Below are 57,671 nucleotides of genomic sequence, written 5' to 3'. Positions count from 1 at the left end.
TGAGAATTTAATCTGATCCATCAGGGCATATTCAAACAAATAACGATTCTTGCCCTTGATGCCAATCTCACCATACTTAATCAAAAAAGCTTTATACACGTTTGCCTCCTCTTTTCCTGCCGCCAGGCGTATAACGTCTAAGCATCGGCAGCAGCCTGCTAAGCTGTGCCACGCATTCATCTATTTCTTCCTTTGTTGTATCGAATGAAAAACTAAAGCGTACAGTTGCATCCAGGTATCGTTTTTCAACACCGATTGCCTTTAATGTGCCGCTGATGGCCGGATGATTTGATGAACATGCCGAACCGCTGGACACATACACATGTGTCTCCTCAAGGGCATGAAGCAGCACTTCTGCCCGGATATCCTGAAAGCTGACACTGACCACATGCGGTGCTGCACAGGCATCCTGCTGATCTTCTGCCGGCCGGTTCAGACTGCCGCGGCTCTTTCCGCCGTTCACCACCGTTCCTTCCAGTTTCTCTATCTCTTCTATAAAATAACTGCGTATACCGTAAAGATATTCCAGTTTATTCTCAAAATCTGTATATTCAATTTCTGCAGCTTTCGCCATTCCGGCTACTCCGGGCACATTCTCCGTACCTGAACGCATGCCTTTCTGATGACCGCCGCCAAGCATCAACGGCTGTACTTTTACTCTGTCACGTACCCACAAAAATCCCGTGCCTTTTGGTCCATGGATCTTATGGCCGCTGACAGACAGCATATCAATTCCTATCCGTTTCGGATGCAGGACGACTTTGCCGAATCCCTGAATCGCATCCACATGAAACAATGTGTTCGGATTACATTCCTTGACAATCGCTGCTGCGTCTGCAATCGGCTCAATGGTACCGATCTCATTATTCACACACATCATAGATACCAGAATTGTATCCGGTCTGATGGCTTCTCTGAGTGCATCAAGATCCACCAGACCATATGCATTCACAGGCAGCCACGTCACTTCAAAGCCCATCTGTTCCAGAAACATCATCGGCTGATACACAGATGCGTGTTCTATCCGGGTCGTGATCAGATGCTTGCCTGCTCTCTGATTCGCCAATGCTCCGCCAATGATTGCCAGATTATTGGATTCTGTGCCGCCCGAAGTAAAAATCAGTTCTTTCTCTTCAACTTTCAAAATACCTGCAAGTATTTCTCTGGCGCGGCGGATATACCGTTCCGCCTCCACGCCCTTCATATGCAATGAAGAAGGATTGCCGTAATCTTCCTCCATGATCTTGTTCATCAGCTGCACAACCTCAGGATAGGCTCTGGTCGTGGCAGCATTATCCATATAAACTTCCATATAAAATTTAGTCCTCTTCCAATTCAAACATCAAAATGGAGAGCATTGTCAGTCCGGCCGTTTCTGTCCGCAGAATTCTGTGTCCAAGGGTAATCGGTATAGCACCGGCCGCTCTGGCCGCCTCAATCTCACTCTCTTCAAATCCGCCTTCAGGTCCAATGAATATTCCGATTGAATGTTTGCCATGGAGGGCACGTACCTGATCACGGGCATGCTGCATACCCTCTGCTTTCTCGTAAGGAATCAATGCTGCATCCAATCCGTTGCACATCCGAAGTGCTTTCTCAAAACTGATACATGTCGCAATCTGCGGTATCAATGCTCTTCCGGCCTGCTTCGCCGCACTCTCTGCAATGCTCTGCCAGCGAAGACGTTTCTTCTCTTCCTTCTTCGGATCCAGCTTCACAACAGCCCGCTTCGTTGCAACAGGAACTATCTCATAGACTCCCAGTTCCACTGCCTTCTGAATGATCAGTTCCATCTTGTCAGCCTTCGGCAGTCCCTGAAACAGATAAATCTTCGCCGGCAACTCAACGAAAGAATGCCAGCTGTCAACAATATCCAGACGTACTTCTTCCTTAGTCAGCTCTGCAATACGGCAAAAGTAATCCATGCCCTGTCCGTCACTGACCGTTACTTCTTCACCCGGTGTCATTCTGAGTACGTTCCTGATATGATTGACATCTGTGCCTGTAATCACAATATCTTTATCACTAATCTGATCTGTTCCAACAAAAAATCTTGGCATTCCTGCACTCCCTCCATCTTAAACTGTTCACGTAACCTTTATGGCGCTTTTGCCATTATAGCATGAAATGAACAACTTATTCAAGCCTGTTCGATTTTATTTTCTGGCTGTAAAGGCAACCCAGTCACCGGAATGTGTCACTTCAAGAATCTCAAAGCCATTGGCAAGCAGCGCTTCTCTTACATCATCCTCTTTTGTATTGATGATGCCGGATGAAACAAATAATGCCCCCGGCTTCATATTATCTTTGATCACACCTGAAAGCGGAATAATAACATCTGCAAGAATATTCGCCAACACAAGATCATATTTCTCATCACCACAGGCATGTCTGAAATCCACATCTGTAATGATATCACCGGCTTTTACATCGTATTGATTCATATTAATATGATTGACTCTGGCATTTTCAATGGCTGCTGAAACCGCATTCGGATCTACATCTGTTGCCATGGCTTCACCGGCACCAAGCATCAGTCCAATGATGGATAAAATACCGCTGCCGCATCCCACATCAAAAAGCTTCTGACCCTCTTTCAGATATTTCTTCATCTGTGTGATGCAAAGCCGGGTTGTATGATGCATGCCTGTACCAAAGGCTGTACCCGGATCCAACTCTACAACAAGCGTATCCTCCGTTGTGTCTTCCGGCAACTTCTCCCATGTCGGTTTGATAATGATCTTGTCATCGACTTTGAATGGTTTCCAGAATTTCTTCCAGTTATTCATCCAATCCACATCTGCTGTTTCAGATTTCTCAATGGTTGCATCACCGATATCAACAAAATCCGCCAATTCCTTAACCGCTTCCGTTACTTCCTGAAGTGTTTCTGCATGGTCTTTTTCCGGTTCTATATAAAATGATACATAGGCAACACCATCATCCTCTCCCAGATCAGGCAGAATGTCGATGAACATCTTTTTCTTATCCTCATCAGAAAGCGGAATCTTGTCTTCTATCTCAATTCCTTCAATTCCCATTTCGCCCAATGTATAGCTGATCAGATCCACTGCTTCCGTTGTGGTCTTCATACGATATTTATTCCATTTCATATCCGTTATTCTCCTTTTTACAAATTCTATTCTAACGCACAAAAGGGCATTTTGAAATTCTATTTTTCAGAATTTCAAAAGCCCTGTGTTTATTTGATTCTTCACTAATCTTCAAAAGTTTCTTTTAACTTTTCTTCGACTTTTTCCTTGAAAGACTTTTTCTTCTTGCCTTCATTCTCCTCCGGCTTGTATATGCCCTTCATAGCGTCATCAAACTTACGAAGAAGTTCTTTCTGTTCATTGTTCAATTTCTCAGGCACCTGAACAATCAGTGTGACATAATGGTCACCGCGCAGATTCTTGTTTCTTCTGGAAGGAACACCCTTGCCCTTCAATCTGATACGTGTATCTGTCTGTGTTCCCGGTCTGATTGTCTGTGTGATCTCGCCATCCAGTGTCTGAATCTTGATATCCCCGCCAAGTGCTGCATCCGCAAATGAGATCGGGACTGTTGAGAAAATATCATAATCCTGTCTCTGGAAAATCGGATGACTGTCTACTTGCAGACCAACCAGTAAATCACCTCTTGGTCCGCCATTCTTGCCCGGCTCACCGAAGCCAGCAACTCTGACACTGATACCATTGTCAACACCAGCCGGAATTGTCACTTTCAACGGCTTGCGAATCTTCTTGAATCCCTGACCTGCACATTTCGGGCACTTCTCCTTGACAACCTTACCTGCACCGCCGCATTCAGGACATGTCTGCACATTACGTACCTGGCCGAAAAGTGACTGCTGTGTATATACAACCTGGCCTGATCCATTACACTTCGGACAAGTCTGCGGCTGTGTTCCTGGTTTGGCGCCTGTTCCGTGACATGTTTCACATTCTTCTTTGTAACCAATCTCAATATTCTTCTCAACACCAAAAACAGCTTCCATAAAGCTGATTCTCATATTGATCTTCACATTGGCACCCTGCATCGGGCCATTATACGCCCTTCTGCTCCGGCTGCCACCGCCAAAAAGATCGCCAAATATATCACCGAATATATCGCCCATATCACCGCCAAAATCAAACCCGCCGAATCCACCGGCTCCGCCGCCCTGTTCAAAGGCTGCATGTCCGAACTGATCATACTGTCTTCTCTTATCTGCATCACTTAATACAGCATATGCCTCGGAAGCTTCTTTAAACTTTGCCTCAGCTTCTTTATCTCCCGGATTGGTATCTGGATGATATTTCTTCGCCAATTTACGATAGGCCTTCTTCAGCTCGGCATCGCTCGCATTCTTATCTACGCCGAGGACTTCATAATAATCTCTTTTATCTGCCATCTGAGATTCTCCCTCTATGCTTGGAAATGGCGAAAAGCCAAGTGTTGCCACTTCACTTTTCGCCTTTGTGTTTATTGCTTATCTGTTATATTATACGTCAATTTTAGACTTCTGTATAGTCACCATCAACAACATCATCATTATTGTTCTGATAATTCTGCTGACCAGCATCACCCTGAGGGCCTGCCTGTGGGCCTGCACCTGCATTAGGGTTCTGTGCCTCATACATCTTTGTGAAGACAGGCTGTGCAACATTCATCAATCTTTCCTTGCCAGCTTTCAATTCATCGATCTCAGCATCTGTCATGGATTCGATGTTTGTCTTCTCAATGGCAGCCTTTAAGCTATCTATTTCAGCCTGAACTTTTGCTTTGTCATCTGCACTGATCTTGTCTCCAACTTCTTTGAGAGCGTTTTCTGTCTGGAATACCATTGCATCTGCATCGTTTCTTACATCAATACCCTCTTTACGTTTCTTATCCTGCGCTTCGTATTCAGCAGCTTCCTTAACAGCCTTATCGATCTCTGCATCTGACAGGTTAGAACCTGCTGTGATTGTGATATGCTGTTCTCTGCCTGTACCAAGGTCTTTGGCAGATACATTGACAATACCGTTGGCATCAATATCAAATGTAACTTCGATCTGAGGCACACCACGTCTTGCAGGAGCGATACCATCCAACTGGAAACGGCCAAGGCTCTTGTTGTCTTTGGCGAACTGTCTTTCACCCTGTACAACATTGATATCTACAGCAGACTGGTTATCTGCAGCTGTTGAGAAGATCTGGCTCTTTCTTGTAGGGATTGTTGTATTTCTCTCGATCAGATGAGTAGCGATACCACCCATTGTCTCGATGGACAGTGTCAGAGGTGTTACATCCAATAAGAGGATATCTCCGGCACCTGAATCACCTGCAAGTTTACCACCCTGGATAGAAGCACCGATGGCAACGCATTCATCAGGGTTCAGGGATTTGTTCGGTTCTTTGCCTGTTAACTGTCTTACTTTATCCTGTACAGCAGGGATACGTGTAGAACCACCTACAAGAAGTACCTTGCTGATTTCATTCATTTCAAGACCTGCATCTTTTAATGCATTCTGAACAGGGATAACTGTTCTTTCAACCAGATCATGTGTTAATTCATCGAATTTAGCACGTGTCAGGTTCATATCGAAATGCTTAGGACCTTCAGCTGTTGCTGTGATGAATGGCAGGTTGATATTCGTTGTTGTTGCGCTTGAAAGCTCTTTCTTAGCTTTTTCAGCTGCTTCACGAAGTCTCTGCATAGCCATCTTATCACCTGAGAGATCTACGCCTTCTGTTCTCTTGAACTCGGAAAGCATGTACTGTGTGATCTTGTTATCGAAATCATCACCACCAAGTCTTGTATCACCATTTGTTGCCAATACTTCAATAACACCATCACCGATTTCAATGATAGATACATCAAATGTACCACCACCAAGGTCGTATACCATGATCTTCTGTTCATTCTCATTATCAAGGCCATAAGCAAGTGCTGCTGCTGTAGGCTCGTTGATAATACGTTTTACATCAAGACCTGCAATCTTACCTGCATCCTTTGTTGCCTGTCTCTGAGCATCGTTGAAGTAAGCAGGAACTGTGATAACGGCTTCTGATACCTTCTCACCAAGATAGCTTTCTGCATCTGCTTTCAGTTTCTGAAGAATCATAGCTGAAATTTCCTGTGGGGAATATTTCTTGTCATCAATTGTTACTCTGTAGTCAGAACCCATATGTCTCTTAATAGAAGAGATTGTGTGATCTGCATTTGTAACTGCCTGACGTTTTGCAGGTTCACCGACAAGTCTTTCACCTGTCTTTGTGAAAGCGACAACAGATGGTGTTGTTCTTGCACCTTCTGTATTGGCGATAACTACAGGTTTACCACCTTCCATAACTGCTACACATGAATTTGTTGTTCCTAAATCGATACCAATGATTTTACTCATAATAATAACCTCCTGAAATAAACTAAAAATCTATATAAATGAAACTTGTTGTCTTATTCTTATTCAGCAACCATAACCATGCTGTGTCTGAGGACTTTGTCCTTGTACTTGTAGCCTTTCTGAAGTTCCTGGATCACAATACCTGATTCATATTCTTCACTCGGCTGCTGCATAACCGCATTGTGAAGCATCGGATCAAATTCTTTGCCCTGGGCCTCAATCACTGTCACGCCTTCATCCTCAAGCACCTTTGTCAGCTGCTTGTAGATCATCTCAATACCCTGTGCAAATGAAGACTCCTTATCTGCATCTGTCATGGCTCCGAGACCTCTTTCAAAATTATCAACCACCGGAAGAATCTTCAGAATGAAATCAGAAGCACCGATTTCATAATTCTGTTTCTTCTCCTTGTCAGTACGTTTTCTATAATTATCAAATTCTGCCATCTGGCGAACCAGACGATCTTTCAGTTCTTCGATCTCTGCGTCTTTCTTATCCTTCTTATCTTTCTTGAAGAACTTTGACTTCTTCTCCGGTACCTCTTCCGCTGATTCTTTCTCTTCAGCTTCAGGTGTTTCGGAAGTCTCTTTCTCTTCGGCTGCTGCCTCTGTCGTTTCTTCCTGCTCTTTAACCGGCTGTTCTAAATCTTTCTCTTTATTCTGATTCTCTGCCAAAGCCTGTCACCTCTTATTCTTTCTTGTCTTTCTTAAATATTGTATCCAGCTGTGTCATCACTGTTTCCAGATTATTCACAACCTTCTTATAATCCATTCGTTTCGGTCCGATAATACCTATCGTTCCCTGTACGCCTTCTTCCAATTCATAAGTTGCTGTAACGATACTGCAGTCTTTCATGGACTGAACCGGTGATTCCGATCCGATATAAACCTGAATGCCATGCTTATTCTCATCATTCTCACCTGCTGTAATCAGTTCATTAAGTCCCTGTTTCTCTTCCAGCGTATATAAAAGCTGTCCTGCCTTCTCTCTGTCTGCCAGCTCAGGATACTTCAGCAGATTCGTTGTACCGCTTGTGTAAATCTCGGTATCATCCTCTTCCTGAATTGCTTCAACAATCGTATCAATCAGATCACCGATAATCTTACGATGTCCCTGTGCCTGCCGCTTCATTGTCTGAAGCAGTTCCATATTGATTTCCTGAAGGCTCAGCCCCTGAAGATAAGTGTTCAGCAGAAGATTCAGTTTTACAACTTCCTCTTCCTCAACAAGCTCATCCACAGTCAAAATCTTGTTCTTGATGATGTTGCCTTCCAGCATCATCACCGCCAGAATCTGTTCTTCATTCACCCTTGTCAGCTGGATAAACTTAAGCTTGTTCTTCTGGCTCTGAGGTGCTGTGATCAACGAAGCATAATTCGTATTCGTTGCCAATAGCTTCACCACCTGTTTCAGAACCTGTTCGAGCTTGTCGACCTTCTGAACCATCACCTCATTCTGTCTCACAACCTCTTCGGACTTAACCTTCATCAGATTGTCAACATAGAAACGATAGCCCTTATCAGAAGGAATACGTCCGGCTGATGTATGCGGCTGTAAAATGTATCCCATCTCTTCAAGATCCGACATCTCATTTCTGATTGTTGCTGAACTGAGCTTCAAATCGGTGAATCTGGAAATTGTTCTCGAGCCAACCGGTTCACCGGTTTCAAGATATGTCTGTATAATCGCATTCAAAATCTTAATCTTACGTTCATCCAGTTCCATCGATTTCTCACTCCCTTTCATTGTTAGCACTCATCATATTGGAGTGCTAACATCTTCTGTATACAAAAATATCACCATAGTCACCTTTTGTCAAGGGGAAAATGATGATTTTTTTGTTTTTTTCATAAAGTTCCTGTAACTGTTCAGAGCTAACCTCCAAAATGCTACACATTTCGTCGGTGTGGCGTATCCGCCAAATAAAATTTCAAAAACAGTCTCAAAATGCAAGCATTTTATACCTGTTTTTTGAAATTTTGCTTGGCTCTGAACAGTTACAAGTTCTTATTTATAGAAGAAAATCCGACAAAATCCAATTGCTGACATCTGTTCCTGCCTCCGAAAAAGCCAGTCTGCCCTCTGATGGATGAAAGACAAGAAAACCTTCTGATATATATTTTCTGATAATGTCTCCATAAATATCCATCATGCTCTGTCCAAACTTCTCAGTAAACATCCGATCCGATACGCCTGCCATGCATCTGAGTCCCAAAAACATTGTTTCTTCAATCTGGGCCTTTCTGTCCAGGATTTCTTCCTGACAATATGACCAGTCATGCATATAGCTTGTCATGTCCGATACATTCGAAAAACGTCTGTTGCCCACCATACTGGCCGCCCCAAGTCCAAGGCCCAGGTAATCCTTTCTCTGCCAGTATATCAGATTATGCCGGCATTCAAAGCCTTTGCGGGCATAATTAGAAATCTCATACCGTTCATACCCTTTTTCTGCCAGAATTCTTTTGGTCAGATGATACATCTGCCGCTCGCTGTCTTCATCCGGCAATGTCAGTATTGCTGCCTTTCCCTGCTGCCCGACCACACCATCAGCAATAATGCCGTCCACATCCGCTTCGCCGCTCCGATCATCACCATAAAGATCCCAGAACGGTGTTCCTTCCTCGATAATCAGACTGTAAGCAGACAAATGTTCCGGTTCAAATGCTACTGCCTTATTCAATGTATCCAGCCATGAAGCTGTTGTCTGGCCCGGCAGTGCCGACATAAGATCAATATTGATATTCTCAAAGCCTACTCTTCTGGCCGCCTGATAATTCTCTGCAAACTGCTTCGCCGTATGAATACGCCCCAGATATTTCAATTCTTCATCATTCATAGACTGAAGTCCAAAACTCAGTCTGTTGATGCCTGCATTCCGATAAATTCTGAGTGTCTCAGCATCTGTTGTCCCGGGATTGCATTCCATCGTCCACTCACCGACAGGCGAAACATGGAAGGATACCCTGACAGTATCCAGCAATTCTGTCAATTGCTGCCCGGTCATCAATGACGGCGTGCCTCCGCCGATGAATAATGTTTCTATATTATAATCCTGATATATTGCTCCCCTGGCTTTGATTTCTTCCTTCAGTCGTTCCAGATAGATTTCCCGTCCAGCTTCATCCGACGGAAAAGAGAGAAAATCACAATACCTGCATTTCCGTACACAAAACGGAAAATGCAGGTATAAGCCCAGGGGACGTTTGTTCTTATCCGCCATATTATTTCTCATCAAGTTTCAGCACGCTCATAAAGGCCTTCTGCGGAATCTCCACATTGCCTACCTGACGCATTCGCTTCTTGCCTTCCTTCTGTTTCTCAAGGAGCTTACGCTTACGCGAAATATCACCGCCGTAACACTTGGCAAGCACATCCTTTCTCATGGCTCTGACCGTCTCACGGGCAATAATCTTGCTGCCGATAGCCGCCTGGATCGGAATTTCAAAAAGTTGTCTCGGGATTTCTTCCTTCAGTTTCTCACACATCTTGCGGCCGCGTTCATAAGCCGAACCCTCAAAGACGATAAATGACAGGGCATCCACATTCTCTCTGTTGACAAGAATATCCAGTTTGCAGAGTTCTGAACGTTCATAACCCTTCAATTCATAATCAAAGGACGCATATCCCCTCGAACGTGATTTCAATGCATCAAAGAAATCATAAATAATCTCATTCAGCGGCAACTCGTACTTCATCAACGCTCTTGTTGTCTCAATATATTCCATGCCAAGGTATACACCGCGGCGTTCTTGGCAAAGATCCATGATCGGCCCGATAAAATCTGTTGTCACCATGATCTCTGCAGACACAATCGGCTCTTCCATATATTCTATTTCTGAAGGATCCGGCATATTCGACGGATTCGTCAGTTCAATCATCTCGCCGTTAGTCTTATGGATTCGATAAACAACGGAAGGTGCCGTTGTGACAAGATCAAGATTGTATTCTCTTTCCAGACGTTCCTGAATAATCTCCAGATGCAAAAGGCCAAGGAAACCGCATCGGAAACCAAATCCAAGAGCCACCGATGTCTCCGGCTCATAATATAAGGAAGCATCGTTCAACTGAAGCTTCTCCAGCGCATCTCTCAGATCCGGATACTTGGCACCATCTGCCGGATAGAGGCCGCAGTAAACCATCGGATTCACCTTCTTGTAACCCGGCAAAGCTTCTGCACACGGATTCTCCGCATCGGTGATCGTATCACCGACTCTTGTCTCCTTCAGGTTCTTGATGCTGGCGGTCATATAACCAACCATACCTGCCGACAACTCATCACACGGAATATACTGGCCGGCACCAAAATAACCGACTTCCACTGTCTCGAACTCTGCCCCCGTCGCCATCATCCGTACCTTCGTGCCTTTGGCGATCCTGCCTTCACGCACCCTGAAAAATACAATAACCCCTTTATAAGGATCATAAACAGAGTCAAAAATCAGCGCTTTCAACGGCGCATTCTCGTCGCCTGTCGGTGCCGGGATCTTCACAATGATCTGTTCCAAAACATCCTCTATATTAAGTCCATTCTTTGCTGAAATTCTCGGCGCATCCTCAGCTTCAATACCGATGACATCTTCAATCTCACTGACAACCCTGTCCGGATCCGCACTCGGCAGATCGATCTTGTTGATGACCGGCATCACGTCCAGATCATGATCCAACGCAAGATAAACATTGGCCAATGTCTGTGCCTCAACACCCTGTGCCGCATCCACAACAAGAATTGCACCATCACAGGCTGCCAGACTTCGTGAGACCTCATAATTAAAATCCACATGTCCCGGTGTGTCTATAAGGTTATAAATATATTCTTCGCCATCCTTGGCTTTGTATACAATACGTACAGCCTGGGACTTAATCGTAATACCACGTTCACGCTCAAGCTCCATATTATCCAGTACCTGTGCCTGCATCTCACGGCTGGTCAGAGTACCTGTCTTCTCAATGATGCGGTCTGCCAGTGTTGATTTGCCGTGATCGATATGGGCAATGATACAAAAGTTTCTTATTTTACTCTGATCTATATGCACTTTACATTCCTCCTGCTTTTTCACTGGAATAAGTATAGCATACACAGCCAAAAATGTACAACAGGTTATTTTCCCGAAAGCACCGCATACAGGATATCTGCCAGCGGTTCCATAGCATTTTTGGCTTCTGCAACGGTATTGTTCTGGGCTCCCACCTCCACAAGCAGTGAACGCGGCTTGAAATGCAGATTATACCGATAAGCCCTCAGATAAATGTGACGTACTAGTTCAGGAAAATAAGCTTTCGCCTTCAACTGCAGTTGGAGGCTGAAAGCCAGATTGTCCGATAAATTCGGGTTTTGTGCAAAATCATTGACATCACCATTCGAATTTCTGCACAAGCCATTTAAAAACATGATCTTTGCCGTCTTTTTTCCATTTATTTCCGTTTCCAGATGCACATTGTCCGGAACCCCATCTCTATGTAAATCGATCGTCACTTCTATTGAAGGATGTTCATCCAATAGATTCTGCACAGCCACTGCTGCCTGGGAATAAGCCTTATTTCTGTCTTCTTTGCCGTCTTGCATATCATAGACAGATAAATCATGGCAGACTGCCACATGATATTTTTCCTCCAGCACTTTTTTCAGCTGTTCTCCCACACCTACCACTGTATCATCCGCATTGCCCGCTTCACTGTCTGCATAACCTTCCTGGGAATGTGTATGATAAATCAAAATTTTTGGTTCTGCTCCATCCAAATCAATGGTAAGATCCTTTTGCAGCAGATCCGTTCCGTTAATAAGTTTGCTATTTGCCAATGTTGTCGGATCCACTGTATAGAAATGTCCCAAAAGGAAATCATAATCCATCAATGCTTTTTCCGAATAAATTTCTCCTGTAGGGACACCGGCCAACGTTTCTACATATTCTGTTCCGGCTTCACTTTCTGTTTCTGCTCTTTCACTATCTTCCTGTGCCTTCCTGACAGCTTCCGAATTCTCCCCGGCCATATCCTCCAGAAGCACTGCTGTATTTTCCTCTGCAACAGCCTCCAGATCTTCCGGTGACGGCATATATTCCGCCACCCTATACTTTTTTTGTTTGCCGTCATAATAAAAGGCTGCAAGATTCGCCTGATTGACGGCACCTTTGAGAAGTCTTTCAGAAAACCTGCGTCCCATCTCTCTCCATTCCCATTTGCTCCCAATCTCAACTCCACCAAGCTGCAGCCCGATATCAGCTGCCAGTAATCCAGTCAATATCCAGGCACCAACCCGCACCAGTCCTGTCCTTTTTAACTTCATACATGCCCCCCTGCTGTCAGCCGATTCTCTGTCTTTGTCCACTTCTATACAGTATATTCACAAACAGACAGATTATTATAATCGATGGCACAGGGAATTGAATGCCTCAGAAATGGTATAGCTGATTCTTCCTACGGCTTCATCTATATCCTTTGGCGTAACAAACAAATTTGACATTTGCGGTTCCATCAATTCACGCATCAGCAGGTAATTTTCTTCATGATTAAACTGCTCGGTCACTTTCACCGCTTTTTTCAGCATTTCATTCTGATGAAGGACCCCTATCAGTGACTCCATCGTATCTGCCACAATTGTTGCCGCATCAATGACCGTCGGCATGCCTACGGCAATTACTGGAATCCTCAGATTTCTTTCCGACAATTCATAGCGTTTATTGCCGATGCCGGCTCCGGGATGAATCCCTGTATCCGTCAGCTGAATGGTGGTTACCAGCCTTCGTATACTTCTCGCTGCCAGTGCATCCACCGCAATCAACAGATCCGGATGAACCTCTCTGACAAGTCCATGCAGTATCTCCGCCGTTTCCATGCCCGTCTGTGACATAACCCCGGGGATCACCGCACATACATTCCCCATATCCTTCACAACCACCGAATCTCTGCCGTATTTTTCAAACAGATGCCTTGTAATAAATAAATGTTCCACAACAAGGGGCCCCAGGGCATCCGGTGTGATCTCCCGATTTCCGATACCTGCCACCAAAATTTTTTTATCTTTCAGATCCGGCAGCAGCTTCTGCAGCTGACGGCACAATACCCCTGTAACAGCCTGTTGATAGTCATCATTCCCATCCGGCAAATGCACCGCCTCAACTGTAATATATCTTCCCATGGGTTTTCCGATCACCTTTTCTCCCTCTGCATCGACAATCTTCACATCTATCACTTTAATCTGATAGTCCGGATCAACCGTTTCCTCTATTTCAACTCCCGGCAGCTGCTGCCCGTCATGCTCACTGCTGTTATAAAAGCGCTCCGCATACTCAATCACCAGATCACTGTGCATATTCTCATTAACAAAATCCATATCAAGCTCCTATCTGATTCTATCTTTTTCACACCTTCCCTACTAATTTTTTGCAATCTTTTTTATTTTTATACTTGACAAATCTTGTCTGCTCTTATATTATATAGAAGTATGTTTACATTAGACGTCCGTGTCCGGGTTAATGCATAACACATCTATAAAATGATTATCGTTTGGAGGTGTACGAATTGGCTAATATCAAATCTGCAAAGAAGAGAGTCCTTGTTAATCAGACAAAGGCTTTAAGAAACAAAATGATTAAATCAGGTGTTAAGACAGCTGTTAAGAAAGTAGATGCTGCTATCGCTGCTGGTGATAAAGAAGCTGCAAAGGCTGCTTTATTAAGCGCAACAAGCGTCATCGACAAGGCAACATCCAAAGGTGTTTACCACAAGAACACTTCTTCCAGAAAGATCGGAAGAATGACAGTTGCTGTTAATAAGATGAACTAATATCTGTAAAGATAAACTTAAAAGAAGTGTACAAACCCTCAGTACACTTCTTTTTTTTTGCAAATAGTGACGCAAAAGCATGCATGCGGCCTATTCTCTTCCAAATGGTAAATGGCTGCACACCATGCACAGCCATTTTATCATTATGCCCTGCTGTACTTTTGTATCATCAGCTCTACAGCCAGGCGGTCCGTAATCCTTCCGGTCTTGATCTCCTCTTCCAGCTCCGTTCCATATGCCACGGCCTCTCTGAGTGCAGTAATCTCAAAATGTCTTCCAAGAGAAATATTCCGCTTCACGATAAAATCCCGAATTGCCGTTTTCTCCGCAATTGCCGATGCCGGATATCCCTTCACTGCAAGATCCCTGACCTCATACAGCGTATTAAACTGTTTGATCATCAGATACAAAATACGCATCGGCGGCTCTTTCAAGGCCACCAGATCATCATACAGCTGCATTGCCCGTTTCTGATTCTTCTCAGCCACAGCACTGATCATATCAAAAACTTTGTTCTCCACAAACACGCAGCAGACCGCATCCACGTCTGCCTTTTCAATCACCTGACGATGCCCCACATAACAAATGAGCTTCTCCATCTCCTGGCGCATGCCATTCATATCATGCTCCACCAACTGAAGGAAATACTGCATCGTCTGTTCCTGAATCAGTTTGTTCTCCCTCTTAACAATTCCTCCGAGCCACAGCATCAGCTGTTTATCCCCGGGCATTGTCAGGTTCGCCGCATATCCCGTCGATGAAACAGCCTTAAAAAGCTTACTGCGCTTGTCCACCTCAGATTCCACAAAAACAATACATGTCGTCTCAGGAATATGTTTCATATATTCTGCCAGAGTCTCATGACCCGACGTCTTAAAAAATCCACTGTTCTCTACAATGATCAACCGGTAATCACTGAAAAAAGGAACGGTATCCGCCATGGCTGTCAGTTCCTTTTCATCAATACCCTTGCCCTCAAAACAGGAAAAATTCATGGTATCGCCCTCGTTGATCATTGCTTTCTTCAGCTTATCCCTGTACTGATTGCGCAGATAAGCTTCATCCCCATATAATAAATAAACATTCTTAAATGTTTTCGTTTTTAAGTGTTCGTTTAATGTCTTCATAAACGCCTCCATTTGTCAACTGTTATGAGTGTACCACATTTTTCTGTCTTATTTCAACCATGTCTGTAGAAGAAACTTTCCTTTTTTGCAGGGCATTATCACCGCTCCCGTCTTCATTGTTATATAGACCTGTATATCGGCTTTCTGCATCCGTTCCAGCGTTTCCGGCGCCGGATGTCCGTATCTGTTTTTTCTGCCGCAGGATATAACGGCCATCTTCGCCTTTGATGCCTTCAAAAATTCTTCACTGCTGGAATATCCGGAACCATGATGCGCTGTTTTGAGAACATCCACATCGGATATTCCGTCTTTGTTCAAGACATTCTCCACTTCACTTGAGATATCGCCGGTAAATAAAAATGTCGTGCCGGAAGCATTCACCCGCAGCACCATGGACTGATCATTCTCAGACTTTTCTTTTGCTTCCCGCCCGGGATAAAGGCACCAAAACTGCCAGCCGCCGCTCTCCCACCTGGTGTCTTCACTAATATAGATGACTTGCGCGCCATTTGACACTGCCAGATCAGCCAGTTCCCTAACGGTCTCATCTGTTTCGGAGACCGCTGTCAGTACAAGATGTCGAATCTTCTTCTCCAGCAAAAGTTCCCGAACACCGGATATGTGATCCTGATCTCCATGGCTCACACAGGCATAATCAATGCTTTTCTCTCCATAATAATTCATAAAAGGAATGATTCTGTATTTTCCAACGTTTTGGACATCTGAACTGCCGCCATCGATCAGCCATGTTGTCCCATTGGCTGTACGCATAAATATGCCGTCACCCTGCCCCACATCGATAAACGCCACCATCGGATACATTTTTCTGATGGGAATTAAAATAAACAGACCGGCCAACATCAGCAGCCAACTCTTTTTAATCAATATTTTTGCGATATCCGTATGCTTAAACCATTTGTGTTCCGGCAAAGCCAGCAGCGCAAATCCGATCATCAATCCATAGTCTATCAATAGCCACGCTGACGGCGGCACGCCTGTTCTCCATACCGAAAAAGGCATAATAAGCATTTTCTCACACAAAAATCGATTAAACTGCAAAATGAAATGCAACGTTCCGCCGCAAAATCCGGCCATGCTGATTGAAAGCAGACTGACACCGCCTGCGCCAAGGGCCATTGGTACAAACAGATTCATCAGCGGCAATACAAGCAGATTCAGAAAAAAGCCGACTAGCGGGACTGCGCCGTAACAAAATGCCGTCAACGGAAGTGTTCCTATCGTCACTGCTGCGGATGGGCCTATATAACGTATCATTCTTTCTATCCATTCTCTTATCGTTGTCTTTACCCCCATGGACTTTTTTAAATGTTCTATTTTATAATTCCTGGTCTTTGCATATTGCCATGGAATACATTTCTCTATGGCTGGCCAGAGAACGCCAATAGACAGCACCGCTGCAAAAGAAAACCAGACACCTGTCTGCAGAATAGACAGAGGCCGGCTCACGAAAAGAATCAATACTGAAAAACTGAGTGCAGAAAGAAAATCATAAGTACACCCCAGGTAAACAGCTCCCATTCGTACAAGAAACATAATAACTGCCCGTTCGGTTGACGGTCCAAATCCTGTCATCACACCATAACTGAGCACAATAAACCCCGAAAGGCACGCACTGCCCTTCAACCCCACCCCCAGACGCTTGAGAAGTGTGTATACACTCATACCAATGATGGAAATATGCAGCCCCGAAATTGCCAGCACGTGCACAATGCCCGCCTGTATATACAACTGCTCTGTTTTCTCATCCATTTCTGCTTTATCCCCTGTCAGAACTGCGCGGACAACGCCTGCATCTTCCTCGTTTAAAAATGATTGATAGCGTCCGCACCAGAATTTCTTTATTTTATCAAGCAACGCCGGGTAAGAATTTCCTTTACCGACAATGGTATAACCATCCGGCCGCATGATATAAGCAATGCCTTTTGAACGATAATAAGACGCCCCGTCAAATTGTCCCGGATTGGATGCTCTTTCAGGTTTTTCAAGTATACCGCGCACTTCAATATCATCGCCGACTGCCACCGGTGCATCTTTTTCCATATAAAGAAGCAGCTTCTTTTTTCGGCCGTTGATATCTGCATCCGACAATGTGACTGCCAGTGTTTTCTCCTTCGCTTCACTTTGGCAGATCATTCCCCTTGTATGTATGAACTGATTTTCCATAGATGCATCTTTGACATCTGTCATTGCATGATCAAATATGACAAAACCCGACACGAAAAAAACAGGCAGCAACCAAAACAGCCGTTTTTCTTTCCAGGGCTGTCTGATTCTGCCTGTTATCCATACAAAAAGCACAATTCCTGCTGTGCCGTAAAAGAGCTTCTGATCACCGGCAGCCCAAATAACTCCCAGTGTATATGCGACCCCAACCCACATAAGAGGTCTCGACATATGTCATTCTCCTTTATTGTACAACCAAATCCGGTTTTGCTGTCATTTCATTCATCAAAACGACACCATCCGGTTCTTCCTCTATTAACTTGCCATCCACCGTTATCCGGACACGCTGTATATCACTCAATTCGGTCAGCGAATTAACAATACCATAGACATTCAACCTGAAATCCTGTCCGTCTATTTTGTTCAGGAATTCTTTACTGAAATCCAACTGACACAACCCATCATTCACACTGACACTCTTCAGCAGCGTATCCTGGGATACAACAGGTTTGTATTTATCTGACGGATAGCCCTGCATTAAAGTTCTAACGACCACTTCTGCCATAGATTCCGTCTCCGGATAGTGAATTGTCTGGTAGATTCTCACCAGACCACTGCCGTCTTTTGCTGCAAAATACAAACAAAATCTGGCCTCCTTCACATGCCCCTGACTGCCGCTTACCTCCGAAACATAATCCGAGTTCTTCATACGCAGTGTATTGCCATTCGAATCTGTCAGCCAGCTGCCGTCAACATTGAAAGAAACATAATCAATAATACCGCCAAACTGCGTCATCGTCTTGACAATTGCTGTCCGTACAAGCATCTCCGATGTTCTGGACAACTGTTCATATTCCTGTGAAAAATAGAGTGTCAATGTTCGGCTGTCCTTGTCGTATTGATATTGCTGCACTTTGACAGATGAAGCAATAACCGCTTTATAATTCTTATCATCCGGTGACACGGCAAGCGCTTCCATACACTCACTGATAATCCCGTCCTCCGTTGTTGAACTGAGCTGATAAGCAAATGCTTTGATCTTTGTCTCATCATTGTTAATATAATAAATATTATAACCTGTTCCTGTATCCGCATCATCTTTCTCACTCTGACTTACCGAAAGATGTCGGATATTCTGACACCCGCCGCTGACAAGAATCATTATCATCAGCAGGAGTGCCGCCATACAGCGCCAACTTCTTCTCATCTTATCTCTCCTTACTGCTTGATATACGTCAACGGTATTCTCACTGAAAATGTCGTGCCTTCATCCTCTTTACTGGCTACCTTGATCGCACCGTGGTGCATCTGGATAATATTCTTCGTGATTGACAATCCGAGTCCCGTTCCCCCGGTTTCTCTGGAACGCGCCTTATCCACTCTGTAAAAGCGTTCAAAAATCTTGTCCTGGTATTCCTCCGGTATACCGATGCCCGAATCATCAACCGTAACATAGAAAAACTTATGATCAGCATCCAGCGTCACCTGTACCCAGCCGCCTGCCACATTATATTTAATAGCATTCTCAACAAGATTGGATAATGCCAGTGTCAGCTTAACCTCGTCACATTCCGCCGTTACCGGCCTGTAGCTTTCAAGCACCAGTTCAATATTTCGCTTGGATGCAATCGGTTTCAGCCGTTTCAAAATAGACTCAAGCAGATCATTGATCGCCACGGATGCAATATTCAGATCCGCCTCTGTCTTGTCCATCTTCACTAATGACAGCAAGTCATTAATAATGATGTTCTCACGATCAATCTCTTCTCCGATATCCTGCATAAATTCGCGGTACAATTCTACCGGTGCATCCGTCTGCATGTTCAGAGAATCCGCCAGCACCTTCATTGAAGTCAATGGCGTCTTCAATTCATGTGACACATTGGAAACAAATTCCTGTCTGGAGCTCTCAAGTTCCTGCAGTCGATGCAGCATCGTATTAAAGGCTTCTGAAATCTGTTCCACTTCCGAAAAGCCCGTCAGATTCACTTCCTCATCAAAGAAACCATCCGAAATCCTGTTGATGGAGTTCGCCATATCTTTGAACGGTTTTGTAAAGCTCCTGGCCATCACCAGAGACATGAAAACAAGTACCAGTCCAATGCCGATGACCACAAATGTGATTGCCTGGGTAATGGTGTCATAAGTGTCCGTCAAATCCTTACAGGACATATAAAAGAGGATCATTCCCCGGATCTCGCTCTTATCATCCTCATTGTCATCTCTGATCACATAGGTCAGCCAGATTTCATCCGATGCCTTGTCATAATAAGACTGCTCATTGTTCTGGAGCGCCTGTACAACGGCTTCAGACACCAGTTTCTTGCCCGACAGCATACCGTAAGTATCCATCCTCACATCAAAATCTGCATTTGTCACAATAATACGGCCGTCATAAAGACCGGAAAACTGCCGAATCTCTCCATCAATCACATCTGAATTGCCACCTTCCAGATAATCGGTCTGCAGCATCTCTTCTGCAATCTGAGCACCGTAATTGCGAACAAGATCCACACGATTGGCCCGGATGTGATTCATCATATAATTAATATAAAAACTCTGTAAAAATATAATCGGAATGATCGCCAGTGCGATCATCGCAAACAGGAGCTTAACATGCATGCTCCTGAAAACTGTTCTGAACTTTTTCTTACTTCTGGAAGAAATAACCAACACCCCATTTTGTATGTATATATTTAGGCTCGCTCGGGCTGGCCTCAATCTTCTCTCTCAAACGTCTGACATGAACATCGACGGTTCTGACATCTCCCGGATAATCATACCCCCACACCAGATTCAAAAGATTCTCTCTGTTGAAAACCTTGTTCGGATTCGTGATCAGAAGTTCCAGCAGGTCAAATTCCTTGGCCGTCAGATTCACTTCCCGATCGCCAATAAAGACTCTTCTGCTGTCCAGGTCAATGCGCATCTCTCCGGAAACAATGGTACGCTCTGCAGGCTGTTCCTGCTTTCTTCCCTTTGTACGACGGATGATCGCCTTGATACGTGCCTTGATCTCCAGAATATTAAAAGGTTTTGTCACATAATCATCCGCGCCGTATTCCAATCCCAGAATCTTGTCCATATCATCACCTTTGGCTGTCAGCATGATAATCGGCACATCCGATTTCTCCCTGATCATCTGGCAAACTTCAAATCCGTTCAATTCCGGAAGCATCACATCCAGCAGAATAATGTCATAATCATTCTGCATGGCCAATTCATAAGCCTCCTTGCCGTCATAAGCGGCCGTTACTTCCATTCCATCTTGCTCAAGACTGAATTTGATACCCTTGACAATCAGTTTCTCATCATCCACAACCAAAACCTTATTCGTCATATCTTACACCTCAATTTACACAAATCAGCGACTGAACCTGTCCGAAAACACCCTCTTTAATTCCCGGGACCTTTCTCAGATCTTCTATAGAAGAAAAATTGCCGTTGTTTTCACGATAGGCAACAATGGCGTTTGCCTTCGCCTGACCGATTCCCGGCAGTGTCTGAAGCTGCTCTGCAGTCGCTGTATTAATATTCACAAGTCCATTGGACACTTCATCTTCTGTATACTCTGGATCAGCTGCTGTCTCTCCTTCCGCCGGCACATAAATGCGCTGGCCGTCTGTCAACTGATCTGCCAGATTCAATTGCTGCAGATCAGCATCATCCGCTGCGCCGCCGGCCGCTTCAATCGCCTCATAAAGCCGCGTACCCGCCGCCAATGAATAAACATCCGGCTGTCTGACATGACCGCAGATATAAACATATATCATCTCCGGTTCTGCACATGCACTTTCTGTCTCAGCCTTATCTGTATTCTCCTCCGGCGTCATGTCCAGGCACTCTGTCTCCGATGCCGTCTCCTCTGCTGTCTGCCACTGAATATCCGACGTCCTTTTCCCATCATAGAGAAAAAGACTCCCCGCCGCTGCAATAAATAGAATCGTCAGCAGCATTTTAAGGTTCTTCAGTCTTTCCATATCTCTCCTTCCCCGGAGAGAACAGATATACAAAAGTCACACATTTAATTTTACAAAATAACCTGTGCGATTACAAGCATTTTGCAAATTTATTTTGGTTTTATTTTCAAATCAGCGACCGACATCTCCACAGCTTTATTTCCATTTCACGATCATGATGCCAATGATAGACAGCCCCAGTCCCAGGACTTTTGACCACTGAAAATTTGCTTTATCCACTCCAAAAAGACCAAAGAGTTCAATCAGATACGCCGCCGCTATCTGTGAAACCACAATGAGCTGCGCCGCTCTTGCCGGCCCCAGCTGATCCATACTGACAATCACTGTCAAGGTGATAAACGCGCCGATCACACCGCCAAGAAGCATATACTTCGGGCTGACATCCATCAATGCCGTCACACTGCTTCTGTCCCTGATGAGCCAGGCTGTAATACAGACAATCAACGCTGACAGCTGTACCCATCCTGTACTGACCCACAAACTTGTCTGTTTCGTCACTTCGGTATTCAAAACTCCCTGAATACTCATTAATACCCCGGATATCAGTGCCACAATCCATCCAACCATACCAACAACCGCCTTTTCTGATTATTCAATCTGCCGATGCGGGCGTTTGCTCACACCTGTTGATATAGTATAGAACATTCAGACCATTTTATGCATGTTTGAAATCACCGCGGTCCACAACAAGATGATAACCCACCGATGCCATACGATTCTCCATACAACCTCTGCATTCCGCTGCCTCATCCCCAGTGCAGATCTTGTTGTCATACAGTTCATACTGTTTACGGTTCGCCACCGGCGAAAGATTTGGCATCACCACATTGCATCCCGCCAGCATTCCCTGTTCACGGCCTGTAGCTTTTATAGTGCCCAAAGCCGTTGTTGCAGGCAGAAGTACATTCGGAAACATGACTCTGAGAACGGAAAGAAGATAAATCGTCAGATCATAGCTGCCTTTCTCTTCATGGGCAAACGGCGTTTCATGATGCGGCAGAAACGGTCCGATACCGATCATCTCCGGCTGCAGATCATGCAGGAAAATCAAATCTTCTGCCAGGCATTCAAATGTCTGCCCCGGCGCCCCCACCATAAAACCTGCGCCCACCTGATAGCCCAGCTCCTTGAGTGTATAAAGACATTCCTTGCGATTGGCCAGGGACATTTCTTCCGGATGCAATTTTCGGTAATGTGCCTCATTGGCTGTCTCATGACGAAGCAGATATCTATCTGCCCCGGCTTCTTTTAATCGCTGATAACTTTCCCGTGAACGCTCACCGACGGACAAGGTAATGGCGCAATCCGGATAGTCTGTTCTGATGCTGTGGACAATATCTTCCATTCTGTCATCATTAAACCACGGATCCTCGCCACCCTGAAGGACAAAGGTTCTGTACCCCAGGCGATAACCGCTCTCACAACAGGATAAAATCTCCTCCTTCGTCAGCCTGTATCGCTCAAGGTATCGATTGTCCCTTCTGATGCCGCAATAATAACAATTATTCCTGCAGTAATTTGTAAACTCGATCAATCCACGGATATAAACATCATGTCCGTAATACTTCTCCCGAAGGCGTACCGCCTCTTTTCGAAGTATTTCTCTATCCTCTGCATCTGTGTTCGCCAACAATTCGACAAACTCCTCTTTCGACAAAATTCTATTCCGGATTAACTTTTCAACTAACTTCATATCTAAAACCCCATTTTAAATCAAAATTTGCTTTTCCTACAAGTATACCATGAAAAATACGAAATAACCAGACGAGGGACATGTATACATGAAGGATATGAACACGCAATCGTTCCTTGAAGTTTTTCAAAATCCAAGAATCTATCAGATTGCTGCCCTGTCATATTGACTATTTAATAAACCGGCGTATACTGAATTTTGTAGAAATAAACAGGGAGGATTTACAATGTCACTTTTAACATCTGCTGTCTCCATGACAAAGGCAATGGTTCAGATCGATAGTACCGATCCAGGTACTTATGAAAAAGCCATGGCCGACTGGATTGAGCAGCAATTATCTGATTTATCTAATGTTTTAATTACCCGGGAGAATGTTTTGCCGGGACGTCCGAATCTGATGGCGGAAATTCCCGGGCCCAAGCATCTTCCAGCCCTGGTTATGATCTGCCATATGGATACCGTTGTCATCGGAGACGGATGGACGCTGCCGCCTTTTGAAGCCATTGAAAAGGACGGGAAAATCTATGGCCGGGGCGCCTGCGATATGAAATCCGGTCTGGCCTGCTGCCTGTCCGCTTTTATCATGGCAGCCAGAACACTCCATGCCTCCGGTCAGGCTCCAAAAAGGACACTCAAACTCATCTGTTCTATGGATGAGGAAGACTTTATGCGCGGTTCTGAAGCCTGCATAAGGTCCGGCTGGGTCACTTCCAAAGACTGGGTCATCGATGCAGAGCCGACAAACGGACAGATCCAGATGGCGCACAAAGGCCGTACATGGTACGAAATTGATGTGGAGGGTCATACTGCCCACGCCAGCACCCCATGGAAAGGGGCTGACGCCATCGCTGCCATGGCTGAAATTATCAGCGCACTTCGCCAGGACATTCTTAATGCCCCTTCCCATCCGGATATGGGCATTTCAACCGTCACGTTCGGTCAGATCACCGGTGGTTATCGTCCTTATGTTGTACCGGACCAATGTAAGCTGTGGATCGATATGCGTCCTGTACCGCCTCTGAACACAGCAAAAACAACCGAATTTGTACAAAACGCCATCCATCTGGCTGAGGAAAAAGTCCCGGGTGTCAAAGCCGCTTACACTATCACCGGTGACCGTCCGCCCATCGAAATGAACCCGGATTCTCCGCTTCTGACAGAATTAAAAAAAGCCTGCCATCATGTGACAGGCCATCAACCGGAAGTCAGCTGCTTCACCGGCTATACAGATACCGCAGTAATTGCAGGACAGCTTGATAATCAAAACTGTATGTCCTACGGTCCCGGCTGCCTTGAAGCTGCCCATCAGCCGGACGAATGGGTAGTGATTGATGATATTATCCGCTGTGAGAAGGTCTATCATCAGCTTATTTCTTCTAATATACTGTAAAATATTGTAGAGTAGGTTAGAGGGCTTTGCCCTCTTTCCCCTCATCAAACCGTGCATGAGGTTTTATCCAACTGACTCGCTATCGCTATTTTGCAAACCAGGCTGTCAACTGATGTTTCTCATCAAAAGTCACGAGACTGCCCTCATCCAAATGGCGGTCATAAAGCATCCGGTCCGATGCTCTTACAATCTGTCGTTCGCCATTCTCATCTTCCAGCCAGACGCTATCCATGGCTTCTTCGCCATCCGGTCTGCCCTCGCAGCCATAATCTGCTTCATCAATTCGAACAATTTTATAACGCTTCATTTCTGTCACCTCTTAATGTTTTTTACACATTATTCATCTCTTATATGTCTGCCCTCCTGGCTTCTTCTCTCTCTTTTTTGTAAACCAAAATACAGACTTCATTCCTTCTTATTTTGCATTCTTATGAAATCTGCTGATGCAGATATTTCTCTTTTGTAGCCAGTCCGCCCCTTATGTGCCGTTCTGCCTTATTGACATCCAGCACTTTTCTGGTTTCTGATGCCAGAGACGGATTAATCTCTTCCAGCCTCTCTGTAATATCCTTATGTACGGTTGACTTTGAAATACCAAAACACCTGGCCGTCTGTCGTACCGTTGACTTTGTTTTGATTATGTAATAAGCCAGTTCCACTGCCCGCTCCTCGATATAATCTTTCACGAAAATCCTCCGAAGAAGCTATTTTTTACAGTGTATGTCTAATCACAGGACAAAAGACCAGTGATTGAAAGTTCGATATACTTAAATTCAAAAGGTATTGACACTTTTAAAATCTATTCCTTCAACTCCAACTCAACCGGACAATGATCCGAACCGAATATCTCCTGGTGAATGGATGCCGATACCAGACGATCTTTTAATGCCTCTGAGACAATAAAATAGTCAATGCGCCATCCGGCATTATTCTTACGTGCATTAAAACGATACGACCACCAGGAATATTCACCGGTTTTATCCGGATAAAAATATCGGAAGGTGTCAATAAATCCCGCAGAAAGCAGTTCCGTCATCTTGGCACGCTCCTCATCTGAAAATCCGGCATTCTTGCGGTTGGTCTTTGGGTTCTTAAGATCGATTTCTTCATGTGCCACATTCAGATCACCACAAAGAACAACCGGTTTTGTCTGCTCAAGTTTTTTGAGATACGCTCTCACATCATCTTCCCATTCCATTCGATATGGAAGTCTGGCTAGCTCATCCTTAGAATTCGGTGTATACACATTGATAAGATAAAATGTCTCATATTCTAATGTAATCATACGTCCTTCTGTATCATGCGCCTCGATGCCCATACCATAAGTCACATTTAAAGGCTTGATACGGGTAAATACTGCTGTTCCGGAATACCCTTTTCTTTCCGCATAATTCCAATACTGCTCATATCCCGGCAGATCAAGCTCAATCTGTCCTGCCTGCAGCTTCGTCTCCTGAAGACAGAAAACATCCGCATCCAACGCATTAAAAATATCTACAAAGCCTTTACCCACAACTGCACGAAGGCCATTCACATTCCAGGAAATTAATTTCACTTTGTCATCCTCCTCATCCATCACTTTTTATTTCACGTCCACTTTATTGTAGTATGTTTTTGGAGGATTGACAAGCTATCTCTTATTCATCGCTCTTTGGCGGGTGTTAAAAATCGTGGCAGTCGCCAAGGTCTTGTGCAAGCACGGACTTTTGCTCGTTGCTCGCATAAATAAAAAACCTCCATACCTTTTATAGATATAGAGGTTCCATCTCATACTTGACTACAAAATTATTCCATCTTTACTGCCATTCAATTTGCACATCATAATCAGAAAACATTCCCGAAATCACTGTTTCTGCATTTTCCCTGGCAATATCCAAAACACCTTTTTCAATTGCCTGCTTTTCCATTTTATCTTTTAAATCTTTTTGTGCATCATTCAGATCCTCAACAGTAATTGGATTAAAAATATTATTTGATTCATCCAGTTTTTCAAATGAATCATTATCAATTTCTATCCCTGTAATCTCTACATCAGGCAATTTAATGATAATCATATCTTCATCCTGTGATACATCAGCCTTCGTCAAATCTTTGATTCCGGCTTTAACAATGCCATCATATTGCACGATAAAACTTTTCTCTGTGAACGGAATCTTCCAATCTTTAAATGTTCTGGAATCTGCTTTTGTAATCACATCCGTACACAAATAACTTCCGGTATTCAATTCTGCCGTGGCTTCAAGTTTTTCTTTCACTACCTCAACACTACTAACCGTTTCATGTCCGGCCCCACCAAATATATTTCCCACAAAATGCTTGTAAGCCAGATATCCTCCGCCTACCACCAGTGCGATAATAATTATTAACGATACAATTTTTACAGTTACGCCTTTTAAAACATCTTTCATTTCAATTTCCTCTCTTGTGCTGACGGTAGTGCCAAAAACTACGCCGTTTCTTTTTGATAGTTAGATTATAACATACATCTGTTGCAAAATTCATTCTAAACCTTGTGAATTACCGATCGCTATTTCCCTATTACTGAGAATGAACTGCCTAAAAAAATGTTATTCGGATTTCTTTAATCTGATCAACATCATTCTGTGAAATTACTTTCTTAGGTACCTCAAAAATGCTTTCTATTTCACGAAATTGAAAGCCTGTCTCCTTATACCATCTGAGTATACAAAAAAGGCCGGTTTCTCGACCTTTTTCATTTAATATTTTTTGCTTTCATCACTTTCCGATAACTGATATTGGCTTAAGATAAAACAATCCACTGACGGAATCATATTTTTCTACCTCTGCAGTAATATGTACATTCACCCCAACAGTCACAGAATCCAAATCCGTATTTAAATCCGAGTAATTCACATTTTGAAATTTGAAATAAGGGCCCACCTGATGATTTGAATCATCAATGGCTGTTATAAGATAATCAAACCTTGTATTATAATTTTCATGATGTGTGCAATCAGCAATTTGTCCGTCAAATTCAATGACTCTTTCTTTATATTTGGAAGCAAATTCAGAATATGATTCGTCTATTTCTGCTTTATTGGAAAGCATATTTGATAACTCGGGACAATTATCTACAGTTAAATTTTCCTTACTTTCTGTTTCTGCCTCTGTTTCCTTTGCTGTCTCTGTTTGCCTTATTGTCTCTGTTTCCCTTGCTGGATCATCTTCTGCTTTCATATGATATGTAATAACTACTTCAGCATTGTTAGGAAATATATCTCCCCTCTTAAAATCATCATCACCATTAATTGAAACTGCTTCTGTTTCTCCCTCATCAGTCAATCCAAATTCTATATCATATAAAATATTAGTCTTAATATTTGTAAAACCAAGTTTCTTCAATTTTTCTTCAACATCTTTGTAATTTTCATATCTATAATCAGTCATTGCAGAATCCATCATAATTTCATTTTCTCCAATTTCTCCAATATTTTCTGTGTATTCTACATCAACAGATATCTCATCACTGTAACAGGATATTCGGTAAGATACGTTAACATCTCCGCTGACTTTTAATGTTGTTTCACCTTTTACTGAAGATGATTCTTCACTAACAAATTGTACCAAATAATTTCCCGGTTTAACATCAAAATGGTAATCTTCATCCTCTCCATGTGAAAGTGTTCCTTTATTAACATTATCAAAATTGAATTCTACATCATACCGACTAAATATCAAATTGGGGGCAAAATTAACATGTATATTAACCGAACATTTTGCATACGTGTGATAATTAATAACAATCTCTGAATCACTTTGAAACGTTTGATTTTTATCAAATTTTGTATTTCCATCAATAGATATACTTTCAATCTGCCCTACTCTATCTGATTCTGATGCCTCTAAATCCTCCATTTCCCTAAGCGTGATATTGGTAAAACCATTTTCAGATAAAACATTTTCAATATCTGAATAATTTTTTCCAACACAATCAGCCACTCCAACTGAATTTTGCAAATCGACAACAGCTTTCTCCTTGGTTTCCTTTAAAATATCAATATTTTCTTTATCACCAAAGGAATAACTTATTATATTCAACACAACCAAGAAAATACTCACTATTAATAACACATATTTGCCATACTTCTTTTGAGTTTTTAAAATACCCTTATGGAAACATATAGCTGCTATTAAACTTCCGATCTGTAGAATTGAAATAAAAATTGGCAATATTTTATGTACGCACAAAGCAGCAAAAAGTAAGAGCACCGCAATTAGCATTTCTACTGCTGCGACTTTGTAAAAAAATTCAAGACTATTCCATATGTTGACTAATTTTCCTTTTACCTTTTCTAAATCAGTTATTGTTTCTTTTGATTTTGGCACATCAGCATCAATAACCTCTTCAACATCAACTTTCGCTCCGCAATTTGGACAAAACTTTACCCCGTCCGTAAGTTCCGTTCCACATTCATGGCAAAACTTCTTTTCAGATTCAACTTTCGTTCCGCACTCCCTGCAAAACAATACACCATTAGCCAATTCTGCCCCACACTTTTTACATTTCATTATATTGCCCCTCTATCTGTAACTATGATAAGATATTACAACTGCTGCATTCGGTAAAAATCTTCTTCGAACATATGAGACAGGTTGTCCATTTATCATAATTGATTCAACCACACCTGGCTTTTTCAATAACCCCACTGCTAAATCGTTCAATGGAACACTCTTTACATTTGTAAAACCCGCACTTTCGAATAAAGCCTCCATTGTCACATAATTCTTATCCTCATAATCAAAAACTGCTTTTGGTACTTTTATCTTGTCTCCAAAACCTGAATCATCATCTTGATTATCACCCAACAACCACATGTATGCCATAATTATACAGCATATTAGTCCCGGCATGATCAAACCATAATTTATACCAACATATCCCATACCTATAAATATTACCGACAATATTCCTAAAACTATTGTCAGTTTTATTTTGATTCTTTTGATTTTTTCAGCTTCCTCATTCTTCTTTTCAATCATCTCCATTTTCTTCAACTTCAAAATCCGTTCTGTTTCGGCCTGCTTAATTTCCGCTTCATCTATATGACGATAAACATATTCATTTTCATTCGTCATAATAATTTTACTTCCACAATAAGAGCAAAACACCTGATTTCTTCCTTCTTCGATTGGTAATACTGCACCGCAATCCGGACATTTAACAGAAGTAAACTTAACCGCCATATTTCTCACCCCATTCATTACTTCCAACATTATATCTGCATCTTATATATCTACAAAAGGTCAATTTTCCAGCTCTTTTCATTTTCTTCTTTCATATATAATTAACTTAAATTCTCATGGATTTTCTTGATTCTTTTAATTTGTTCAAGATAATTCTGCTGATTTTCCTTATCACATGGCAAAGCTGCAATCATCCCACAATCCTCAACATATTGAACCCATTTTCTTTGCACCTCCAAATTCTGAATTTTTCCCTCGATCTCCTTCATTCGCTGTTCAAGATAGATGCTCCTTTCCTTTTTCGGCACCGCAAAAATCTCTTTAATTTCCCTTAATTGAAAACCCATTTCCTTATACCAGAGGATTTCCCAGAGCTTCTTCATATCATTTTCATCATACAAACGATAATTTTCTTTTGAGCGTTTTGCCCTCAGCAACCCTTCATCATCATAGTACTGCAATGCCCGCTTGCTTATACCGGACAATTTACTAACTTCTTCGATTTTCTTCAACACGTTCTTTTCCTCTCCGTAATCTTGAGCATACGCTATAACGCTTACGTGATAGCAAGCCCTTTTACGGAACTCCTTCCTTTTGTATTTCATATAAGAACGTGTAAATTTTGCGCGCCTCAAGAAAAAGACAACTTACAAAATTGTAGGAACCCAGACATTTTTTCTTTACTGTTTTCCAGAAAATGTGCTAAACTATACCAGTATTTTTTTTGAAAGAAGGTTTTTATCAATGCCCATAGGTATCATCATCAACGCATTATGCATCTTCGTGGGTGGCTTTATCGGCCTTTTCGCCCGAAATTTTATCAGCGAACGTATCATCACCAACCTGAATATGATTTTCGGACTTTGCTCCATGGGAATGGGTATCAGCTCAATTGTCCTTATGGAAAATATGCCTGCGGTTATTTTTGCACTTATCCTCGGAACCGGCATCGGTCTGGCCATTCATTTAGGGGATAAAATCCGTGCAGGCGCCCTGATGATGGAAAAAGCGTCTTCCAGAATTGTCAAAAGCAGTCCTTCTGCTCTTGATAGAAAGGAATTTACGGAAACACTGATTACCATCATCGTCATTTTTGTTGCCAGCGGTACAGGCATCTATGGCTCTATTGTCTCTGGCATGACCGGTGATCACAGCATTATGATTGCAAAATCTATCCTTGATCTATTCACAGCCATTATCTTCTCCTGTACCCTTGGCAGTGTTGTTTCATTGATCGCAATTCCGCAGTTTATCCTGTTTATGACATTATTTCTTCTGGCCGGTGTCATCTACCCTCTGACAACCCCTGCGATGATCAATGATTTCAAAGCTGTGGGCGGATTCTTCATGCTGGCTGCTGGTTTCCGTATGAACAAATTAACAAACTTTCCAACAGCGGATATGATTCCTGCTATGCTCCTGATCATGCCTTTCAGCTGGATCTGGAGCAGCTTTATCCTTCCGTTGGTGTCTTAAGTCAACAAAAACCCACAGAATACGACTGTTCAGGTGCCCCAGAATTTGATACAATAAATCCATATGGAACTTTACATGCAATTTCATATAAGTTCATCAATGAATGGATTCGAGGGATATAATGATTTATTTTATCGTGAATATTACAGCCAGAACCGGCAAAAGCCGTGCCATCTGGATGGAAATGAAAGAAATATTAGAAAATCGAAGCATAAAATACAAGGCTTTTCAGACCAGATACGCCGGTCATGCCACCGATCTGGCACGGAAGATTTCTTCTCTTCCCGAGGACAGGATTTATCTGATCACCGTGGGCGGTGACGGCACTTTAAACGAAGTGATTAACGGAATCACCGATTTTTCACGCATTGTACTGGGTATTCTTCCTATTGGTTCCGGCAATGATTTTGCCAGAGGCATGGGTATTTCCAAAGACACGCTGTCCAATCTGGAACAAATGCTGGATTTGATTGAATCAGCCTCAGAAGGCACTGCCATTGACCTGGGTGAAGTCTCCTGCGAAGCATTGGATACACCGAAATATTTTGCCATCAGCTCCGGTGCCGGCCTGGATGCTATTGTCTGCAAGAAGGCGCTGCATTCCAGGCTTAAGAAGTTTCTGAACCAACTGCATCTCGGGAAGCTGACCTATCTTCTGCTGACAATTGAGTCTTTGTTCTCCATGACCACCTGCGATGCCGACATTATTTTTAATCATGGTGAAGCAATGCATGTCAGCCATATGATCTTTTCCGCCGGTATGAATCTGCGGGTCGAAGGCGGCGGTGTACCTATGGCACCGGATGCTGTCCCTGATGATGGGATGCTGTGCCTTGCCATGGCCCACGATGTACCCAAATGGCTGACATTTTTCCTGCTGCCATTTCTCGTTGCAGGCAAGCAGAAATATATCAGCGTCTTTGACTGCATTCCATTTAAAGAATGCACGCTGCATCTTTCCAGTCCCCTGACCGTTCATGCGGATGGTGAATACTGCGGTGAAAATACAACCATTACATACAAATGCCTCCCGGGAAAACTGCATTTTCTGAAAATATCGTAGCTGCTGAATTTCACAGCCACCAAACATTTTCAAAATTTACAGTGTCCCGAGAGGCACTTTTCTTTTTATAAATGCTGCATCAGCAATGGCACATCTCTCATCTGGCAGATGCACCGACACAGAATTTCTATATCAGTCCCTGAATTAAGATAATCAGGATCAGGATCGGCAGCAATGTCATAAAATACCACTTCAATTTGCCCGACATTTTCATGCCTTTTCCCCGATTCACTTCTTCAAGATAGTTGTCAAATCCCCATCCGCATCTGCTCACACAGAACAATAAGTAGACCAGTGAACCACCCGGCAGCAAAATATTGCTGACAAGAAAATCCTCTGTATCCAAAACATCTCTTCCCCCGATCAAATGCAGGTCGCTCCAGATATTATAGCCGAATACACAAGGCAGACTGGCGATCAGAATAAGAATTCCATTAAAAAGAACGGCCTTTTTACGGCTCCAGCCAAAGTTGTCAATGCATCCTGCGATCAGGTTCTCAAATACAGCAATGACCGTCGAAAAGCTGGCAAAGGTCATAAACAGGAAAAATAATGTTCCCCACAGACGGCCGCCCGCCATATTCACAAAGACATTCGGCAATGTCACAAAGATCAGTGACGGACCTGCATCCGGTTGAATCCCAAATGAGAAACATGCCGGGAAAATAATCAGACCTGACATCAATGCAACAAAGGTATCAAGTCCGCAAATTCTCACAGATTCTCCGGTGAGGGTTCTGCCGTTTGGCATATAACTGCCGAAAATCTCCATGGCACCGATACCAAGACTCAGGGTGAAGAAAGCCTGATTCATGGCTTCTGTGATCACTTTGCCGATTCCTACATCCGCTGCACGCTTAAAATCCGGCAAAAGATAAAAACGCAAACCTTCGCCGGAACCCGGAAGCACCAGGCTGTGTACTGCCAGCACGATGATCAGTACAAGGAGGGCTGACATCATGATCTTGGAAATTCTCTCAAGACCATTCTGCAGACCAAAACTGCAAACAACAAATCCTGCAACGACTGTAATCGCCATGAATACTGCCATTTCAACAGGATTTGCCAACAGGTTTGAAAAAGCACCGCCTACAGCATCGGCATCCATTCCGCTTTTGAAACTGCCGGTTATGAATTTGACAAAGTAACTCAGCATCCATCCTGAAACGGTTGTATAATACATCATCAACAGCACGCAGCCGATCATACAAAACCAACCGTGAATATGCCATTTCTGGCCATCTTTCTCCAGTGCTTTATAGGCCTGGACTGCACTCTTCTTACCTGCACGTCCTACTGCCAATTCCATCGTCAAAACCGGCACACCCATGCAAAGCAGGAATATCAGGTAAAACAAGACGAAAACACCACCGCCGTTTTGTCCTGCCACATATGGGAAGCGCCACACATTGCCAATACCGATGGCACAGCCCGCGCTTACCAGAATAAATCCCAATCGGGACTGAAAATTTTCTCTATTCATACTTCTATTTTCCCTAAATAAACAGCATAAGAGCTGCCTCTGAATCGTAATATGGTTATTCATCAGGGCAGCTCCTGCCTCTTTCTCTCTAACTACTCTTATTCTTCAATCTGAGCCAGTGCCTGCGCAAGGTCTGCGATGAGGTCTTCTTTATCCTCAAGACCGCATGAAATACGCACAAGGCCTGCCGGTACACCTGCTGCCGCTAACTGCTCATCACTCATCTGACGATGCGTGGATGTTGCAGGATTCAGACAGCATGTTCTGGCATCAGCCACATGTGTCTCAATAGCTGCCAGTTTCAGATGCTTCATAAATGTCTCTGCTGCTTTACGTCCGCCCTTTAACTCAAAGGAAACAACACCACAGCCGCCCTTTGGCATATACTTCATAGCACGTTCGTGGTATTTATCACTCTCAAGACCCGGATAATTCACATAAGCCACCTGCGGCTGCTTCTCAAGGAATTCGGCCACAGCCTGACCATTCTCCACATGACGCGGCATACGCACATGCAGGGATTCCAAACCGAGATTCAGGATAAATGCATGCTGCGGAGACTGGATGCATCCAAGATCTCTCATGAGCTGTGCTGTACACTTTGTGATAAAAGCGCCCTCTTTGCCGAACTTCTCAGCATAGGTGATGCCATGATAAGAATCATCCGGTGTACAAAGTCCCGGGAACTTCTCAGCATTGGCCATCCAGTCAAAATTACCGCTGTCAACAATAGCACCGCCCACAGCTGCACCATGGCCGTCCATGTACTTCGTCGTGGAATGTGTTACAATATCTGCGCCCCATTCAATCGGACGGCAGTTGACCGGTGTCGGAAATGTATTGTCCACGATCAGCGGCACATGATGGGCATGGGCTGCCTTCGCAAACTTCTCAATATCAAGAACAGTCAGTGCCGGGTTGGCGATGGTTTCGCCGAAAACAGCCTTTGTATTCTCTTTGAATGCCGCATTCAGCTCTTCTTCTGTGCAATCCGGAGAAACAAATGTTGCTTCAATGCCCATCTTCGCCATTGTCACGGAAATCAGATTGAATGTACCGCCGTAAATGGATGAAGATGATACGATATGATCACCCGCCTGACAGATATTGAACAGGGCAAAGAAGTTGGCTGCCTGTCCTGAAGATGTCAGCATTGCTGCTGTACCGCCTTCCATGTCTGCAATCTTGGCTGCAACATAATCATTGGTCGGATTCTGAAGCCTTGTGTAAAAATAACCGGATGCCTCCAAATCAAATAACTTACCCATGTCTTCACTTGTATCGTACTTGAAAGTGGTGGACTGTACAATCGGGATCTGTCTCGGTTCACCATTGCCAGGTCTGTAGCCTGACTGAACACATTTTGTATTCATTTTGTAATCACTCATACTTATACCTACCTTTTTCTAACAAAACATCCCTTTTATTGTATCACTTCCAATAGCAGACTACAATGAAAACCATTATAAATCATAAAGTTTGTTATATTTTTCTGTCAGATAATCCGTATAAACTGTCGGATCAAAATCACCGCAGGCATTCTTCACGATTTCACCCGGAGTCAGCAGGCTTCCATACTGATGGACCTTCTCTTTCAGCCATGCAGATACCCCTGTCAGTTTACCTGCACGTACTTCATCCCATACAGGGAAATCCTTTTCCATATTGCAAAGCATCTGCGCACCATAGGCACTGCCGAGGGCATAGGATGGAAAATACCCGAAAGAACCGCCGGACCAATGGGAATCCTGCAGACATCCTCTCCTGTCATCCGGCACATCCACACCAAGATATTCTTTATAAAGACGATTCCAAACCTCTGGAATATCCTTCACTTCAAGACTGCCGTCAATAAGCTGCTTCTCAATCTCGTAACGCACCATCACATGCAAAGAATAGGTAAGCTCATCAGCCTCTGTTCGAATCAATGATGGCTGTACTTTATTCACCGCACGGTACATCTGCTCTGCTGTCACATGCTTTAACTGTTCTGGGAAAAATTCCTGCATTTTCGGGAATATCGCTTTCACAAAAGGCAGTGACCGTCCGATAATATTCTCATAGAATCTGGACTGACTCTCATGAACCCCCATGGATACACCGCCGGTCAGACAGGTATATTGCAGGTCATCACGGATACCTAACTCATATTTGGCATGACCGCCCTCATGAATCACAGAATACATGGAATCCACCACATTATCCTCTTTGTAATTGGTTGTGATACGCACATCTTTATTATTAAATTCCAGCGTAAAAGGGTGCTCTGTCTCGCCGATGGTACAGTGATCTCTGTCCAGTTCCATCACTTCCATCAGATAGTCAGAAAACTTTCTCTGAATATCTACCGGATAATGCAGATGCAGAAAACTATCATCAATCTGTGGTTTCTCACCGATAGCATGAATAAGTGGTACCAGACGCTCCCGGACTGTCTCAAAAAATGTATCCAGAAAAGCCATATCCGCACCGCGTTCATATTCATCCAACAGTGCATCATATGGCTTTTTGCTGCTGTCATAATAACCCGCAAATTTTCGGTTATAGGCAACCAGTTTCTCCAATACCGGAGCAAAAAGTGTAAAATCACTGCTCTCCTTTGCCCTGTGCCACACATCACTGGCTTCATTCGTCAGCATAGCATAATCCATATATTCATCCGCCGGAATTCTGGACAGACGGTCATAACTTCTCTTCAATTCTTCCACCTGTCTCTGCTCCACAAAAGACAGATTCTCCTTCTGATCCGCCAAAAACGCCAGTAATTCTCCTGTTTCCGGTGCTGTCATCAACTTCTGGCTCTCTCCTGCCAAAATACCAAGGGCCACACCTCTGCCCTCTGAAGTATCCTTCGGTGCCACTGTCACACTATCCAGATACAAAGACGATGATGCTGTCTGATAAGCATATAACTTCTTCTGAAGCAGGCCAAGCTGCTCTAATGCACTTTTTAACTCCATGTTCTGCAGACTCCTTTTAATATATTTTATTTTTGATTTCTAACTGTAAATCCTTCATATTCCTTCATCCAGCCTTGCAAATAGCTGTTTGCCTTATTTCGTAAACTTCGAGTGGCTCAGGAAATTCTCACTCTTGATGGTTTTCAGCATAGATTCCGCATTCAGATCAAAGGCTTTCTGCGGCCATCCGCCCTTCTTCTCCGGTCTCCAGAACACCGCTTCCATGGCTTTTAACTGCTCTTCCGGTGTCTCATTATCTCTGATAATCTCCAGAATCCTGCTCTTCGCAGCAGTCAGACCATCTTCAAACCACTGCCACAATTCCGGTGTTGCCTCACCCACTTCTCCGTGATGGGTCAGCCATAACTTCTTTGCCCCGCTGTTTCTGCAACTGTCAATACTCTTCATCGCTTCTTCACAGCTGACAAGGAACTGCGGCATATAATCATCCTCCGTATTGATGCTGCCGATGGTTTCGGAAGCCAGAAGATCATGGCCATCGATCAGATACGACAGACAATCCTTTGTATGTCCAACGGTCTTAATTGACTGCACACAGACATCTCCCACATTAATCGTTTCGCCGCCGATCAGCATCTGATCCAACTGTATCGCGCGTGTCGAATAGTCATCTGGCAGTGCCGTGCCGTTTAACTGTGCAGCACTGGCTGAAAGTTCACGAATCAGCCGCTTAGCCGACAACTTTGAAAAGACGCGCCCGGCATAGGCTGCACCAAATACCATGGCATCCGGCCAATACTTCTTGATCACCGGCAAAGCTCCTGCATGGTCATAATGGGAATGGGTCAGAAAAACTGCATCAATCGGTCTGTCCCCGATAATCTCTTTAATCTTTTCAACCGTTTTCTCCCCATACCAGGCCATACCCGGATCAAATAATACAGTATTCCTCTCACCCACCGCCAGATGACAGGAACCCAATATCTCATCATTTAAATAATAAAACTGACTCATTTCTAGTATCCCCTTTTATCAATATTTTTATCAACAACTATTCAGTCATATTGATTCATCATTTGTCTTTCATTTCTACAAATCCCAGCGGATCTCCCTCTGACTTCAGGAAATGCAGCAGCATATACGCACACATCATAGCGACATTCTCTTCTTTTAAAATACGGCGCACCTCTTTTTTATCTGCCAGCACAACCTGAATATCCTCTGAGCTTTCCTCAAACCGGTTATCCGGCACGCCGGAAGCATAGCCATAGACCATTCCGCAGGCTTCATCCGTCATACCGACTGTTGTAAATCTCGGCTTAGTATACATATCATCCGCCGGAATCACCTTAAGATGCAATCCTGTCTCCTCATGAAACTCTCTCACAGCAGCATCCGTCATTGCCTCTCCAGTCTCCACAAGGCCTGCCGGAAACTCATAGACATAATCCCCCAGTGGATAACGATACTGTTTCACCAACACGACATGATCTCTTTGTTCACCGTAAACACTGTAAATACTCACGCCATCCGGGTCATTCCTATGCGTCACTGCCTTCAGATCATCTTCCGACTTCGCACGAGAAGCCACATAATACTCCGATGCTTCGCCATTACGGTGACGCACATTCATACAAAACAAATTCAGAAAACGATGGTGGGTTTCCTGAATAATTTTCGTTATTCTATCCATATAAACCTCCCAAAAATCAACACACCATAATCATAGCATAAAAAGAACGGATAGTCAGCCAAATATCACACAAAGCTACTATCCATTCTAAAACCAATAAATATTTTACATTTTATCTGTACGAAAATTTTTTTATTCTAATTCAAACGCTCCCGTATACAACTGATAATACTTACCCTTCTCAGCAATCAGTTTTTCATGGTTGCCTCGCTCGATGATCCGTCCATGCTCAAGTACCATAATCACATCGGAGTTCTTGACTGTTGACAGTCGATGGGCAATAACGAAAACTGTACGGCCGTGCATCAGGGCATCCATACCCTTCTGAACGATGGCTTCTGTTCTCGTATCGATGGAGGATGTTGCCTCATCCAGAATCATAACCGGAGGATCAGCAACGGCTGCTCTCGCAATAGAGATCAGCTGACGCTGTCCCTGGGAAAGTCCGCTTCCATCACCCTCAAGAACTGTCTGATAGCCATTCGGCAGCATTCGGATAAAGCCGTCTGCGTTGGCCAGCTTTGCCGCAGCAATACATTCTTCATCTGTGGCATCCAGCTTGCCATATCGGATATTGTCCATGACCGTACCAGTAAAGAGGTTGACATCCTGAAGAACGACACCCATGGAACGGCGCAGATCGTCTTTCTTAATCTTTGTAATGTTGATGCCGTCGTAGCGGATTTTGCCGTCCGCAATATCATAGAAACGGTTGATCAGGTTCGTGATGGTTGTCTTGCCGGCACCGGTAGCACCGACGAAAGCCACCTTCTGACCCGGTTCTGCATAGAGGTTAATATCATGAAGCACCAGCTTATTTTCTTCATAACCAAAGTCCACATGTTCCATGACGACATCACCTTTTAATTCCTCATACGTCAGTGTACCGTCGCTGTGAGGATGCTTCCATGCCCAGAGACCTGTTCGTTCTTTGCATTCTACAAGCTCACCATTTTCACGCTTCGCATTGACAAGGGTTACATAACCATGATCTTCTTCCGGTTCTTCATCCAGCAATTCAAAAATTCGTGTTGCACCGGCCAAGGCCATGATCACCGCATTCAACTGCTGGGAAACCTGTGCAATCGGATTGATAAAGCTCTTTGACATCGTCAGGAAGGACGCAATTGTACCAAGTGTCATCGCACCGGCACCTGTCAGACTGATGTTCGTCACACCTGCAATCGCAAGACTTCCGCCGACTATTGCCAGCAACACATAAAGAATATTGCCCATATTGCCCATGATCGGCATCAGGATATTGGCATAAGTATTGGCCGTTGTCATGCTGTCACAAAGCTCCTGATTTTTCTTATCAAAAACAGCCTTGGCTTCTTCTTCATGGCAGAATACCTTGACAACCTTCTGGCCATTGATCATTTCTTCAATATAGCCATTGACATCACCGATATTCTGCTGCTGTTTAATAAAGTAGACACTGCTCTTTCCGGCAATGGATTTCACAACTTTTAATATGAGGAAAAGAAAAACAACGATAAACAATGTCATCCATACACTCAGATACAACATTGAGACAAACACGGCAACAATTGTAACACAGGAAGACAACAGCTGCGGCAAACTCTGAGAAAGCATCTGACGCAGGGCATCTGTATCATTGGTATAATGACTCATGACATCGCCATGTGTATGCGTATCAAAATATTTAATCGGCAATGTCTGCATATGTGCAAACATATCATCTCGGATCTTCTTTAAAATACCCTGGGAAATAACGGCCATTGTTCTGTTATAGATCAGACTGGCCAGAATACCGATCACATAAATGCATGCCATCTGTATAATGGCTCGGAATAACGCATCAAATACAGGATTGGCTTCGAGAAGAAGCGGGGAAATGTAATCATCAATCAATCTCTGAATAAACAGGGAAGACATGACATTGGCGATCGCACTGAGCAAAATGCAGATAACAACCACTATGACACGTGTTTTATAAACACTCAGATAGCCCAGAAGCCGCTTTAATGTATTCGGGTTCACCTGTGGTCTTGACGGTTTCTTATTCATTGTCATCTCCTCCTTTCTTCTGTGATTCATATACTTCGCGATAAATATCAGAGGACTGCATCAATTCTTCATGACGACCGATTGCTTTGATCTCGCCCTCATCCAGAACAATAATCTGATCTGCATCCTCAACAGAAGCGACACGCTGTGCAATAATAATCTTTGTCGTATCCGGAATCTCCTCTGCAAACGCTTTGCGGATCGCTGCATCCGTTTTCGTATCCACCGCACTTGTAGAGTCATCAAGAATCAGGATCTTCGGCTTCTTTAGAAGTGCTCTTGCAATACAAAGTCGCTGTTTCTGACCACCGGATACATTCGTACCACCCTGCTCAATATACGTATCATATTTGTCAGGAAAAGTCTGGACAAATTCATCTGCACAGGCCAGACGGCAGACACGCTGAATTTCCTCATCTGTGGCATTCTTATCACCCCAGCGAAGATTTTCTTTAATCGTTCCTGAAAAAAGAACATTTTTCTGAAGAACCATCGCTACTTCATTACGAAGGCTTTCAATATCATAATCCCGGACATCCACATCACCCACAAGGACGCGTCCCTCTGTGACGTCGTACAGTCGCGGAATTAACTGAACAAGACTTGATTTTGATGATCCCGTGCCACCGATTACACCAATCGTCTGACCTGAGCGGATATTTAAGTTCACATGATTTAATACCGGCTTATCTGCCTTTTTATTATAAGAAAAAACAACATTTTCAAACTGAATGTCACCATTTTTCACTTCACAAACCGGATTCTTTGGATTCTTCAGTGTACTTTCTTCCGAAAGGACTTCACAGACACGCTCAGCCGATGATCTTGCCATGATAATCATGACAAATACCATAGAAAGCATCATCAGACTCATAAGAATCTGCATCGTATAAGTGAAAAGACTCATAAACTCACCGGTAGAAAGTCCAAGTGCTTCATCACCGCCGCAGGCCACAATCGCTCTGGCACCCAACCAGCAGATCAGCAACATACATGTATAAACAGCCAACTGCATGAGAGGCATATTAAAGGCCAGAATCTGCTCCGCCTTTACAAAATTCCTGTAAATATTATCGGAAACCTTGTCAAACTTTCCGACCTCATGATCTTCACGGGTAAAGGATTTCACGACGCGAATACCATACAGATTCTCCTGAACAATCGCATTCAGACGGTCATACGTCTTAAACACCCGCTCAAAAATCGGATGCACTTTCATGATAATCGCATACAGGCCAATACCGAGAATCGGCACAGTGATCACATAAATTAATGACAACTGCGCATCAATTTTGAAAGCCGCAAGCAGTGCACAGACAAGCATGATCGGGCTTCTGACTGCAATTCGGATAATCATCTGGAAAGCCATCTGAATATTGGTAATATCTGTCGTCATACGTGTGACAAGACTGGCAGTCGAAAACTTATCAATATTGGCAAAGGAAAACTCCTGTACCTTATAATAGATATCCTGGCGCAGGTTCTTTGCAAAACCAGATGAAGCCTGTGCCGCAAACTTTCCTGAAATCGCACCGCAAAACAATGAAATCATCGCCACAGCAAGCAAAATCAGTCCATACTTCCATATAACGCCCATATCTCCCTGATCGATACCTTCATCGATCAGTTTTGCCATGATCAGTGGAATCATAATCTCAAAAAAGACTTCCAACGCCACTGTCACAGGAGACATGATCGTCTGTTTCTTGTATTGCCGGATACTTCCGGCCAGCGTTTTAATCATACAAATAATCCTCCTATCTCTATCTAGCTAGCCGCATCTGTCAAATAAGGACGGCTTATTCTTCTAACATGTTATCTGCAACTCTCTTCAATAAATGCATCAGGGTATGAAACTCTTCATCCGACAGCCCGTCCCTGATCCTGTTTTCAAGCTCTATTCTCTCCACCGCTGCATTGGCATTGATCTCTCGTCCTTCCTCAGTCAGAACAAGCCGCTTCAATCTGGCATCACTGGAGACACTTTCCCTCCTAAGCAGTCCTTTGCTCTCCATGCCCTTTAACACTTTGGAAACCGTTGACCTGGTCACACAAAATTTTTCTTCTATATCCTTCTGATAAATCTCTTCATTCTCATGGTCTGCCAGGTATCCGAGAATCCAGCCATTGGATCCTGTAATCTTATGAACCTTACTCATATAGACATTACTATCGGCCTTTCTGCGGATCATCGTCGCTGTACGAAGAATCAGCAGACCTAACTCTTCCCTGCATGGCAGGTCCTTTCTGCACATGACATAGCTCCTTTCTGAATGTCTTTGTTCTGTATGCATTTTGTTTCCGTCGAAACTGTTGCATATCAAACTGTTTTACGTTCAACATTATACAGCGATTGTTTTTTAATGTCAATACACCTGTGAAATGAATTTAAAAAAGGAAGGGAATTTCTCCCCTCCTCATCTTTAATTCAGCAATATTCTGTCATTATCAAATTCTTCTTTTTTCTTCTCTGAATACATATCCAGCAGATCAGAAACTGTCATATGCTTCCGCTCTTCTTCTTTAATGTCAAAGATAATCGCACCGGAATCCAGCATAATGGTTCGGCTGCCTGTTGTCAGTGCCTGCCCCATATTGTGGGTGATCATCAGAGTCGTCAGATTGCGCTCATGGACAATATCATTAGTTATGGCCATCACCTTCTCAGCTGTGGCCGGATCCAGAGCCGCCGTATGTTCATCCAGAAGCAGCAGCTTCGGTGTCACAATGGTACTCATCAACAATGTAACTACCTGTCTCTGTCCACCGGATAAAAGTCCGATCTTCGTAGCCATACGGTCTTCCAGTCCCATATCAAAACGCTTCAGTGCTTCACAAAACATCTCACGGTCTTTCTTTGTAATAGCAAATCTGAAAAGACCTTTCGTGTTCTTGGAATAAGCCAGTGCCAGATTCTCTTCAATGGTCAGATTCGGTGCGGTTCCTTTCATCGGATCCTGAAACAGACGTCCGATGGAAGCCGACCGCTGATGTTCCGGCAAATAGGAAATATTCTTCCCATCCAGAATCACACTGCCTTCATCCAGAAGAAAATTACCGCAAATAGCATTAAATAATGTTGATTTACCGGCACCATTGGAACCGAGAATCGTCACAAATTCCCCCTCTTTCAGGGACAGATTCAGATGATCCAGTGCCTTATGTTCATTTGGTGTGCCTTTTGCAAAGGTCTTTGATGCATTGATCACTTCCAGCATATCTATCTTCCTCCATCACTTTCTCTCATCCCCTGTCGCTTCAGCTTATCATTCGCCATTTTGGTCTTGATAGCCGGAACAGCCAACGCAACGGTTACAATAATTGCCGAAATCAATTTCAGCATGTACGCCGGGAACATATCGGATTTTGTTGCCAGGGCAATAATATAGCGGTACACAATGGAACCCACAATGGCTGAAATAAACCCGATCATCAGACTTCTGTGGCCAAAGAAAGCTTCGCCGATAATCACAGAAGCCAAACCGACAACAAGAATACCGACACCGGAATTGATGTCTGCAAAGCTCTGATACTGAGCGATCAGACCGCCGCAAAACGCGATGCAGGCATTGCTGATTGCCAGTGCGATCATCTTCACGGCATCCACATTAATTGAGGAAGCACGGACCATATCGGCATTATCTCCAGTGGCACGAATGGAAAGTCCAAGAGATGTCTTGAAAAATACCGTCAGTAAAACAGTGACAATCACAACTGCCGCAATGGCAACAAATAATTTGACAGCATCCTTCGACATAAAAGGAAAGACCTTCAAAAACAGTGTGAAAACAGTATCGTTATTGAGCAGTGTCACATTGGACGCACCGCCCATCACGAACAGATTAATCGAATACAATCCACTCATTGTCAGGATGCCTGCCAGAACCGGATGAATATCCAATTTCGTCTGAAGAAATCCTGTCACGCTGCCGGCCAATGCGCCTGCGATAAGTGCACCCACAAGTCCAAGCAGCGGATGGCCCGCAGCCGTCAATATCGAGGATGCTGCCAGACCGAAAGTAAAGCTGCCTTCCGTTGTCAGATCGGGAATATTCAAGATTCTAAAACTGATATAGATGCCAAGCACCATAATACTGTAAAGAAAACCAAGCTGCAAAGAGCCAATCAATAAAGTCATACTTTTCTACGTCCTTTTCATTTTTGTTCTTTTCTTGCGTTTACCCCCTGCATATGCAGAGGGTAAACACTATTTCTTCTATATCATATATCATATAAAATTACTTTGCAATCCTACTTTGCATCATCTACAAAAGTTGCTGTACTCTGTACATCTTCCGGTAAAGTAATGCCAAGTGCCTCAAGTGTCTGGTTGTTGATAACTGTTGCGGATGCCGGAACAACGACTGCAGGAATATCTGCAACTGCTGTGCCTTCAAGAATCTGTACTGCCATATCTGCGCTCATACCACCAATGCCTTTATCGCTGATAGCAACTGTTGCAAATGCACCAGATTCAACGGTTGTTGCTGAACTGCAGTATACTGGGATCTTGGCATCTCTTGCTACTTCTGATACAAGTGTCATGCTGGCCTGAATGACAGAATCATTCGGAACAAACATGGCATCAACGCTGCCAACCAGTGACTGAGCAGCCTGCTGAACTTCTGAAGAGTTCGTCACTGTTGCTTCTTTATAAGAAAGACCATTAGCATCACAGTATTCCTTGGCTGCTTCGATTGTATTCACAGAATTAACTTCGCTTGTGCAGTACAGGAAACCAAATGTCTTGCAGTCCGGTGTCAGCTGATTGTTCAGTGCGAAAATATCAGAAACAGGAATTGCATTGGATGTACCTGTTGCATTCTTGTCCGGGTGATCCATATCTGTGATAACGCCTGCTGCTACAGGTGCTGAAACAGCGATAAATACAACCGGTGTATCGGTCTCAAGATTGACCATTGCCTGTGTGGCCGGTGTAGCAATTGTACAAACCAGATCATAATCGCTGTCTGCCATAGACTGGGCAATTGTCTGAAGGTTGGTTGCATCACCCTGTGCACACTTGTAATCCACTGTCAGTTTATCTTCTGTATAGCCTTTTGCCTGAAGTTCTTCAATAAAGCCTTCACGCATGTCGTTAAATGCGCCATTCTCAATCAACTGGATGATACCTACTGTATAACTGCCATCGGCCTTCGCGCCTTCGGAATCAAGCGCCTCTGATGCTTCAGATGCTGCCTCGGAAACGGCTGCTTCTGTCGTCGCCGCCTTCGTCTCCTGTGTGGAAGAAGAACCACAACCTGCCAGTGTCATTGCTGTCATCGCCAAAATACATACTGCTGATAATAACTTTTTCATGAAAATTACCTCTCTTTCAATCTTTCCTTAAAATACAGGCTTTTCTATGAGGAGTTTGCTTCACAGTCAGAACACACAGATTGTTTTATCTGCAAATCATTTGCAGTTGGCGCCTCGGGAAAAGTTCCCATAAAACAAAAAAATCCGCCCTATACAAAGGACAGATATATCTGCGGTACCACCTTTATTGATTATAAAATCCACTCATCATGAAAATGCCAACACATTCTCTACCGTTAACGCCGGTCTACGTCCTCAGATACTCCGCATCATATTCAATGCCTTTCCCCTGGCCCTCAACGGTCCATTTGCTCACCAGCGTCTCCACAGGTTCTCAGCTCCTCCTGCTCTCTGTACGGTGCTTATGTGAACGTTATCTCCGTCTCAAAAGTTTGATTTAATTTTAGCATATAATTTCAGAATGTCAACCCTATTTTTGATAAATTATCACTTTAAACGGATAAACTTTTGTATCAAATTCGAGTCAGCTTTGCAGCCTCATAGCCCTCTTTCTTTGAAATTTTCTGATGACATCGCAGTGTCTCCACATACTGATCACAGACTTTCCGTCTCGGATTCAGATAATCTCCGGCGCTCTGAAGAAATCGGATTCCTGCATATTCTCACCTTCCAGCAGATGCTTCGGCAGAATCGCCATCGTCATGTAATCTAAACGCATGAATGATTATCTGCCATCAATCCTTTTTATATTCGGTGATATCATTCCCATAACACATCCTCAATATATTCCATCCAATCTAATAATTCCTGCATATACCAACGCCCCTTTTCTTTTAATTTTATCAGAAAAGGGACGTGTTCACAATTTATTTACTCATGCGTTTGTCGTGTTTCCTCCACCGTATATTCCTCAATTTCTGTCTTTGTCACCTGTTTGATATGCTTCTTTTTCAGACGCAGATATACGAATTCCCGAAAAATAGTATAAAACACGGACAACAGCGGAATAAAAACAAGCATACCTACAATTCCCATAAGGTTTCCACCGATCGTAACTGCTGCAAGAACCCAGATTGACGGAAGCCCTACCGATTCACCCACAACATGAGGATAGATCAGATTTCCCTCAATCTGCTGCAGCACCAGAAATACTATAATGAATAAAATCGCCTGTTCCGGACTTACCATAAAAATCAAAAAGCTTCCCACTGCACATCCGATGAAAGCCCCGAAAATTGGGATCAATGCGGTAAACGCAATCAAAATCCCGATCAAAAGTGCATATGGCATCCTCAAAATACTCAATATAACAACAAACATACAGCCGAGGATCACGGCTTCCAGACACTGACCTGCAAGAAAATTTGCAAATGTCCGATAAGTCAGAGAACAGACTTTAAGAAAAGCATCTGCTTTTTTCCTTGGAAGAAAAGCGAAAATTACTTTTCGGATCTGCACGTGCAGCTTCTCCTTCTGAAAAAGAACATAACAGGCAAATGAAAATGCAATAAAAAAGGTTGCCAATCCACTGACTATGGAACCCAATGCTGACATTGTGGTATTCATCATATTTCCTGCACCGTTTCCAAGAAAGCTTATCCCCCACTTGATTGCCTGATCCGAATTAAACTGTACCTGATCTACCAGCTTCATGACTTCCTGGTTATTATGGGAAAATTCCCGGATCCAGCTTTGCATCTGCGGAATAAAATCAGCGATGCTCACCATCAGGGTTCCCACTGTCCGCGTAAGCTGCGGGATCACGCCAAACATTACCAATACGATCACGCCAACCGCAAATACAATCGTAAGGAGCAGGCTTATCGGTCTTGCCAATTTTACGACTATCTTATTTTCTTTTTTTACTCTTCCAAAAATTTTCTTTTCCAAAAAGCTCATTGGCACGTTGATCACAAATGCGATCGCTCCGCCAAGTACAAAGGGAAATAGAATTCCCCATATTGCTTTCAGCACATCGAGCACCACATCAAATTTCCACAGGGCGACCACAAGAAGTGCTGTAAACACAATAAGCTCCCGGATTTTTTTTATAGCAATTTTACTTAAATCCACTGTCTTTCTCCTCTTTTCTTAATTTGTTGAATCATTACATAAAATACTGTAATCCCAAAGACGTCTTTGTGCCAGATCTGCCACATCAATTGCAGCTGCTGTGCTCCTTTGCCATCTTCTGTGTTCCGAAAGAAAGAACAATTGTCACAATAGAGCTTAACGCTTGCCTCCTTTTTTGCAAATATTCACCAACTGTAATTTTTTTATGCAATAAAGGATTTTTATTGATAAGATAAAAAAAGAAACCCTTATTGCATAACAAAAATGCAATAAAAGTCTCACCATTTCCCTGCAGCGCCGGATGTTTCCAACGTACTGACGACACTGCAAACGCAGATTCCCAAACGTAGGTTACTCTCCTTTATCAGATTTAATAATATAACAGAATCGGTATCTCTGTCAAGGAGAAAATCGATACTGCTTGTCAATTCGTTAAAACCGTGCTATAGTATTTTTATAGTTAGCTGTAACTAATCAGCATTATTTTGAGCAATTACACATACAACTATCTATATATTTCATACTCAAGGATTGGAGGTCTGATATATGAATCTGAATATATTTTATGGTATTTTAATTCCTTTTCTCGGCACATCCATCGGTGCCGCCTGCGTATTCTTCATGAAGAATACGTTAAGTGACAAAATTCAACGGGCATTAACCGGTTTTGCCGCTGGTGTTATGGTGGCTGCATCCGTATGGAGCCTGATCATTCCTGCCATTGAACAATCCGCATCCATGGGAAAGCTGTCTTTTCTTCCCGCGGCCATCGGTTTCTGGATCGGCATCCTGTTTCTGCTTCTCTTAGATCACATCATTCCCCACCTACATCAGAACAGCAATCAGGCTGAGGGACCGAAAAGCAAACTTCAGCGCACAACCATGATGGTACTGGCTGTGACGCTGCACAATATCCCGGAGGGTATGGCCGTGGGCGTAGTCTATGCCGGTTATCTCTCAGACAGCACAACCATCACCGCCGCCGGTGCACTGGCATTATCCCTTGGCATCGCTATCCAGAATTTTCCGGAAGGCGCCATCATATCCATGCCCCTTCGCGCCGAAGGTATGAAGAAAAGCAAAGCCTTTGTGGGCGGTGTCCTCTCCGGTATCGTGGAACCTGTCGGCGGCATTTTGACAATTCTGGCTGCCCATTATATTCTTCCGGCCCTGCCTTATCTGCTGAGTTTCGCCGCCGGCGCTATGCTCTATGTTGTCGTGGAAGAGCTGATCCCCGAAATGTCCCAGGGACGTCACTCTGATGTGGGCACCCTGTGTTTTGCTGTCGGATTCAGTCTGATGATGATACTGGACGTGTCTCTCGGATAAAAATTTTTCGTTAACAGAAAATTTCAAATACAAGAATCATCAACGGCATACTGATGATTGAAAAAAGTGTGGTCAGCACATAAAACAGGCTGGCCTCTGCACTGTTCTTATCATAAAGCTGTGCCATGGAAGTAACTGTTGCACAGGCCGGTGTGACACATGCAAGAAAGACAATCAGCAGCAGATTCTTTCCGTCCGCGATCCAATCTGTCAAATCTAGCACTTTGAACACAATAAGTACGACAAGAGGATAGATAAACAATCTGAGTAAAACGGCCAAATAATTTCTTTTTTCCATGAATATTTTTTTGAATGGAATTTCAGAAATTGCCATACCTGCCAATAGCATACCGATTGGCCCGATCATTTCTGCCAGCATATCAATGGTTCCGCCAATCACATCCGGCAATTCAATCTTTGTAACAAACAGAAATGCACCGATACAAATCGCCACAATGTTGGCATTCCAAAATATTTTCTTTAAGGAAAGCCTTTCCTCACTGCACATTTTATGCCTGCCGTGTGTCCAGATCAGAATCATCTGTACAGCCAGAAAACTGCAGGAATAAATAACATACTCTGTGCCAAGAAGTGCTTTGACCAACGGAACAACCAAAATACCACCGTTTGTATAAACCGTAGTCAGCTCTTCAACCATATCCAGATGCAACGGTTTTCTTAAAAATGCCGTGAGGATAAGAAAAACAATATGGGCGATCACTGCTGCTACAACCGTAAAAATCAATCCCTTCAGTACCTCCGGCGTATATTCAATCTGAAATGAATTGACGATCATACAGGGAAGCACCAGATACACAAGCAGGACGGAAATACTCTTACTGTCGGAAACCTTCAGCAGACCGATCTTGACCATGATGAAACCGATCATAAGGATAATAAATAATTTTACAATTTGTTCTGTTAAAATGAGACTTACAGTCATAAAATCCACTCTCCTATTCTATAATAAAAAGCAAGTCAGCACACGCCGCTTGCCCCTTCATAGACTTTTCTCTTTTTTGTGAAGTAGATTATAGTCCCTTAAATTTTGTTTGTCAATACATCGTACAAAAATGTCACTTATTATTTTTAGTACAATTTATTCACCTGATGAAAAATTGATATAGTTCTTCAACTTTTCATCAGGATTCCTTTTTAAATCGACAGTAAGTCACCGATCACTTCTTCCACTGTCTCTATCTTCTCAGCCCGCCAAGCATCAGCACCGCAGAATAATAGTGCTTCATCAGTTTCACCCTTTGCCGCATGGAGCAGAGACTCCGTAATGCAATAAGGAATTTCCGAAGGCTTGCAGCCCTTCATGCAGAGCAGGCACTTCTTCGGTGATATCCTTTCACCGGCCATCACCCGCTCCATAAAAGGATTCATAATGGCCCTGCCCGGCATCCCCACAGGACTTTTCACAATCTGAATATCTTCTTTATTTGCCCGGATATAAGCTTCTTTGTAACGGATATCTGCATCACATTCTTCTGTCGTTACAAAACGCGTCGCAACCTGAATGCCATCCACTCCAAGGCTAAAAGCATGCTTTGCCGCTGCTCTGTCATAAATGCCGCCGGCCAGTACGACCGGAATTGAACAACCGTATTTTTCACCATATTTTCTGACAACAGCCATGATCTTTTTCACTTCATCATCATAACTTTTTTCGGTATATTCTTTATCATCATATTCAGCATATTCTTCCAACTGTTCACGACTAAAACCGAGATGCCCACCGGCTTTCGGTCCCTCGATCACCACAAGATCCGCTGTACGATGGTATTTTCTGTCCCAGTATTTCAGGATAACCGCCGCCGAACGTTCTGTTGATACAATCGGTGCAATCTTTGTCTGACTTGCTGCTGCCAGTCCCGGCAGATCAAGGGGCAGTCCCGCACCTGAGATGATCAGATCCGCACCGGCTTCCACTGCCGCCCGGACATGTCCCTCATAATCTCTTAATGCAGTCATGATATTAAAACCGATGATTCCCGTCGGTGCAATTTTCCTTGCTTTAGCCAGTTCTTTGCCGATGGCCCTTCGGCAGGCTTCCGCCGGATGTTCTTCAAAATCCGGCTCCCGAAAACCAATCTGGGCCGTCGAGATCACACCGACGCCTCCGGCTTTCGCCACTGCACCCGCCAGCCCTGACAGACTAATGCCGATGCCCATGCCGCCCTGAATGATGGGCTTTTTGACTGTCAGATCACCAATTTTTAATTCTGGATATGTCATCATAATGCCCTGAACCTCCGATATCTCATCTCTGCAATCTCATCCCCTGTCATTGCCAGCTGTTTTCTGAAAAATATTTTCATACATCTGTCCATTTTCAGTGTCAGTTCCGGCAGTGTCTCTATGGTGAGATCTTCCGGTTCTTCAAAAACACGCTCCACCATGCCATGTTTTTGAAGATCTGCCGCCGTCAGCCGCATCACAGCTGCCGCCTCCTTCGCTTTATGGCTATCCTTCCAGAGGATGCTTGCAAAGCCTTCCGGTGAGAGAATGGAGTAAATAGAATTTTCAAGCATCCACACTTCATCGGCCACTGCCATCGCAAGCGCACCGCCGCTGCCGCCTTCACCGATCACGATTGACAGAACCGGTGTCTTAAGACCGGATATTTCAAACAGATTGCGTGCAATGGCTTCTCCCTGCCCACGCTCCTCTGCTTCCATACCGCAGAAGGCACCCGGTGTATCGACAAAACAGATGACCGGTCGATGAAATTTTTCTGCCTGTTTCATTAAACGCAGGGCCTTTCTGTAGCCCTCCGGTGACGGCATAGCAAAATTGCGCAGAACATTCTCCCTTGTATTACGTCCCTTTTCCTGGGCGATCACCGTCACAGGCATCCCGTGGAATCTGGCGATACCGCCTACAATGGCCGGATCATCCCCAAAATACCTGTCACCATGCAGTTCTGTAAAGTCCGAAAATAAATCTTCTATATATTCTGTGCCGACCGGTCTTTCCTTCTTTCTGGAAGCCAGAACCCTGTCCCAGGCAGATTTCTTTTCATCTTTTTTTGCAATGGATAATTCTTCACTCATATTCAGATCCGGATTCTCAGATGACTCTGACACTTCCTTATAGTTTCTGAGTCTTTGCTCCGCCTCAGGATTTTTCTCATGCAGTGACAGAAGATGCTCCAGACGATTCTTCAGGTGTTCTCTTTCTACAATCTGATCAATAAAACCATGTTTTAAGAGGAATTCCGAACGCTGAAAACCCTTCGGCAGCTTTTGTCCGATGGTCTGCTCAATGACTCTTGGTCCCGCAAAACCGATGAGTGCATTCGGTTCTGCCAGAATAATATCCCCCAACATGGCAAAACTGGCTGTAACACCGCCGGTTGTGGGATTTGTAAGAACCGAGATATAGAGCTGTCCCGCATCATGATGTCTTTTTAAGGCGGCAGATGTTTTCGCCATCTGCATCAGAGAATGGATACCTTCCTGCATTCTGGCCCCGCCGGAGCAGGCAACAATGATCACCGGCACCTTTCGCTCTGTGGCTTTCTCAATGGCTCGTGTAAGCTTTTCACCAACAACTTTGCCCATGCTGGCCATCATAAAATGGCTGTCACACACGGCCAGTACCACTTCATGACCGCCAATCCTTGCAAGGCCTGTAGTCACCGCTTCATCAAGGCCTGTCTTCTCACGAAGAGCTTCAACTTTATCTTCATAGCCTTTGTAATGCAGCGGATTTCCGGATGTAAGGCCTGTATCCCATTCCTTGAAACTTTCCTCGTCTGCCAGCATCTCGATGCGGCGTCTTGCCGGTACACTAAAATAGTTGCCGCATTTCGGGCAAATATACTGATTGCCAATAATACTTTCTGCCAATACCACTGCTCTGCAGGCATTGCATTTGCGCATCAGCCCTTCAGGCACCTCCGGTGATGACTCCCCGGAGTTTTGAACATTGGCCTTCCTGTTTGTCAATGTAATGTAATTTTTCTGATTGGTCTTTTTAAACATATTTCCAAGCTTCATTGTTCATCCCTCCTGTCATTCTGTCATCCTGTCACTTCACCGGCTTTTTTCATTGCCCGTCATCAGCAATCGTTTTTTCGCTGCCTGGCATTATCAATATTTCCTGCCACGCTGCAAAACATTTTACGCTTCAGCTGCATAACGATGGTTCAGTAATTGTTCCTCTTTATCTGCAATAAATTCAATATCAAAATCACCGTTCTGATAATCCGGATCATTTAAAATCTCATATTGATAATCCACATTGGTATCAATGCCCTCAATAATCACTTCTCCCAGAGCGCTGCGCATCTTTGTGATGGCTTCATTTCTGTTTTTCGCAAATACGATCAATTTCGCCAGCATATTGTCATAGTACGGCGGTACTTCATAACCGCTGTAAATGGCTGAATCAATACGTATGCCTTTGCCGCCGGGGAGATACATATCTGTGATTTTTCCCGGACACGGCCGAAAACCTTTATAAGGATTTTCCGCATTAATACGACATTCAATGGCATGTCCCGTCAGCTTCACATCCTCCTGAGTATAGGACAGTTCCCGCCCGTCGGCAATACGGATCTGCTCTTTGATGAGGTCAATCCCTGTTACCCACTCTGTTACCGGATGCTCCACCTGAATACGGGTATTCATTTCCATAAAATAAAAACGGCCGGTTTTTTCAAGCAAAAACTCAATGGTTCCCGCATTGACATACCCTGCAGCCTTTGCCGCATTTACCGCCGCTTCCCCCATTTTCTGACGCAGTGCATCACTCATAATGGCACAAGGCGATTCTTCAATCAACTTCTGGTGATTTCTCTGGATGGAGCAGTCACGCTCTCCCAGATGGATCACATGACCATAACTATCCGCCAGAATCTGGAACTCGATATGTTTCGGATGCTCCACAAAGTGCTCCAGATACATAGTATTATCGCCAAAAGCTGCCATAGACTCCTTCTGGGCCGTCATAAAAGCATTTTCCAGTTCATCCTGATGATAAGCCACACGCATGCCTTTGCCGCCGCCACCAAGGGCCGCCTTGACAATGACCGGATACCCCACTTCTTCTGCAATGGCCAATGCTTCTTCTGCATGATACAAGGGTTCCTTGCTTCCCGGGATCACCGGTACCCCTGCCGCGATCATCGTATTTCTGGCATTGGATTTATTGCCGAGTTTGCGGATGACATCTGCGGTTGGTCCGATGAAAATAATATGACACTGCTCACATAAAGCTGCAAATCGATCATTTTCCGACAAAAATCCGAATCCCGGATGGATAGCGTCTGCACCGGATACAATGGTGGCACTGATGATCTGCTCCATATTCAGATAACTTTCAGAAGAAGGCGCCGGCCCGATACAGATGGCTTCATCCGCCAGCTGTGTATGAAGGGCTTCCCTGTCTGCTTCTGAATAAACAGCCACCGTTTCTATGCCCATTTCCCTACAGGCCCGGATGATACGCACCGCAATTTCTCCGCGATTGGCAATTAAAACTTTTCTGATCATCTTTATTCCCCAATAGCCAGTGTCAGTTCGGCTTTAACAGCCACTTCTCCATCCACGGAGGCAATGGCCTCGCCCACAACAACAGGTCCTTTCTGACGAATAATTCTTGCTTCCAGTTTCAATTTATCTCCCGGCACAACTTTTCTTCTGAAACGGCAGTTTTTGATACCGCCGAAATAGCCAAGCTTGCCTTTATTCTCTTCCTGCATCAGCACAGCCACTGCACCCACCTGAGCCAGGGCTTCGATGATCAATACCCCGGGCATCACCGGTTCCTGTGGAAAATGCCCTGCAAAAAAGTCTTCTCTGTATGTCACGCATTTATAACCCACAGCATATTCGCCAGGTTCATAATCTTCGATATAATCCACCAGCAAAAAAGGATGTCTGTGCGGAAGAATCTCCTTAATCTCATTAATTCCAAGATGTTTCATTAGTCTAACTTCTTTCTTATATATTACAAAATCAGTTCAGCACTTATCTGCACAGCCCAGGCAATTCTATACAACCTAGGCAATTCTGAACAGCGGCTGGCCATATTCTACCATCTCGCCGTTTTCCACAAGAATTTCAGCCACTGTGCCATCAAAATCACTCTCAATATCATTCATCAGCTTCATGGCTTCCACAATAGCCACTGTCTGACCTTTTTTCACCGTATCACCCACAGCTACATAAGGGGCTGCATCCTCAGCAGGTGCGGCATAAAATGTGCCCACCAACGGTGATTTCACAAGAAAACCTTTCTGCTCTGCCTCTTTTGTTCCGGCTGCCTTCTCCTCTGAATCTGCTGAAGCTTCTGACTTTGCTGATGCTGCAACTGCCTGCATCGGCATCACTGACTGGCTGACACCGGCCGCCGGCAATGTCTGTACCGCTGTCACTACTTCTTTTTCCTTCTTCAGGTTCAGACACACACCCTCTGCTTCATATTTAAAACCCGTCAGTTCTGAATCTGACACGGCCCGTATCAATTTTAAAAGTTCATCTAATTCCATTTTTACACCTGGCCTTCATACTTCTTGAAAAGAAGGGACGCATTATGTCCGCCAAACCCGAGGGAATTGCTGATGGCATACTGAATATCTTTCTCTACAGGTCCGTCAATAGCATAGTTTAAGTCACAGCCCTCGCCAAGTTCTTTCGTTCCGATAGTCTGGTGGATAAATCCCTCTTCAATAGCCTTCACTGAAACAATACTTTCCACCGCACCCGCAGCACCCAAAAGATGACCGATCATGGATTTCGTCGAATTGATGACAAGATTTTTGGCATCCTCGCCAAAAGCTTTCTTAATTGCCTTTGTCTCAAAAAGGTCATTGTGATGGGTACCTGTACCATGGGCATTGATATACTGTACTTCAGATGGAGCAATGCCTGCCTCTTCCATGGCCAGTTCCATAGCTTTGGCGGCACCGCTGCCGTCCTCTGCAGGGGATGTGATATGATAAGCATCGCCTGTAGCACCATAGCCCACCAGCTCTGCATAAATATGTGCACCTCTTGCTTTGGCATGCTCTAACTCTTCCAGTACCACTACACCGGCACCTTCACCAAGAACAAAACCGCCCCTTTCCTTGTCAAAAGGAATAGATGCGCGATCCGGATCCTGGACTGTGGTTAAAGCTGTCAGTGCTGTAAAACCTGCAACCGCTGTCGGGCAGATGCAGCTCTCTGTACCGCCGGCAAACATTACCTCCGCATCCCCATACTGGATAGCGCGAAGAGCATCACCGATACAGTTTGTTCCTGTGGCACAGGCTGTCACCACATTAGTACACTTGCCTTTTAAACCAAGCTGGATTGACACATTGCCTGCCGCCATATTGGAGATCATCATCGGTACAAGCAGCAGATTCACTCTGCCCGGTCCCTTTGTCTCAATGGTCTGGCAGGCTTTTTCAACCTGCTGCAGGCTGCCCACACCGGAACCGATGATCACGCCGCAGCGATAAGGATCTTCTTCCTCAATATTAAAGCCGGCATCCGCGCAGGCTTCCTTTGCTGCTGCCACCGCATACTGTGAAAAAGTCTCCATACGCTTTGCTGCCTTGAAATCCATCAGCTCCTTCGCTGAAAAATCCTTGACCTCTGCTGCAATTTTTACTTTATAATCTGTGGTATCGAATTTGGTAATTGATCCGATACCGTTTTTGCCTTCCTTGACATTCTTCCAGAAAGTCTCTACGTTATTGCCGATAGGTGTCACTGCACCCATACCTGTAATCACTACTCTGCGCTTTTCCATCATTTTCTCCATTCTGAAATCTATCCATATCACCTATATAAGCAATCCGCCTACATGACCATGCCGCCGTCCACGTGCAGCACCTGTCCCGTTATGTAAGCCGCTTCATCCGACACCAGAAAGGCTGCCGCATTGGCCACATCCTCTGCCTGTCCGAAGCACTTCAGCGGAATCTGCTTCATCATCTCATCCTTCACTTTATCTGCCAGATCTGCCGTCATATCCGTTTCAATCATTCCCGGAGCAATAGCATTCACCGTAATGCCTCTGGAAGCCAGTTCTTTGGCTGCGGATTTTGTCAGGCCAATGATACCTGCCTTGGAAGCTGAATAATTGGCCTGTCCTGCATTGCCGGCCACACCCACGACAGAAGCCATATTGACAATCCGTCCATAGCGCTGACGCATCATCTGTCTGGCTGCAAACCGGATACAGTGAAAAGTGCCTTTCAGATTCACATCGATGACACTGTCAAAATCTTCTTCCTTCATGGCCATCAACAGTCCGTCCTTCGTGATGCCTGCATTATTGATCAAAAAATCAATCCGGCCGTATTTTTCTGTCACAGCCTTGAAAAAAGCTTCACAGGCTGCAAAATCACTGACATTGCACTGAAAAATATCCGCCCTGCCGCCTTCATCTATGATCTCCTGCTGTACAGCCGCAGCCTTGCTTTCTGAACCATTGTAATTAATAATCACTGTCGCACCGCAAGCTGCCAGTTTTTTGGCAATGGCCCGTCCGATACCTCTGGAAGCACCGGTCACAACTGCTGTCTTCCCATCAAATTTTCCCATTTCGTTCTCCTGTTTCTATCCCACATCAAATGATTAATTGT

53 protein-coding genes (2 of these 53 cut by a window edge) are annotated in these 57,671 nt (G+C 44.0%); 5 read left to right on the top strand and 48 right to left on the bottom strand.

What is annotated here, in order from left to right:
• The 12 genes from thiI to gpr form a co-directional block, all read right to left on the bottom strand.
• Positions 1-99, bottom strand: partial view of a tRNA uracil 4-sulfurtransferase ThiI gene (gene thiI, locus NBH03_RS01940; RefSeq protein ID WP_242993834.1) — the start only. 1,080 nt of this gene lie to the left of the window's left edge; only the first 99 of its 1,179 coding nucleotides appear in the window; the start codon lies at positions 97-99; its stop codon lies off the left edge, out of view.
• Positions 92-1,312: a cysteine desulfurase family protein gene (locus NBH03_RS01935; protein WP_015514597.1), complete on the bottom strand. Its 1,221-nt coding sequence runs from the start codon at positions 1,310-1,312 to the stop codon at positions 92-94. The genes thiI and NBH03_RS01935 overlap by 8 nt, the downstream gene beginning before the upstream one ends.
• A gap of 7 nt (positions 1,313-1,319) precedes the next feature.
• Positions 1,320-2,060, bottom strand: a complete 741-nt coding sequence (locus tag NBH03_RS01930) for a 16S rRNA (uracil(1498)-N(3))-methyltransferase (protein WP_215689545.1) — start codon at positions 2,058-2,060, stop codon at positions 1,320-1,322.
• A 96-nt stretch (positions 2,061-2,156) separates the two neighbouring features.
• Positions 2,157-3,113, bottom strand: coding sequence for a 50S ribosomal protein L11 methyltransferase (gene prmA, locus NBH03_RS01925; RefSeq protein WP_117539015.1), 957 nt, complete (start codon positions 3,111-3,113; stop codon positions 2,157-2,159).
• A gap of 104 nt (positions 3,114-3,217) precedes the next feature.
• Entirely contained in the window at positions 3,218-4,393 is a 1,176-nt protein-coding gene (dnaJ, locus tag NBH03_RS01920; protein WP_117527425.1) for a molecular chaperone DnaJ, read from the bottom strand.
• Between the two features lie 103 nt (positions 4,394-4,496).
• Positions 4,497-6,368 (bottom strand): molecular chaperone DnaK, encoded by a 1,872-nt coding sequence (gene dnaK, locus NBH03_RS01915; protein WP_250796561.1) that lies wholly within the window; start codon positions 6,366-6,368, stop codon positions 4,497-4,499.
• A gap of 59 nt (positions 6,369-6,427) precedes the next feature.
• Positions 6,428-7,042: a nucleotide exchange factor GrpE gene (gene grpE / locus NBH03_RS01910; protein ID WP_250796558.1), complete on the bottom strand. Its 615-nt coding sequence runs from the start codon at positions 7,040-7,042 to the stop codon at positions 6,428-6,430.
• Between the two features lie 13 nt (positions 7,043-7,055).
• Complete coding sequence (gene hrcA / locus NBH03_RS01905) at positions 7,056-8,093, bottom strand: heat-inducible transcriptional repressor HrcA (RefSeq protein ID WP_250796548.1); 1,038 nt, start codon at positions 8,091-8,093, stop codon at positions 7,056-7,058.
• A gap of 286 nt (positions 8,094-8,379) precedes the next feature.
• Positions 8,380-9,591 (bottom strand): radical SAM family heme chaperone HemW, encoded by a 1,212-nt coding sequence (gene hemW, locus NBH03_RS01900; RefSeq protein ID WP_250796547.1) that lies wholly within the window; start codon positions 9,589-9,591, stop codon positions 8,380-8,382.
• Position 9,592: 1 nt separating this feature from the next.
• Entirely contained in the window at positions 9,593-11,404 is a 1,812-nt protein-coding gene (lepA, locus tag NBH03_RS01895) for a translation elongation factor 4 (protein ID WP_117527421.1), read from the bottom strand.
• A gap of 65 nt (positions 11,405-11,469) precedes the next feature.
• On the bottom strand, positions 11,470-12,654 hold the full coding sequence (spoIIP, locus tag NBH03_RS01890; RefSeq protein WP_015514603.1) for a stage II sporulation protein P: 1,185 nt from the start codon (positions 12,652-12,654) through the stop codon (positions 11,470-11,472).
• 75 nt (positions 12,655-12,729) lie between these two features.
• Positions 12,730-13,701 carry a GPR endopeptidase gene (gpr, locus tag NBH03_RS01885; RefSeq protein WP_227081949.1) on the bottom strand — a complete coding sequence of 324 codons (972 nt, stop codon included), beginning with the start codon at positions 13,699-13,701 and terminating at the stop codon, positions 12,730-12,732.
• A gap of 188 nt (positions 13,702-13,889) precedes the next feature.
• On the opposite strand from gpr, the gene rpsT reads away from it, so the two are divergent.
• Complete coding sequence (rpsT, locus tag NBH03_RS01880) at positions 13,890-14,153, top strand: 30S ribosomal protein S20 (protein WP_215689551.1); 264 nt, start codon at positions 13,890-13,892, stop codon at positions 14,151-14,153.
• A gap of 143 nt (positions 14,154-14,296) precedes the next feature.
• Here the strand turns inward: rpsT and holA are convergent, their stop codons facing one another.
• The 8 genes from holA to hydE all read right to left on the bottom strand — a co-directional run bounded on the left by holA (position 14,297) and on the right by hydE (position 23,137).
• Positions 14,297-15,280: a DNA polymerase III subunit delta gene (gene holA / locus NBH03_RS01875; protein ID WP_215689552.1), complete on the bottom strand. Its 984-nt coding sequence runs from the start codon at positions 15,278-15,280 to the stop codon at positions 14,297-14,299.
• A gap of 48 nt (positions 15,281-15,328) precedes the next feature.
• The gene (locus tag NBH03_RS01870) at positions 15,329-17,695 is read right to left on the bottom strand and encodes a DNA internalization-related competence protein ComEC/Rec2 (RefSeq protein WP_250796546.1); all 2,367 of its coding nucleotides are present in this window, start codon (positions 17,693-17,695) and stop codon (positions 15,329-15,331) included.
• Between the two features lie 13 nt (positions 17,696-17,708).
• Positions 17,709-18,671, bottom strand: coding sequence for a GerMN domain-containing protein (locus NBH03_RS01865; protein ID WP_015514607.1), 963 nt, complete (start codon positions 18,669-18,671; stop codon positions 17,709-17,711).
• A gap of 11 nt (positions 18,672-18,682) precedes the next feature.
• The gene (locus NBH03_RS01860) at positions 18,683-20,086 is read right to left on the bottom strand and encodes a sensor histidine kinase (protein WP_117527409.1); all 1,404 of its coding nucleotides are present in this window, start codon (positions 20,084-20,086) and stop codon (positions 18,683-18,685) included.
• A gap of 28 nt (positions 20,087-20,114) precedes the next feature.
• Positions 20,115-20,804 (bottom strand): response regulator transcription factor, encoded by a 690-nt coding sequence (locus tag NBH03_RS01855; RefSeq protein WP_117539008.1) that lies wholly within the window; start codon positions 20,802-20,804, stop codon positions 20,115-20,117.
• 10 nt (positions 20,805-20,814) lie between these two features.
• Positions 20,815-21,444 carry a ComEA family DNA-binding protein gene (locus NBH03_RS01850; protein WP_215689555.1) on the bottom strand — a complete coding sequence of 210 codons (630 nt, stop codon included), beginning with the start codon at positions 21,442-21,444 and terminating at the stop codon, positions 20,815-20,817.
• Positions 21,445-21,579: 135 nt separating this feature from the next.
• Positions 21,580-22,011, bottom strand: a complete 432-nt coding sequence (locus NBH03_RS01845; RefSeq protein WP_015514610.1) for a DMT family transporter — start codon at positions 22,009-22,011, stop codon at positions 21,580-21,582.
• Positions 22,012-22,099: 88 nt separating this feature from the next.
• Positions 22,100-23,137, bottom strand: coding sequence for a [FeFe] hydrogenase H-cluster radical SAM maturase HydE (gene hydE / locus NBH03_RS01840; protein ID WP_215689556.1), 1,038 nt, complete (start codon positions 23,135-23,137; stop codon positions 22,100-22,102).
• A 226-nt stretch (positions 23,138-23,363) separates the two neighbouring features.
• Between hydE and NBH03_RS01835 the strand changes: the two genes are divergently transcribed.
• Positions 23,364-24,527 (top strand): M20 family metallopeptidase, encoded by a 1,164-nt coding sequence (locus NBH03_RS01835; protein WP_250796545.1) that lies wholly within the window; start codon positions 23,364-23,366, stop codon positions 24,525-24,527.
• 85 nt (positions 24,528-24,612) lie between these two features.
• On the opposite strand, the gene NBH03_RS01830 is transcribed toward NBH03_RS01835, so the two are convergent.
• The 7 genes from NBH03_RS01830 to NBH03_RS01800 all read right to left on the bottom strand — a co-directional run bounded on the left by NBH03_RS01830 (position 24,613) and on the right by NBH03_RS01800 (position 30,247).
• On the bottom strand, positions 24,613-24,834 hold the full coding sequence (locus NBH03_RS01830) for a hypothetical protein (RefSeq protein WP_215689558.1): 222 nt from the start codon (positions 24,832-24,834) through the stop codon (positions 24,613-24,615).
• Positions 24,835-24,955: 121 nt separating this feature from the next.
• Entirely contained in the window at positions 24,956-25,213 is a 258-nt protein-coding gene (gene spoIIID, locus NBH03_RS01825) for a sporulation transcriptional regulator SpoIIID (protein ID WP_117527405.1), read from the bottom strand.
• Positions 25,214-25,326: 113 nt separating this feature from the next.
• A complete protein-coding gene (locus NBH03_RS01820; protein WP_284703414.1) occupies positions 25,327-26,103 on the bottom strand; it encodes an exodeoxyribonuclease III in 777 nt (258 codons plus the stop codon).
• A 220-nt stretch (positions 26,104-26,323) separates the two neighbouring features.
• A complete protein-coding gene (locus tag NBH03_RS01815; protein ID WP_250796543.1) occupies positions 26,324-26,935 on the bottom strand; it encodes a DUF4230 domain-containing protein in 612 nt (203 codons plus the stop codon).
• Between the two features lie 328 nt (positions 26,936-27,263).
• Positions 27,264-29,057: a DUF4839 domain-containing protein gene (locus NBH03_RS01810; protein ID WP_250796540.1), complete on the bottom strand. Its 1,794-nt coding sequence runs from the start codon at positions 29,055-29,057 to the stop codon at positions 27,264-27,266.
• A 12-nt stretch (positions 29,058-29,069) separates the two neighbouring features.
• Positions 29,070-29,762: an Rpo12/RPC10 RNA polymerase subunit family protein gene (locus tag NBH03_RS01805; protein WP_250796530.1), complete on the bottom strand. Its 693-nt coding sequence runs from the start codon at positions 29,760-29,762 to the stop codon at positions 29,070-29,072.
• A 71-nt stretch (positions 29,763-29,833) separates the two neighbouring features.
• Positions 29,834-30,247 (bottom strand): MerR family transcriptional regulator, encoded by a 414-nt coding sequence (locus NBH03_RS01800; protein WP_250796528.1) that lies wholly within the window; start codon positions 30,245-30,247, stop codon positions 29,834-29,836.
• 229 nt (positions 30,248-30,476) lie between these two features.
• Here NBH03_RS01800 and NBH03_RS01795 point away from each other — a divergent pair, with 229 nt between their 5' ends.
• On the top strand, positions 30,477-31,208 hold the full coding sequence (locus NBH03_RS01795) for a DUF554 domain-containing protein (protein WP_250796526.1): 732 nt from the start codon (positions 30,477-30,479) through the stop codon (positions 31,206-31,208).
• A gap of 121 nt (positions 31,209-31,329) precedes the next feature.
• The gene (locus NBH03_RS01790) at positions 31,330-32,271 is read left to right on the top strand and encodes a diacylglycerol/lipid kinase family protein (RefSeq protein ID WP_227081655.1); all 942 of its coding nucleotides are present in this window, start codon (positions 31,330-31,332) and stop codon (positions 32,269-32,271) included.
• 127 nt (positions 32,272-32,398) lie between these two features.
• Here NBH03_RS01790 and NBH03_RS01785 read toward each other — a convergent pair whose 3' ends face one another.
• The 12 genes from NBH03_RS01785 to NBH03_RS01730 all read right to left on the bottom strand — a co-directional run bounded on the left by NBH03_RS01785 (position 32,399) and on the right by NBH03_RS01730 (position 47,752).
• Positions 32,399-33,754 (bottom strand): sodium-dependent transporter, encoded by a 1,356-nt coding sequence (locus tag NBH03_RS01785; RefSeq protein WP_250796523.1) that lies wholly within the window; start codon positions 33,752-33,754, stop codon positions 32,399-32,401.
• Between the two features lie 98 nt (positions 33,755-33,852).
• A complete protein-coding gene (locus NBH03_RS01780) occupies positions 33,853-35,142 on the bottom strand; it encodes an O-acetylhomoserine aminocarboxypropyltransferase/cysteine synthase family protein (protein ID WP_015514618.1) in 1,290 nt (429 codons plus the stop codon).
• Between the two features lie 75 nt (positions 35,143-35,217).
• Positions 35,218-36,714: a carboxypeptidase M32 gene (locus NBH03_RS01775; protein WP_250796520.1), complete on the bottom strand. Its 1,497-nt coding sequence runs from the start codon at positions 36,712-36,714 to the stop codon at positions 35,218-35,220.
• Between the two features lie 93 nt (positions 36,715-36,807).
• Entirely contained in the window at positions 36,808-37,689 is an 882-nt protein-coding gene (locus tag NBH03_RS01770; protein WP_117538993.1) for an MBL fold metallo-hydrolase, read from the bottom strand.
• Positions 37,690-37,747: 58 nt separating this feature from the next.
• On the bottom strand, positions 37,748-38,368 hold the full coding sequence (locus tag NBH03_RS01765) for an NUDIX hydrolase (protein ID WP_250796518.1): 621 nt from the start codon (positions 38,366-38,368) through the stop codon (positions 37,748-37,750).
• Positions 38,369-38,500: 132 nt separating this feature from the next.
• Positions 38,501-40,399: an ABC transporter ATP-binding protein gene (locus NBH03_RS01760; protein ID WP_250796517.1), complete on the bottom strand. Its 1,899-nt coding sequence runs from the start codon at positions 40,397-40,399 to the stop codon at positions 38,501-38,503.
• The gene (locus NBH03_RS01755) at positions 40,392-42,143 is read right to left on the bottom strand and encodes an ABC transporter ATP-binding protein (RefSeq protein WP_250796508.1); all 1,752 of its coding nucleotides are present in this window, start codon (positions 42,141-42,143) and stop codon (positions 40,392-40,394) included. Before NBH03_RS01755 ends, NBH03_RS01760 begins: the two co-directional genes overlap by 8 nt.
• Positions 42,144-42,198: 55 nt before the next feature.
• The gene (locus tag NBH03_RS01750; RefSeq protein WP_015514624.1) at positions 42,199-42,654 is read right to left on the bottom strand and encodes a MarR family winged helix-turn-helix transcriptional regulator; all 456 of its coding nucleotides are present in this window, start codon (positions 42,652-42,654) and stop codon (positions 42,199-42,201) included.
• 168 nt (positions 42,655-42,822) lie between these two features.
• On the bottom strand, positions 42,823-43,617 hold the full coding sequence (locus NBH03_RS01745; RefSeq protein ID WP_015514625.1) for an ABC transporter ATP-binding protein: 795 nt from the start codon (positions 43,615-43,617) through the stop codon (positions 42,823-42,825).
• Positions 43,618-43,619: 2 nt separating this feature from the next.
• Positions 43,620-44,537 carry an ABC transporter permease gene (locus tag NBH03_RS01740; RefSeq protein ID WP_015514626.1) on the bottom strand — a complete coding sequence of 306 codons (918 nt, stop codon included), beginning with the start codon at positions 44,535-44,537 and terminating at the stop codon, positions 43,620-43,622.
• A gap of 113 nt (positions 44,538-44,650) precedes the next feature.
• Entirely contained in the window at positions 44,651-45,718 is a 1,068-nt protein-coding gene (locus NBH03_RS01735) for an ABC transporter substrate-binding protein (protein WP_250796505.1), read from the bottom strand.
• An 831-nt stretch (positions 45,719-46,549) separates the two neighbouring features.
• Positions 46,550-47,752, bottom strand: coding sequence for an AI-2E family transporter (locus NBH03_RS01730; RefSeq protein ID WP_250796499.1), 1,203 nt, complete (start codon positions 47,750-47,752; stop codon positions 46,550-46,552).
• 546 nt (positions 47,753-48,298) lie between these two features.
• Here NBH03_RS01730 and NBH03_RS01725 point away from each other — a divergent pair.
• Positions 48,299-49,081, top strand: coding sequence for a ZIP family metal transporter (locus NBH03_RS01725; protein ID WP_250796496.1), 783 nt, complete (start codon positions 48,299-48,301; stop codon positions 49,079-49,081).
• 10 nt (positions 49,082-49,091) lie between these two features.
• On the opposite strand, the gene NBH03_RS01720 is transcribed toward NBH03_RS01725, so the two are convergent.
• The 9 genes from NBH03_RS01720 to fabD all read right to left on the bottom strand — a co-directional run.
• A complete protein-coding gene (locus NBH03_RS01720) occupies positions 49,092-50,024 on the bottom strand; it encodes an AEC family transporter (RefSeq protein WP_250796494.1) in 933 nt (310 codons plus the stop codon).
• A 212-nt stretch (positions 50,025-50,236) separates the two neighbouring features.
• Positions 50,237-51,325, bottom strand: a complete 1,089-nt coding sequence (locus NBH03_RS01715; protein WP_250796490.1) for an NAD(P)H-dependent flavin oxidoreductase — start codon at positions 51,323-51,325, stop codon at positions 50,237-50,239.
• Positions 51,322-53,088, bottom strand: coding sequence for an acetyl-CoA carboxylase, carboxyltransferase subunit beta (accD, locus tag NBH03_RS01710; RefSeq protein ID WP_250796484.1), 1,767 nt, complete (start codon positions 53,086-53,088; stop codon positions 51,322-51,324). Before accD ends, NBH03_RS01715 begins: the two co-directional genes overlap by 4 nt.
• A gap of 123 nt (positions 53,089-53,211) precedes the next feature.
• Positions 53,212-54,585 (bottom strand): acetyl-CoA carboxylase biotin carboxylase subunit, encoded by a 1,374-nt coding sequence (locus tag NBH03_RS01705; protein WP_250796479.1) that lies wholly within the window; start codon positions 54,583-54,585, stop codon positions 53,212-53,214.
• 2 nt (positions 54,586-54,587) lie between these two features.
• Positions 54,588-55,019, bottom strand: coding sequence for a 3-hydroxyacyl-ACP dehydratase FabZ (gene fabZ, locus NBH03_RS01700; protein ID WP_015514642.1), 432 nt, complete (start codon positions 55,017-55,019; stop codon positions 54,588-54,590).
• A gap of 75 nt (positions 55,020-55,094) precedes the next feature.
• A complete protein-coding gene (gene accB, locus NBH03_RS01695; RefSeq protein ID WP_250796476.1) occupies positions 55,095-55,583 on the bottom strand; it encodes an acetyl-CoA carboxylase biotin carboxyl carrier protein in 489 nt (162 codons plus the stop codon).
• A 2-nt stretch (positions 55,584-55,585) separates the two neighbouring features.
• Positions 55,586-56,836 (bottom strand): beta-ketoacyl-ACP synthase II, encoded by a 1,251-nt coding sequence (fabF, locus tag NBH03_RS01690; RefSeq protein WP_250796885.1) that lies wholly within the window; start codon positions 56,834-56,836, stop codon positions 55,586-55,588.
• 47 nt (positions 56,837-56,883) lie between these two features.
• A complete protein-coding gene (gene fabG, locus NBH03_RS01685) occupies positions 56,884-57,630 on the bottom strand; it encodes a 3-oxoacyl-[acyl-carrier-protein] reductase (protein ID WP_250796468.1) in 747 nt (248 codons plus the stop codon).
• A gap of 25 nt (positions 57,631-57,655) precedes the next feature.
• On the bottom strand, positions 57,656-57,671 hold the final stretch of the coding sequence (gene fabD, locus NBH03_RS01680) for an ACP S-malonyltransferase (RefSeq protein WP_250796464.1). It continues 917 nt past the right edge of the window; the window shows 16 of its 933 coding nt (coding positions 918-933); its start codon lies off the right edge, out of view; it ends in the stop codon at positions 57,656-57,658.

The organism is Coprococcus intestinalis, from assembly GCF_023656595.1.
Taxonomy (GTDB): domain Bacteria; phylum Bacillota; class Clostridia; order Lachnospirales; family Lachnospiraceae; genus Coprococcus_A; species Coprococcus_A intestinihominis.
This window is presented reverse-complemented; position numbering and strand designations above follow the sequence as displayed.

What these genes read in the sequence shown, in the direction of transcription:
- NBH03_RS01845 (WP_015514610.1), bottom strand. Translation starts at nt 22,011, where the DNA reads ATGGTTGGATGGATTGTGGCACTGATATCCGGGGTATTAATGAGTATT.
- NBH03_RS01740 (WP_015514626.1), bottom strand. Translation starts at nt 44,537, where the DNA reads ATGACTTTATTGATTGGCTCTTTGCAGCTTGGTTTTCTTTACAGTATT.
- gpr (WP_227081949.1), bottom strand. Translation starts at nt 13,701, where the DNA reads ATGGATTTTGTTAATGAGAATATGCACAGTGATCTGGTGATTGAGTAT.
- NBH03_RS01805 (WP_250796530.1), bottom strand. Translation starts at nt 29,762, where the DNA reads ATGTTGGAAGTAATGAATGGGGTGAGAAATATGGCGGTTAAGTTTACT.
- NBH03_RS01790 (WP_227081655.1), top strand. Translation starts at nt 31,330, where the DNA reads ATGATTTATTTTATCGTGAATATTACAGCCAGAACCGGCAAAAGCCGT.
- hrcA (WP_250796548.1), bottom strand. Translation starts at nt 8,093, where the DNA reads ATGGAACTGGATGAACGTAAGATTAAGATTTTGAATGCGATTATACAG.
- spoIIP (WP_015514603.1), bottom strand. Translation starts at nt 12,654, where the DNA reads ATGAAGTTAAAAAGGACAGGACTGGTGCGGGTTGGTGCCTGGATATTG.
- fabF (WP_250796885.1), bottom strand. Translation starts at nt 56,836, where the DNA reads ATGATGGAAAAGCGCAGAGTAGTGATTACAGGTATGGGTGCAGTGACA.
- hemW (WP_250796547.1), bottom strand. Translation starts at nt 9,591, where the DNA reads ATGGCGGATAAGAACAAACGTCCCCTGGGCTTATACCTGCATTTTCCG.
- NBH03_RS01755 (WP_250796508.1), bottom strand. Translation starts at nt 42,143, where the DNA reads ATGATTAAAACGCTGGCCGGAAGTATCCGGCAATACAAGAAACAGACG.
- dnaJ (WP_117527425.1), bottom strand. Translation starts at nt 4,393, where the DNA reads ATGGCAGATAAAAGAGATTATTATGAAGTCCTCGGCGTAGATAAGAAT.
- NBH03_RS01735 (WP_250796505.1), bottom strand. Translation starts at nt 45,718, where the DNA reads ATGAAAAAGTTATTATCAGCAGTATGTATTTTGGCGATGACAGCAATG.
- NBH03_RS01725 (WP_250796496.1), top strand. Translation starts at nt 48,299, where the DNA reads ATGAATCTGAATATATTTTATGGTATTTTAATTCCTTTTCTCGGCACA.
- holA (WP_215689552.1), bottom strand. Translation starts at nt 15,280, where the DNA reads ATGAAGACATTAAACGAACACTTAAAAACGAAAACATTTAAGAATGTT.
- NBH03_RS01750 (WP_015514624.1), bottom strand. Translation starts at nt 42,654, where the DNA reads ATGTGCAGAAAGGACCTGCCATGCAGGGAAGAGTTAGGTCTGCTGATT.
- NBH03_RS01765 (WP_250796518.1), bottom strand. Translation starts at nt 38,368, where the DNA reads ATGGATAGAATAACGAAAATTATTCAGGAAACCCACCATCGTTTTCTG.
- NBH03_RS01785 (WP_250796523.1), bottom strand. Translation starts at nt 33,754, where the DNA reads ATGAATAGAGAAAATTTTCAGTCCCGATTGGGATTTATTCTGGTAAGC.
- prmA (WP_117539015.1), bottom strand. Translation starts at nt 3,113, where the DNA reads ATGAAATGGAATAAATATCGTATGAAGACCACAACGGAAGCAGTGGAT.
- accD (WP_250796484.1), bottom strand. Translation starts at nt 53,088, where the DNA reads ATGAAGCTTGGAAATATGTTTAAAAAGACCAATCAGAAAAATTACATT.
- NBH03_RS01850 (WP_215689555.1), bottom strand. Translation starts at nt 21,444, where the DNA reads ATGGAAAGACTGAAGAACCTTAAAATGCTGCTGACGATTCTATTTATT.
- NBH03_RS01855 (WP_117539008.1), bottom strand. Translation starts at nt 20,804, where the DNA reads ATGACGAATAAGGTTTTGGTTGTGGATGATGAGAAACTGATTGTCAAG.
- NBH03_RS01780 (WP_015514618.1), bottom strand. Translation starts at nt 35,142, where the DNA reads ATGAGTGATTACAAAATGAATACAAAATGTGTTCAGTCAGGCTACAGA.
- accB (WP_250796476.1), bottom strand. Translation starts at nt 55,583, where the DNA reads ATGGAATTAGATGAACTTTTAAAATTGATACGGGCCGTGTCAGATTCA.
- NBH03_RS01715 (WP_250796490.1), bottom strand. Translation starts at nt 51,325, where the DNA reads ATGATGACATATCCAGAATTAAAAATTGGTGATCTGACAGTCAAAAAG.
- fabZ (WP_015514642.1), bottom strand. Translation starts at nt 55,019, where the DNA reads ATGAAACATCTTGGAATTAATGAGATTAAGGAGATTCTTCCGCACAGA.
- NBH03_RS01935 (WP_015514597.1), bottom strand. Translation starts at nt 1,312, where the DNA reads ATGGAAGTTTATATGGATAATGCTGCCACGACCAGAGCCTATCCTGAG.
- NBH03_RS01815 (WP_250796543.1), bottom strand. Translation starts at nt 26,935, where the DNA reads ATGAAAGATGTTTTAAAAGGCGTAACTGTAAAAATTGTATCGTTAATA.
- NBH03_RS01795 (WP_250796526.1), top strand. Translation starts at nt 30,477, where the DNA reads ATGCCCATAGGTATCATCATCAACGCATTATGCATCTTCGTGGGTGGC.
- hydE (WP_215689556.1), bottom strand. Translation starts at nt 23,137, where the DNA reads ATGAAGTTAGTTGAAAAGTTAATCCGGAATAGAATTTTGTCGAAAGAG.
- NBH03_RS01835 (WP_250796545.1), top strand. Translation starts at nt 23,364, where the DNA reads ATGTCACTTTTAACATCTGCTGTCTCCATGACAAAGGCAATGGTTCAG.
- NBH03_RS01745 (WP_015514625.1), bottom strand. Translation starts at nt 43,617, where the DNA reads ATGCTGGAAGTGATCAATGCATCAAAGACCTTTGCAAAAGGCACACCA.
- NBH03_RS01810 (WP_250796540.1), bottom strand. Translation starts at nt 29,057, where the DNA reads ATGAAATGTAAAAAGTGTGGGGCAGAATTGGCTAATGGTGTATTGTTT.
- NBH03_RS01760 (WP_250796517.1), bottom strand. Translation starts at nt 40,399, where the DNA reads ATGAATAAGAAACCGTCAAGACCACAGGTGAACCCGAATACATTAAAG.
- NBH03_RS01770 (WP_117538993.1), bottom strand. Translation starts at nt 37,689, where the DNA reads ATGAGTCAGTTTTATTATTTAAATGATGAGATATTGGGTTCCTGTCAT.
- NBH03_RS01930 (WP_215689545.1), bottom strand. Translation starts at nt 2,060, where the DNA reads ATGCCAAGATTTTTTGTTGGAACAGATCAGATTAGTGATAAAGATATT.
- NBH03_RS01830 (WP_215689558.1), bottom strand. Translation starts at nt 24,834, where the DNA reads ATGAAGCGTTATAAAATTGTTCGAATTGATGAAGCAGATTATGGCTGC.
- NBH03_RS01820 (WP_284703414.1), bottom strand. Translation starts at nt 26,103, where the DNA reads ATGGATGAGGAGGATGACAAAGTGAAATTAATTTCCTGGAATGTGAAT.
- NBH03_RS01860 (WP_117527409.1), bottom strand. Translation starts at nt 20,086, where the DNA reads ATGCATGTTAAGCTCCTGTTTGCGATGATCGCACTGGCGATCATTCCG.
- NBH03_RS01870 (WP_250796546.1), bottom strand. Translation starts at nt 17,695, where the DNA reads ATGTCGAGACCTCTTATGTGGGTTGGGGTCGCATATACACTGGGAGTT.
- NBH03_RS01720 (WP_250796494.1), bottom strand. Translation starts at nt 50,024, where the DNA reads ATGACTGTAAGTCTCATTTTAACAGAACAAATTGTAAAATTATTTATT.
- NBH03_RS01865 (WP_015514607.1), bottom strand. Translation starts at nt 18,671, where the DNA reads ATGAGAAGAAGTTGGCGCTGTATGGCGGCACTCCTGCTGATGATAATG.
- NBH03_RS01775 (WP_250796520.1), bottom strand. Translation starts at nt 36,714, where the DNA reads ATGGAGTTAAAAAGTGCATTAGAGCAGCTTGGCCTGCTTCAGAAGAAG.
- dnaK (WP_250796561.1), bottom strand. Translation starts at nt 6,368, where the DNA reads ATGAGTAAAATCATTGGTATCGATTTAGGAACAACAAATTCATGTGTA.
- fabG (WP_250796468.1), bottom strand. Translation starts at nt 57,630, where the DNA reads ATGGGAAAATTTGATGGGAAGACAGCAGTTGTGACCGGTGCTTCCAGA.
- NBH03_RS01705 (WP_250796479.1), bottom strand. Translation starts at nt 54,585, where the DNA reads ATGATCAGAAAAGTTTTAATTGCCAATCGCGGAGAAATTGCGGTGCGT.